The following is a 47,756-nucleotide window of genomic DNA, read 5'->3' as shown; positions in this document are numbered from 1 at the left end:
GACCGCACATGGTTAAGTCTAGGAGCTAGCTACCAGTTCACTGACCAATTCTCACTAGACGGTGGCTTTACTTATATCCTAGCCAAAGATGCGCCAATTAAAGAACCACGTGATAAATCAGATGAATTTGCTGCATTAACTGGTGGTAACTTTGAGGGTGAGATTTCAGGCGATGTATGGCTAATCGGTGTACAAGCTAACTACACGTTCTAATCATTAGAAATATTTAGTAAAAAGGGCTTGGTCGATGACCAAGCCCTTTTTTATCAACAATATCCAGCGCTTTAGAACTCTTCGAGATACTCATCCAAAAACGCTTCTTGATCCTCATCGTAGTCATCTGTTACGACTTCAGCTTTGAAGTTCTGACGCTGGATATAAGCATCACGAGTCAATGCATACGGGTCAGGCGAGTTGTCAAGCAGCACTTCTTGGTTAACGAGCACTGCACGAGTCTCCATTCCTTCTAATGCCCATTTACCTAGCCCTGCCCAGATATTAAGAAAGGACAACGGTACATACATACCGTCGACAACATCTGTCGCTTCACGGACAGTCCATGGGCCGTAACCCGGAACCATAACGTAGGGGCCATTCCCTACCCCGTAATGACCCACTGCGTCACTGAACGCTTTTTCATTATGGTCAGTGATGCCCGCCTCTGATGCGATATCGATTAAACCCGCTAAGCCAAACGTGGTGTTAATCCAAAAGCGGTTAAAGTGGTCAAGCGCTTTACTGCCATTGCCCATCAACAGATTGTTAATCATGCTAGAGGGTTCATCGAGGTTGCCTAAAAAGTTACGGATGCCACTGCGGATCGGAGTTGGCACGTAATTTACGTAGGCCAAAGAGACAGGTCGTACGAAATATGGGTCTAGATAATCATAGTTAATGGTCCACATTGAACGGTTGAAACCTTCAATAGGATCATAGGCTTGTTGCTGGCTTAAGCCTTGCTCATCATCGGGAGGCGTGCTGGCACATCCAGACAATGATAACACTGCGCATAGTAAAATCCCTAACCGCGAGTTGATACTCTTCATTATTATAATTTCCATAAAAAAGGCCGGTGAAAACACCGGCCTACTGCAATGAATAACCTACAGTTATTAATACTGATTATTAATCATAACTTCAACTGGTTCACCCATTTTAACGGCTTCGCTCTCACCAAACCAGTCCCCTTCTTTCGTTGCAACGTTTCCATCACTATCGATGCGCACGCGAACCATTAAAGAATCAAGGGAAGAGAGTTTTCTGTCTTGGAGCATACTGTTACCATCGTCCAACACTACCGTTCTTGGGAAAGTGCCTAATGGGTAACGAGCAGCGGCGACCGGCATTGGTGAACCATCGGCAGAATGCACAGACACAATCAATGATGAGTTCGGATCAGCGTTCACACCAGCACCAAGCGAAATGCTTACCGCGACAGACTTGCCAGTACCAACTTGTTGACCCATCTGCTTTTGTGCATTTTCGATACTTCTGCTTAGCATTTCATAACGGCTGTCTTCAGGACCAATCATCTGTTGCATAATGCTCCAGTAACGAACCGCAGCAGCAAAATCTTTACGCTCGAATGAGTCAAACGCCAGTAAGGAGAAGACGCGCAAATCGACGTAATCTTGCTGAACAAGCTTACCGAGTATATTGCGAGCTTTATCCTGATCGACATCATCCTGTGAAAGCATCAACGCTTGCGCGTAACCGAGCATGATGTCGGTATTCTGAGCTTCGAGGTTGTACGCTTTTTTCATCGCACCAATCGCCGTATCGATATCTCGGTTCGCCAATGCGATACGTCCCAACAGTAGCCAGCCAGTAGAATCATCTGGTTGGTAATGTAGGCGGGTACGCAATGCTAACGTCAAATCAGCCATCTCGTCATCACTTAACGCTGCGCCTTCAGGAGACATCAGTTTCTTAGACAAGGCGGGTAAGTTAGCACTAACTTGCTGCCACTGCATAACGTCTTGCGAAGCACCGAACTTAAAGTAAAGGCCATAAGAGAGACCGATAACCAATAAGGCTGAAGGCACAATAACGGCCAGCGCAGAGGTGTTACTCTCCTGCTGTTTGGCGTTATCTGCTGGAATATCGTCCAACAATGATTGCTTAAGATCTTCAATCAAGTCTTGCTGGTTGTCGACCAAACCTTCATCGGTTTCTTCTTCCAGCTCTTCAAGACGATCTTTATAAAACGCTTTGTTGAGTTCATCACGCAATTCAGCATCGTTGTTGTTCTTTCTTTTAATGAAAGGCATGGCAATCATGACAATACTGATTGCAATAAGAATGACTGAAGCTATCCAAAATAGTGTCATTACTGCTTGTCTCCATCATTCTTTTCATTAAGCAGAGCCTTTAGGCGTGCTTCTTTATCGGCATCCCACTGCTGGCTGTCGGCTTTTGTGTTGGTCTTGGTTTTGCGGCTTCTAATAAGAATGAAACCAAAACCAAACATTACCACGGCAATGGGACCTAACCACAAGATTGAAGTCGCGACTGTAAACGGCGGGTTGTAAGTGACGAAATTACCATAGCGAGCAATCATATAATCGATGATGTCTTGCTTTGATTTACCTTCTTTGGTCATTTCATAGACTTTTTGACGTAAATCGACAGCCAATTCGGCATTCGAATCCGCGATGGTATTGTTTTGGCATTTAGGACAACGAAGCGTGCCGCCAAGCTCTTTAAATTGCTGCTCTTGTTCCAATGTATCAAACTCATACACTTCAATTGCAGCATGAGCAGTCAGCGCAAACAACAAACTGGTCGCGATAGCGAGTATCCACTTTTTCATTGCTTCGCCTCCGCCAACATTGCTTCATACATTGGCTTAAGCTTCTCATTCCAGTTTCGCGTATTCACATCGCCAACATGGCGGTAGCGAATAATGCCGTTCGCATCAATTAGGAATGTTTCAGGAGCACCGTAAACACCAAGATCCAACCCAAGCATACCGTTGCCATCGAACAAGCTGATCAAATACGGATTGCCTAAATCATTCAGCCAACCGACCGCTTTTTCTCGATCATCTTTATAGTTCATACCAATAATCTTGACGCCTTGAGACGCCAGTTCATTCAGGTATTGGTGCTCTGCATAACAAGTAGGGCACCAAGTCGCCCATACGTTAAGTAGTAGCGGCTCGCCTTTAAAGATGGCCTGATCATAGAGTTTACCCGGCTCAGCTAGGTCTTCTAACTTGAACTTAGGCACCTCTTTGCCAACTAACACAGATTCCAATTTAGTTGGGTCATCACCGTGTTGGTTTTTAACTAGCTGGGTGGCAAAGACTGCCACCAAGCCCAAGAACGCCACTAGGGGAATAAACAGAAACTTCTTATTCATTATGCCTCCTGCTTCTTCGCACTCTTTCTAAAGCGGTAACGTTTATCACTGATCGCAATTGCTCCACCAAGAGCCATCAATAACGAACCAGCCCAAATCCAGCGAACAAACGGTTTGTAGTAAATACGTACCGCCCAAGACTTGTTATCGTCTAAGCGTTCACCCATCGCTATGTAAAGATCTCGCGTGATTCCACGATCAATCGCCGCTTCAGTCATCATAGAGCGTGCGGTGGTATAGAATCGTTTCTCAGCATGTAAGGTGTTGATGTACTTGCCGTCGCGAGTAATTTCAAAGTCAGCAATGTAACCATCGTAGTTAGGACCATCTTTGTCGCGTAGACCTTGGAAGTAGAAGTCATAACCTTGGATTTCAAAATGTTCGCCTGGCGCAAGCCTTACGTCACGCTCGATGCTGTAGTTTTGCACCATCGCAATACCAATCACAGTAACGGCTAAACCGAGGTGACCAAGCATCATCGCCCAGTGGCTGCGTTGCAGTTTCTTCACACCTTCGACAAACGAATGACGATGTGTCGCGCGTTGGTGAAGTTCGTAACCGTGTAGACACAGGATCCACAAAGACATGACCCAACCTAGGTAAGCCATAAACTGGAAACGTTCTGATAGAAGAACAACAAACACAGCAGCAAAGACCAGTGATACCACACCCGACACGAGCATCGGTTTAACTAGCCCAGACAAGTTGTCACGCTTCCAGCGGATCAGAGGACCGATACCTAACAGGAACGCAAATGGAATCATTAACCAAGCAAACAACATGTCAAAGAATGGCGCACCGATCGATACTGAACCTAATCCAAGCTGTTTGTGAACGAGTGGCAGTAACGTACCAACAAGTACGACAACTAGCGCCGCAATAAGCAGCACATTATTCGCAAGCAGAGCATTCTCGCGAGATACAAGTTCAAAGTTACCACGGACACGCACTGATGCCCCTTTCACTGCGAACAGTAGCAGCGAACCGCCAATCACAAACACTAAGAAGCCTAGAATAAACATACCGCGAGCGGGATCGGATGCAAACGCATGTACCGAAACCAAGATGCCCGAACGAACTAAGAAGGTGCCAAGCAGACTCAATGAAAACGCTGAGATTGCAAGCAGTACAGTCCACGCTTTAAAGGTACCGCGTTTCTCTGTCACCGCCAGTGAGTGCATTAACGCCGTGCCCGCTAGCCATGGCATAAATGACGCATTTTCTACTGGATCCCAGAACCACCAGCCGCCCCAGCCAAGTTCGTAGTACGCCCACCAAGAACCTAGTGCGATGCCTAGCGTCAAAAATAGCCATGCGGCTGTAGTCCAAGGACGAGACCAACGTGCCCAAGCCGTGTCGAGACGACCTGTCATTAACGATGCAATTGCAAATGAGAAGGCAACCGAGAAGCCTACATAACCCATGTATAGCATTGGTGGGTGAATGATTAAGCCAGGGTCTTGAAGAAGTGGGTTCAGGTCACGGCCATCCACGGGGAAGAATGGCAATGTACGCAAGAACGGGTTAGACGTCAGAATAACAAACAGTAGGAAACCCACAGTAATCATTCCCATCACCGCTAAAACGCGAGCCACTGATTCTTGAGGCATCCCGCGACTGAACGAAGCCACAGCGACTGTCCAACCAGCTTGAATTAACACCCAAAGTAGAAGCGAGCCTTCATGAGCACCCCATACTGCCGTCAGACGGTAGTACCATGGAAGCTGGCTGTTGGAGTTGCTGGCTACATAGTTAAGCGTAAAGTCATTGGTATAAAATGCCCACAGCAATGCACCAAATGAAACGAAGAGGAGTAAGAACATGCCCCAAGACAGAGGTCTGGCGCTGTTCATCAATAGAATATTGTTACGTGATGCCCCAACCGCTGGCAAAATACTTAGCAAGACAGCTAATGCCAACGAGACAATTAGGGCAAAATGTCCAATTTCAGCAATCATTGATCGCTTCCTTGTTTTTGTTGTTCAGTGTATTGAAGTGGCTCATGCGTTTTCTTCATTGCTTCCGCAATTTCAGGTGGCATGTACTCTTCGTCGTGCTTAGCGAGAACTTCAAATGCTTCGATAGTCGTCGCATCTTTCAGTACACCTTGTGCAACGATACCCTGCCCTTCACGGAATAGATCTGGCAGGATACCGTCGTACAGAATCGTTACCTTAGGCCCTACGTCATGCAAGTCGAATGAAACACGCAGAGATTCTGTATCACGTTTCACTGACCCTACGACAACCATGCCGCCAATACGAAGACGCTGGCCTACTTCAGGTTTAGTGCCGTCGGGTTTACCATTAACAAGTTCAGTCGGTGTATAGAAAAGATCCATATTCTGATTAAGTGCGTACAGCATCAAACCTATGGTTGCACTGATACCAACAAAGATCGCGACAACAATGCCGAGTCTCTTTTTACGTCTTGGGTTCATAGTGTGTTCTCCAAATTTTTAGCTGCATCTATACGAGCTTGTCTATCCACTTTTGCTTGAACTTCATTAAGTAGCGAACGGCCACGACGCAGGCTGACAACCAGTAAAATCAGCATGGCACCAAACGTGACACCAAACGCTGTCCACACATATCCTGCATAGCCACCCATAGCCAAGAAGTCACTCAAAGATTCAAAATGCATGTTTAACTCCCTCTCTGAGATTTATCCGCCGCCAGCTTCACCACCCAAGGACGGTGGCTCTCTTTGCTTATGATCTCGTTGCGTAAGCGGATCATAGCCAGTGAACCAAAGAAGAAGGCAAAACCGAAAATGTTCAGTAATAGCGGCCAAAGCATATCGTTAGAAATCGATGGCTTTTCAAATTTTGTAATCGTTGCGCCTTGGTGAAGCGTATTCCACCATTCTACTGAGAAGTGAATGATAGGCAGATTGACGACACCAACGATGGCAAGAATGCCCGCAGCCTTAGCCGCTGTTTTCTGGTCATCGAATGCATGGTAAAGAGCAATCACACCTAGGTACAAAAATAGCAGGATCAGTTCAGCGGTAAGTCGTGCATCCCATACCCACCAAGTCCCCCACATCGGCTTACCCCAAATTGCGCCAGTGATCAGAGCAATGAAGGTATACACTGCACCGATTGGTGCCATGGCCGATGCTGCCATATCCGATAAACGTACTTGCCAAACAATGCCGATGAATGCGGCTATCGCCATCGACATGTAGACACCCATAGACCAAATCGCGGCTGGTACGTGAATATAAATAATTCGGAAACTATCGCCTTGCTGGTAATCAGAAGGTGCGTAGGCAAGCCCCCATACAGTACCGACAGATAAACATAGCAGTGCTAGTACAGAGAACCATGGCAAGAGCTTACCGCATAACTGATAAGCTGACTCAGGCTTGGCATAAGGATGGAGCCATTTCCACATTGTTGATCTCACTCTTACTTCAGGTTTGTCTAACTATTTGTTAAACAATTATTAGTTTTGTAATTTATATAAAGGGGAAAACTCGTGCTTGATCGAAATCATCTAATTTACACTTACTCGAAGTGCGGCACTGATTGCAAACGGGGTTAGCGTCATTGCTCCGATAAACATCGCGCCTAATATTGCTAATTGACCGTTGTACGCCATTCCCAATGAAGCGGCATCAATCGCTGATGTCGCAAAAATAAGGATCGGAATATAGAGAGGAAGAACCAATAAGCTCAACAAAACCCCTCCTTTTTGTAACCCCACCGTTAGCGCCACACCAATCGCGCCGATAAAGCTCAATGTTGGCGTACCGACCAACAAGGTTAAAACAACCGCTGACCAAGTGTTGAAATCCAACGACAAGAGAACAGACAACAACGGGCTAATCAATATCAGAGGCAACCCTGTCAATAGCCAATGGGCGATCACTTTAGATATCACTACGATAGGCAATGGGACAGGCATTAGCATCATTTGTTCCAATGCACCGTCTTGAAAATCATCACGGAATAATCGCTCGAGTGAAAGAAGAGCAGAAAGTAAGGCTGCAACCCAAACAATACCTGCGGCTATTCGGGCTAATAAATTTGGCTCAGGACCAATACTGAGAGGAAATAGAGTAATCACGATAATAAAAAACCACAGCGGGTTAAAAATATCGGCTTGTCGGCGAAAAGCGATAAGAAGCTCACGTCTGATAATGCTATTAATAGTGCCAAACATGGTTAATCACCCAATTTAATTTTTCTAAGTTTTGGGTTGTCTGCGAACATGTCTTGGTGCGTGGTAAACATAACAATGCCGCCACTTTCCGCATGCTGCAAAAACAGTGATTCAAGCACCTTTACGCCCTGCTTGTCTATTGCAGTGAGTGGTTCATCCAGAATCCAAAGTTTATGATCGCTTAACCACAATCTTGCTAGCGCTACGCGTCGTTGTTGTCCGGCAGAAAGCTGACCGACAGGAACATCTTCACGCCCAGCCAGGCCCACTTTTGTTAACGCGTTATAAATTGTGTGTTTGTCATAAGGTTGACTTGAATGAATGCTTAGATAAAAACGTAGATTTTCGTAAGCAGTAAGCTCGCGTTTCACCCCAGTCTGGTGACCGAGAAAGAGTAAATCCTGATGAAATAGATCCCGACTCGATTCAATCTCTTCACCATTCCAGCTTATGCTACCGTTATCGCGATCACCAAGCCCGGTAATAATACGAAGCAGCGTGGTTTTGCCTGTACCATTTCTTCCTTCAACTTGAACTAACTCTCCGGAATTAATCGTAAAAGACAAAGATTCAAAGAGAACTCTTTCGTCTCTTATCGCTGTCAATTGAGATACTTCTAACATTTGTGGGATCACTAGATAAACTACGAAGGTGTATCTTACCACACCCTTTTCATCTCAAAACAGAATTAGACCTATACGAATCACGAAACTAAGTAAGAATCTGTTAATAATTAAGCATAACTCTTAGTAAATACCACTAAATGGTTACAAACACACATAAAAAAAGTGCCCTTAGGCACTTTTTCGTTTTTTTTATCGTCTGCTACTGCGCTTTCGTTCCGCTATTTTTCGTCTTTCGGGACTGCTTTCTAGCGGTGGTACCTTTTCCTTGCCGGCGATTTTATTTTGTAGCGACATCATAAGTTCCGCTTCGGCTTTCGGCAGTTCACACTCTTCAATCAACTCGTTGACGTCAGCACCGAGTTGAACCATCTTACTCGCCCGAGAATACAGGCGGCCATCATTGTCCGCTTGCTCTAGTTCGGTAATACGCTCGTTTAAATGCTGAATGATACCCTGCTGCTCACTGACACGTTGCCCAAGTCCTACCACAACGGATCTTACTTCCAACAACTGTTTATTGGTTTTTTGCAGCTCTTTATCTAAATGGCGGTTTTGTTGACGAAGATGCTCAGACGAGCGCGTTTGTCCACGCTTTAGTCGTAATAACGCTAAGCCTAAAAACAACAATATTAAGGCTATCGCTCCGGCAATCACCGGAGCACTGGTCATCCAACTCGTATCCATTATAGGTGAGCCATCTCATCCCATTCTTCATCGGTCAGTAGCTTGTTAAGGTCTACTAGGATAAGCAGCTTGCCATCACGGTTGCTGACACCTTGGATGAATTTAGCACTTTCATCTGTACCAACGCTTGGCGTAGTGTCAATTTCAGATGAACGCAAGTAAACAACTTCAGCCACGCTATCAACCAGAATACCGATGACTTGATGCTCAGATTCGATAACGATAATACGAGTATTATCCGTGATCTCGCCTTCCATCAAACCAAAGCGTGAGCGGGTATCAATAACTGTTACAACGTTACCACGTAGATTAATAATACCTAACACGTAATCAGGTGCACCTGGTACTGGCGCGATTTCAGTGTAACGCAGTACTTCACGTACTTGCATTACATTGATGCCGTAGGTTTCTTCTTCTAGTTGGAACGTCACCCACTGAAGCACTTCGTCGTTAGACTGCTCTTTTCTTACTTCTACTTCATTAGTTTGAGACATACCTTATCCTCTCTAAGCCTAAATCGGCATAAATGTTCTAACTATCTAGTGCTTTGACATCAAGCCCTGCATTAAGCATAGCTATCAATGCTTCAACATGGACCAAAGCACACATTTTTTCTTTAACCATTCCAGCAAGCCATGGGCGTTTACCCGCCGTTTCTCGCCAGCGTACCATTTCAGGGTTCAATGACTCGGTACCCATCAACTCAGTGGATGCCAAGCCCCACATGCTCTCACCGAGCATGACTATGTACTGATACTTTTCTTTGTGACTATCGTCTTTGAGCTTTTCAGCCATCACCCATTTTGCTGTATCCACAACATCCAACTGAGCTTCACGACTGGTCTGAAGGCCTAAATACCAGTCTGGGCGACCGATAAGATGGTTCAGTTCAGCAATGCGGTGGATACCGCCAAGTTCATCAAGTGGAACGGCAAAAGTGACATTATTCACGTCAAAATACAGAACCTGAAAATCGCTTTCCCGCTGAGTCGAATGCCAAGTACCTAATCCACGATTGCCAGACTGTGTTTCAAGTTGAGGTTCAACGTCAGCGACGGTTTCAACATCCACTTGTGGCTGTTCAATTTCTACTTGAGGAGCGTCAAACTCTTGCTCAACAACAATGTCGGGCTCGGCAACAGTTTCAACCGCAACCTCTTCGATGTCCCACTCTTGAACTTCTTCGATCTGTGGCTTGGTTTGTACTTGAGCGATGTTGAGCGTATTTTGCTCCATCACTTTTTCAAGTTCTAACTCAGCGACAGGGTTGGTCGATTCAAGCTGTTTAAGCAGACGCTCGACATCATCTAACTTTGGTACTTCAATTTCCTCTGTTGGAAGACGGTAGTAGCTCTTTTCTTCCACAGACTGAACTAACGGTTCTAACTCTATTGGCTCTAAATCAGGTTCAGGGACAACGGATAGTATTGATTCCTGCGTATCAATTTGTTGCTCGTCGCCTTCCATACTCTCTTCAAGGAGAGCAGAGAAGTAATCATCTAGCGCTTGTTCGCTTGAGAGCGATGAGTGGTTAGTCATCGATGGCCAACCTCTCTAGATGAATGAGCAACTGCTTGTAAGCAAACACGCCACGGCTACCTGAAGCAAAGTGCGACACTGGTAAGTGTTTTAAACTGGCATCTCTGAACTTAGTGTCTATCGGTACTGCCGATGACCAAACCTGACTTGGGTAATCTTTCTTCAACTGCTGTAGCGTCTGAAGTGAGGCGCGTGTACGTTTGTCATACATGGTCGGAACTATGGTGACCTTGAATGACTTATTGCGTGACTTTTGCATAATCGCCAGCGTACGTACCATGCGCTCTAGCCCTTTCATCGCTAGGAATTCAGTTTGCACCGGGATCAAAATACGATCACTTGCCGCAAGCGCATTGACCATCATAACGCCAAGAATCGGTGGGCAATCGATCAACACATAGTCATAGTGTCCTCTGATTGCCAATAACGCACGCTTGAGAATCAATCCCATACCACTTCTGTTGCCCATCACACGATCTAATGTCGCCAAAGACATGTGCGCAGGGATCAAATCGATACCTTCAATATCGGATCTCATCACTAACGGCATCACACTTTGCTCGGTGTACTCTTTTAGCTGAAACAGATCAAACAAGCTTGAGGCAACAGTGTCTGAATCGTAACCAAGGTAAGTGGTTAAAGACCCATGAGGGTCTGTATCAACTAAGAGAACTCGCTTACCTTGTTTACTAAGCAAACCAGCCAGCGTAATGGTGGTCGTCGTTTTACCAACCCCGCCTTTTTGGTTTGCTATGCTCCATACAATCATGAATGACCTCTATGCTAGACCGACTTCGACTAACATACGCTCAGCAATTCGATCCAGCGGTAAATCTTCGGTAGAGATCCCCGCTTTTGCAACGGCTTGTGGCATGCCATAAACAACACAGCTTTCTTCATCTTGAGCCCAGATTGTCGCGCCTGCACTTTTCAGCATTCGTGCACCTTCTCGACCATCCGCACCCATCCCAGTCAACACCATTGACAGAACTTGGTTAGAGTAAATCTTAGCTGCGCTACCAAAGGTGACGTCCACACATGGTTTGTAGTTCATGCGGTCACCACCATCAATGACACGTAACTTGGCGGATCCAGGACGACCTTCAATCATCATCTGCTTACCACCTGGCGCCAAATAAGCGACACCCGGTTTTAATACATCGCCATCTTCCGCTTCTTTCACTTGAATCTTACATAGCGAGTTCAATCGGCTAGCAAAAGCGGCCGTAAATGTCGCTGGCATATGCTGAATGAGAACAATGGGATGAGGATAATTGCCAGGTAATTGTGTCAATATTTTTTGTAGTGCGACAGGGCCACCCGTGGAGGTGCCTATCGCAGTCAATTGATACTTCTTACCGCTCGCTTTAAATCGCGTTGCAACCGATGGTCTTGCCGCTGGCGTCGGAGCTGGACGAAGTGGTGTACGTCCTGCTGCCGGAGCCGGAGCTGTCGGCTTCGTCACCGCTGGTCTAACAACCGCACGTCGCATTGAAGCACGTTTAGAAGCAATCTGAATAACGCGCTGTTGTAGCAAGGAGACGGCTTCGTCACGGTTACGCGCAATGTCTTCAAACTTTTTAGGTAAAAAGTCTAACGCTCCCGCTTCAAGCGCATCTAACGTTGCCTTCGCACCGTCATGAGTCAGCGATGAAAACATTAAGATAGGTACAGGACACTTAGCCATAATCTCTCGAACGGCGGTGATGCCGTCCATGACCGGCATCTCTATATCCATCGTTATGACATCTGGCTTGATAGTTAACGCTTTTTCAACCGCTTCCTTACCGTTAGTGGCAACATCGATAACCTCCAACCTTGCCTCAGCGTTAATTATTTCACTCACGCGACGACGGAAGAAACTCGAATCATCAACTACTAATACTTTGATCGCCATATTTGTCCTTCTATATCTCGCGATTTAGATTCGCGAAGCAGCGGCATACTGCTTAAGCAAATCTGGTACATCTAGAATAAGTGCAATGTGACCGTCACTAGTGATTGTCGCACCCGCCATACCCGGCGTTCCTTGTAGAAGATTATCTAAAGGTTTAATCACGACTTCTTCTTGACCTATCAAGGTGTCGACGACAAAACCAACACGCTGGCTACCAATTTGCACAATAACCACATGACCATGGCCTTTACGCAGTTCAACTTTACCCGCTCGAGGTGCCAGCCAATTTTGTAGATAGAACAGTGGAATAGATTTCTCACGAACGATGATTGTCAACTGACCATCAACAACGTTTGTACGGCTCAGGTCTAAATGGAAAATTTCATTCACACTCGCTAACGGTAGTGCAAACGGGTGACCCGCAACGCCTACCATTAGAGTTGGTAGAATCGCCAGTGTTAACGGTACCTTGATAGTGATCTTGGTGCCTTTGCCCATTTCTGAGTCAATATCGATAGAGCCATTGAGGGTATTGATCGCCGTTTTCACTACGTCCATACCTACACCACGACCCGAGATATCAGAGATTTGCTCCTTACTCGAGAAACCAGGCATAAAGATGAGGTTGAAACACTCTTTATCCGTCAATCGTGATGCTGCGTCTTCGTCCATTATTCCGCGTTTAACGGCGATGCCACGAAGTTTATCAGGGTCCATACCACTACCATCGTCAACGATAGCCAGTTCAATATGGTCACCTTCTTGAGATGCAGATAGGATCACTTTACCTGTTCTTGGTTTTCCTGAAGCAACGCGCGCTTCTGGCATTTCAATGCCGTGGTCAACTGAGTTTCTCACCAAGTGAATCAATGGATCCGCTAGCGCTTCAACAAGGTTTTTATCAAGATCCGTCTCTTCTCCACGCATCTCTAGCGTGATGTCTTTGTTCAAGCTACGTGCTAAGTCGCGGACAACGCGTGGAAAACGGCCAAATACTTTTTTGATTGGCTGCATACGCGTTTTCATGACCGCGCCCTGTAGGTCAGCAGTCACTACGTCTAGGTTTGCTACCGCTTTAGACATCTCTTCGTCGTTGCTATTCAAGCCTAAGCTGAGCAGTCGGTTACGTACCAATACCAATTCACCCACCATGTTCATGATGATGTCTAGTGTCGAGGTATCAACACGGACGGTCGCTTCTGCCTGAGGCTTTTTAGCTTGAGTCGCCGGAACTGGGGCTTCTTTCTTCGCTGGCGGTTTAGGTTGTTCTTTTGGCGCAGTCGCTACCGCTGGTTGTGGCGCCGCAGCTGGTTTGACTGGGGCAGCCGGTGCAGGGTTAGCGGCAGCAGGCTTAGTCGCCGCATCTAGCTCTTCAATTGACGGGCCTTTGCCTGAACCATGAAGATCGTCAAGAAGTCTCTCAAACTCTTCATCGGTCATTAGATCGCTATCGCCAGCCATAGATGGGGCTGCTGGTGCAGGCACAGGTGGCGGGGTCGGAGCATCACTCTCTCCTGGCGCTTTACCTACACCGTGTAATTCATCGAGCAGTTTCTCAAATTCATCATCGGTGATATCACCACTCATCTCTGCACTCACCGCAGGAGGTGGTGTCGCTGGTGCGGCTGGTTTGCTGGCAGATGTGCCAGGAGCACTTCCTGCACCGTGAAGCTCATCTAGCAGTCTTTCGAATTCGTCTTGAGTAATTTCATCGATAGATCCCGCAGAGACGTCAGCTTTAGGTGCCGGTGTTTCAATGACGGGCTCAGGGATAACAGGCTCGGCTTGAACGGTTTCTTCAATAACAGGGGGAGCGGAGACGGCTTCATCAGCGGATGCAGGCTTGCTTAAGCGATGCAATTCATCCAACAGATCTTGTTCTGCACGTGGCAACGGTTCTCTATCTTGTACAGCTCGGAACTGTTCATTGACCGTATCCAGCGCTTTAAGCATTGTATCCATAAGGCTAGCATCAACGTGACGCTGGCCATTACGCAGGATATCGAACACGTTTTCTGCACCGTGACAAGTATCAACGAGTTCAGTCAACGACAGGAACCCGGCACCACCTTTAACAGTATGGAAACCACGGAAAATGGCATTTAATAGATCTTTATCTTCAGGATTATTTTCTAGTTCAACCAACTGCTCTGAGAGTAGTTCTAGAATTTCTCCCGCTTCGACTAAAAAGTCCTGAAGAATGTCTTCGTCTAAATCGTAGCTCATATGTTACCTCTAAAACCCAAGACTTGAGAGTAAGTCGTCGACTTCGTCTTGTGATGAAACCGCATCATCCCTTTCTTGAGGATTAAGGATAGGTCCCTCAGGGTCTGTCGATGCTTTGTTCTTGTTATGTGCACTTTGTTCCAGCTGACTAGAACCAAACGCAGTCAGAATTTCGACTAATCTACCTTCAACTTCGTTGACTAAGGTAATCACACGTCGAATGATCTGCCCGGTTAGATCTTGAAAATCTTGAGCCATTAGAATCTCTGTTAGCTGTCCCCTAAGTTCAGAGCTATCACCTTCCACTTCCCCTAACAGGTCGTCGATTCGGTGACACAGAGCTTTAAATTCGGCGAGCTCTATTCGACCATGCATAAGTTCATTCCATTGAGGACGAACTTGCAAAAGCCCATTATGCAGGTTGTCCGCGATGGGTAGACAACGGTCTACTGCATCCATGGTTTTATTCGCGGCGACTTCGGTCTTATCAATGACGTACTGGAGGCGATCCCTTGCATCTGGGATTTCGTCATTGGCGATCTCGCTCATTCGCTCATCAACGCTAAAGTGTTTAATTGACTCATGTAAGTCACGAGTCAATTCCCCAATTTCTTGTAGCATCGGATTTGAGATGTTTTCGTATATGCCTTTAACAAGAAGATCCGCTTTTTGTTGTTGACCATCTTCTAATAGCTCGACGAGCTGCTTTGCCTGTTCTAATGAAATCATTCTGAATTGGCCTTTCACGCTATTCAGTCAATACCTTGACTATAAGCGCTCAAAAATCTTATCTAGTTTTTCTTTTAATGTAGCAGCAGTAAACGGTTTAACGATGTAGCCGTTAACGCCCGCTTGAGCAGCTTCAATGATTTGCTCACGTTTAGCTTCAGCCGTGATCATCAACACTGGTAAGTGTTTTAGCTCATCGTCAGCTCGAATATGCTTTAGAAGGTCAATACCTTGCATACCTGGCATATTCCAGTCTGTCACGACAAAGTCGAACTCACCTTTTTTTAACATAGGTAACGCCGTTAAGCCGTCATCCGCTTCTTGGGTATTATTGAAACCCAAATCACGAAGTAAGTTCTTAACGATACGGCGCATTGTTGAGAAGTCATCAACAATAAGGATCTTCATGTTTTTATTCAAAATTGCCTCCACTGAGTTCGAGATCAGTGATTTTTACTCATTATTTGTCCATGCACTCAACTTTGTGCGTAGACGCTGCATTGATTGGCTTAGTATTTGGCTAACGCGTGACTCGCTAACACCAATTACTTCACCGATTTCTTTTAAGTTTAACTCTTCATCGTAATAAAGCGAAAGTACTAAAGCTTCTCTCTCTGGTAGAGATTTAATCGAGTCTATCAAGGCCTTGCGGAAATATTCATCAGCGACACCCTGAAAAGGTGCATTCTCTTCGTCACTATCATCGGAAGTAATGACGTCTTCTGAAACTCCGAGGTCTTCAATCCCGACCAAACGTGAACAGTTAATATCCGTTAATATCGTATGGTATTGCTCCAGGCTAATGCCCATGTGCTGAGCGACTTCTGTATCGCTGGGGTCACGGTTTAATTGCCCTTCTAACTCTGAAATGGCTTGGCTTACTTCTCGGTTGTGCTTATGCACTGACCGAGGAACCCAGTCTCCACGGCGAATATCGTCAAGCATCGCACCGCGAATTCGGATACCCGCATAAGTTTCAAAGCTCGCCCCTTTACTACCGTCGTAGTTTTTCTGGGCTTCGAGCAATCCGATCATCCCCGCTTGAATAAGGTCTTCTACTTGCACACTTGGCGGTAATCGCCCTAGCAAATGATGAGCAATACGTTTCACCAACACCGAGTATTTCTCTAAAAATACCCGCTGACTGTTTTGGTTTGCGTACTGTTCATAGGTCAACGCCTTATTCACCAAATGGTTCCTCTAACATCTCTGGTCTATTCAGTAAGCGTTCGACAAAAAACTCAAGATGTCCACTCGGTGTTTTCGGAATTGGCCAAGTTAGTGCTTTGCTTGCCAATGAGCCGATTGCTAATGCCGCTGGAGATCTTGGAAATGCGTCGACAACAATCTTTTGCTTTTTCACTGCTTGTCTAACTTTATCATCCAACGGAATACATGCTACGAGCTCAAGGCTCACATTCAAGAATCGCTCTGTGACCAAGGTCAACTTTGCGAACAATTCTCTTCCTTCTCGGTAGCTTCTGACCATATTTGCAACAATTTTAAATCGTTGTACCTGATGGTCTTTGCTCAATAGTTTAATTAAAGCATAAGCATCAGTGATCGATGTGGGTTCATCACAAACAACCACAACCACATCTTGCGCTGCACGAGAAAAGCTGACAACCATATCGGAAATACCTGCTGCGGTGTCGATTAGCAGCACGTCCATTTCATCTTCCAAGCTACCAAATGCTCGGATCAGTCCAATATGTTGTGCGTGCGACAACTCTGTCATCGATTGAGTACCGGAGGTTGCTGGAATAATTTTAATTCCATGCGGCCCTTCTACAATCGCATCTTTGAGTTCGCATTCACCAGCAAGAACGTGGCCAAGGTTTTTCTTAGGTCGAATGCCAAGCATTACGTCGACATTAGCCAGACCAAGGTCCGCATCGAGTACCATGACTTTCTTACCTTGGCGAGCCATCGAAATAGCCATTCCCAACGTTACATTTGATTTACCAACACCGCCTTTACCACCCGTCACTGAAATGACCTTTGTTAAAGAAGGCTGCGTTAAACGGCGCAATCCGCTAGCTTGGTCTTGTATCATAATCTTCGTCATAATCGTCCGCCGCCTAGAACCTCTCCGCTTCACTATTCCAGTAGTGAGGTTCATCATCTGTCGACTTCTCAAGTAATTCATTTGCTTTAGCGACCATATATTTTGGTTGCGCTATAACAATGTCTTCAGGAACTCGTTGTCCATTCGCGATATAAGCCACTGGCAGCGCGTTTTGCACTGTGACACTGACAAACTCACCTAAACTCAGTGACTCATCTAGCTTAGTCATAATGCATCCAGACAACGGGATACGTTTAAAGTGATCAATCGTTTCCTGCAGTACTTTTCGCTGTGCAGTAGCAGGTAAAACTAGGTAGCTGTGGATCATCTCTCCACTCTCATGCATCAAGGTGTCTAATTGTTCCGATAGTCTTACATCACGCTGACCCATACCCGCCGTATCAACAAGAATTAGGCGACGATTTCTTAACTGATATATTACATCGGCTAACTCTTTAGAATCTTTAGCGACTTTTACTGGACATCCCATAATTCGTCCATAAATCGCAAGTTGCTCATGCGCACCAATACGGTAAGTATCGGTTGAAACCAACGCAACGTTATCTGCGCCGTATTCCATCGCGGCTCGCGCAGCTAGCTTGGCCACTGTGGTTGTTTTGCCCACACCTGTTGGACCTAACAGAGCAACAACACCGCCTCGTTTAAGGATATCTTGCTTAGCAATAGGAATTTGATCGGACACTAGCCCCAGTAACGCCTTCCATGCCTTGGTTGGTGGCGTATCTTCTGGGATATAGCAAGCTAACTGGTCAGCAAGATCAGATGACACGCCCATGCGTTCAAGACGTTTGATCAACATAGCACGCAAAGGTTCTCTACGTTCGACCTCTTGCCACATAAGTCCCGAAACCTGATGTTCCAAAAGACGACGAATAGAGGTCATCTCTTCTTTCATCTCTTCTAGGTCTTCGTTGGCGACGATGTTTTCAGGCTGTCGGGAACGCTCATAACGAGTTGGATCGAGCTTTGCCGCTGGCTTTTGAATTCTGCGGTCTTCGGCAATCAATCTCGCTAAAGGCGAATCTTGCTGAATTTGAACATTTTCGCGATCACCATAACGTGCTGCATTTTGACGTTGTAGCAGCGCCGATAGGGAGTCTGGATTGCTCTCCTCATCACGACCATCCGTTGCCGATTTACCATTGCTGTACTGTTTAAGCATGCTGGCAAAACGCTTGGTCATGGATCGACCAGAATCTGCTTGCGATTGGAGACTGACTCGATCTTCATCTAACGTTCTATTCGAAGCAGGCAAACTCGCCGGAGCCTGACGAACGGGTGCATGTCGTGGATTCGAGTTGTAGCTGTTACTAGAACGATTCGCTCCATCGCTATCAACCGCGGCGACGATTTCTACTCCACCCGCGACTTTTTTGTTCGACATGATTACCGCATCATCACCAAGTTCTCCTTTAACTTGGAGCAGGGCTGTGCGCATGTCTTTGGCAAAAAATCGTTTAATTTTCAAATTATGTTCCGTATATCAACGCATTAGAACTAGTTACCGACAGCTTGAACAATGCGAATTTGTTTCTCGTCAGGGATTTCTTGATAAGAGAGTACTCTTAACGAAGGAATCGTGTTTTTGACAAATTTGGCTAATGTAGAGCGTAGTACACCTGATGTCAGAAGGACTGCTGGCTCGCCTTTAAGTTCTTGCTCTTGTGTTGCATGACTTAAAGAAGATTGTAGTCGTTCTGCGAGACCTGGCTCAATTCCTGCGGATTCTCCTCCAGACGCCTGCATGGTCTGATGCAAGATTTGTTCCAGCTCAGGAATAAGGGTAATTACGGGCAACTCAGGCTCTATACCATTGATTTCCTGAACAATTAGTCGCTTAAGTGCAATACGAACAGCAGCGGTCAGGATGTCAGGTTCTTGACTCTTACTTGAGTATTCGGACAAGGTTTGAACTATGGTTCGGATGTCCCTGATCGGTACCGCCTCATTGAGTAGATTTTGCAGCACTTTTACGACCACACCCAATTGAAGCTGGTCTGGTACAAAACTCTCCACCAGCTTAGGCGTGCTGCGTCCGAGCATTTCGAGAAGATTCTGCACTTCTTCGTGACCAATGAGCTGAGATGCATTGTTGGTGAGCAGTTGACTCAAGTGAGTCGCCAGTACGGTTGACGAATCGACAACGGTATATCCGAGCGCCTGTGCATGCTCTCGTTGCTCTTCACGAATCCAAACCGCTTCGAGGCCGAACGCTGGGTCAATCGTCGGCTCTCCGTCAATCATTCCATAGACTTGACCTGGGTTGATTGCCAGTTCCATATCCGGTCTGATTTCTGCTTCACCTACCGCAACACCCATAAGGGTAATTCGATAGCTGTTCGGTGTCAGCTCAAGGTTGTCACGAATATGTACTGCTGGGATTAAGAAACCAAAATCTTGAGAGAGTTTTTTTCTTACCCCTTTCACTCGCTCTAACAGCTCACCACCTTGGTCTCGGTCAACAAGCGGGATCAAACGATAGCCAACTTCAAGCCCAACAATATCGACGGGCTGAACATCATCCCATGACAGTTCCTTAGGCGTTGGCGAGTCTTGTTCGGTCGTGGTTGGAAGTGATGTTTTTTCCGCAGCGCGTTTCTGCTTGTAATTAATCCAGTATGCGCCGCCCGCAGCCAACGATGCCAATAACAGGAAAGCAAAGTGCGGCATTCCCGGTACAACCCCCATCACACCCAGAATACCAGCGGTGATCATTAGTGCTTTAGGGTTGTCGAACATCTGGAACACGACCTGTTGGCCCATGTCTTCATCGGTATTTTGGCGCGTCACCATAATCGCCGCTCCGATAGAGAGCAATAGCGACGGTATTTGAGCAACCAAACCATCACCGATCGTCAGTAGCGTATAGATTTCTATCGCTTCACCAAAGCCAAGTCCGTATTGCACCATACCAATCGACAAACCGCCGATGATGTTTATGAACAAGATCAAGATACCCGCTATCGCATCACCTTTAACAAATTTTGACGCACCGTCCATCGAACCATAGAAGTCTGCTTCTTTGGTGACTTCCTGACGTCTTGTTCTTGCTTGGTCTTGGTCAATTAGGCCTGCATTAAGATCGGCGTCGATTGCCATTTGTTTACCCGGTAACGCGTCCAAGGTAAAGCGAGCACTAACTTCTGAAATACGTCCCGCACCTTTAGTAACAACCATAAAGTTAATGATCATCAAAATGAGGAACACCACCAAACCGACCGCATAGTTACCACCAATAACGACACTACCAAACGCTTCAATGACGCTACCTGCGGCGCCAGCACCTTCGTGACCATAGAGTAGAACAACACGGGTAGAAGCAACATTAAGAGCGAGCCTCAAGAGGGTTGCAATCAGCAGCACGGTAGGAAAAGCAGCAAAATCGAGCGGTCTGCGGGTGTAAACCGTTACCAGTAGTACCACCATGGCCAACGCGATGTTGAAGGTGAAAAACAAGTCGAGCAGGAAGGCAGGAATTGGCAATATAACCATCGCCAACGTAGCCAAAACCATGACTGGTGCGCCAATCGCTGGCATAGCACGTTGTGGAATCGAAGGCAGCTTGTCAGCAAACGGCAGGGAAAACTTCATAGTTAGGTAGCTACAATATTGGATAAAAAGAACAATTTGGTTTGACTATGCAATATCCAGTCCATTAATCCTGTCAAATTTATGGCTGAGGGATGGGCAACCAAACATCCACCAGGTTGACGCGAAGAGACGTTAGGCATACACAGCGACCAAATTAAAAAAAACTGGGCTGAAGTACGCCACAAACGAACTATGGGTGGATATTAAACATCAACTCACCAGTTAATTTCTGTGGCGAGTAGTCAATAGACACGAGACCCGATGTCGGAAACATTGGCGGAATCATATCCGTAACAAACTCAGCGGTTAGATAACCAACGAGAGGAAGGTGCGAAACAATCAGAACACTCTCCAATTTGTGTAGATCAACCAATGCAGCAACGTAATCAGCTACCTGTTCAGAATCACCGTAAGGGGTGATGTCTGGGCATGTTTCTACATGATCAGTTGTGAAGCAAGCTGAGATTTCTTGCCAAGTTTGCTGCGCTCTAATGTAAGGGCTTACAAGTACTCGGTCAAAGTGAGCAAAACCTTTATCCGCACAGACTCGGGCTACCGCTAGAGATGCACTTCTGCCGCGCTCCGTCAGCTCTCGTTGCTCATCACTTTCAGCAAAATGTTCCGCTTCTCCATGACGCATAATGAAAATTTTCATGGCTTATTCCTAATGCTATCCCCGCATTACACATCGATGCGGTTATTGTTATGTGGCTGCTTGTATGGCAGCTTGATTTATTATTGTGTGACGATGTTTCTTAGCCACGATAGTTTTTTGAGCTATGAATAATTATATCAACTCCAAGATGAAAGACTCTGACTTTCTTAACACTCTTTAAAGTCAGATCATTCTATTTCTATCACTCATTTTGCTCATATTTCTCAAACAGATAGTTTGCAGTCAGCGGTATCCGAGTCATAATTACCCTATCGCTCATAGTAGCATCGCTTAATTTCCGGAGAATGTATCGTGCACATTAGTCCAAATGATACCAATCAATACCGTTACTTAACTCTGACTAATGGCATTCGAGTATTATTGATCCACGATAACAGTGCGCAGAAATCCGCAGCGGCATTAGCAGTCAATGTTGGTCACTTCGACGACCCCGTCGAACGAGAAGGGTTGGCGCATTATCTCGAACACATGCTATTTCTCGGCACAGAAAAATACCCGAAAGTTGGCGAATTCCAAAGTTATATTAACCAGCATGGCGGCAGCAACAATGCTTGGACGGGAACGGAACATACGTGTTTCTTTTTTGACGTTTCACCCAATGCCTTTGCAACCGGTCTCGATAGGTTCAGTCAATTTTTTACCGCCCCGCTATTTAATCCAGAAGCCTTGGACAAAGAGCGCCAAGCCGTTGAATCAGAGTACAAACTCAAGTTAAATGACGATTCCCGCCGTCTTTATCAAGTTCAAAAGGAGTTGGTCAATCCCGAGCATCCCTTTAGTAAATTTTCGGTGGGTAACCTCGAAACTCTGGGGGATAGAGAGGGCAAATCAATTCGAGATGAGATCGTCGCTTTTCATTTCGAGCAGTATTCAGCCGATTTGATGACGCTAGCCATCACGGGGCCTCAAGGTCTCGACCAACTCGAATCTTGGTGTATTGAAAAATTCACAGCCATTCCGAATCATAAACTCGTCAATAAAGAGGTTACCGTTCCTTATTGCCAAGAGGATTCGACGGGCATCTTGGTTAACATTGAACCGATAAAAGAGATACGCAAACTCATACTGACGTTCCCAATGCCAAGCATGGATCAGTATTACCAATCTAAACCCCTCTCCTATTTCGCCCATTTATTGGGTTACGAAGGCAGTGGTAGCCTAATGATGGCTCTCAAAGAGCAAGGTTGGATTACCTCTTTATCAGCCGGAGGCGGTACCAGTGGTAGTAACTATCGCGAGTTTTCAGTGAGTTGTGCGTTAACACCAAAAGGACTCGATCATACCGACGACATTATCCAAGCGGTATTCAGTTACCTTGCACTGATTAAGGAACATGGGATGGCAGAGTGGCGCTACCTTGAGAAACAGGCCGTTCTTGAGTCCGCCTTCCGTTTCCAAGAACCGACTCGACCGCTCGATTTAGTCAGCCATTTAGTGATAAACATGCAGCACTATCGTGAGCAGGATGTGATCTATGGCGACTTCATGATGAATCACTATGATCCTGAGCTTCTGACCTCACTGTTTGACTATTTTACGCCTGAGAATTTACGATCGACTCTCGTCGCAAAGGGTTATGACTACCCAAATAGAGCAAAATGGTATTTTACGCCCTACGGTGTTACGCCACTCTCAGCCGAACAGAAAGCGTTTTTCAGAGAAAACAGCAGCCTAAGCTTTGCTCTACCGGATAAAAACCCATTTATTTGCTTTGATTTAGATCTGAAGCCGTTAGAGACGCCGCACGAAACGCCACAGGTGCTGGAAGAGCTACCCGGGTTCAAACTCTGGCACCTGCAAGACACGGAATTTCGTGTGCCTAAAGGGGTCATCTACATTGCGATAGACAGCCCTCATGCGGTCGCCAATCCACGTAACATAGTTAAAACGCGCCTTTGCGTCGAGATGTTCCTCGATAGCCTAGCAATCAACACATACCAAGCTGAGATCGCGGGTATGGGCTACAACATGTATGCCCATCAAGGTGGCGTAACCCTCACCATTTCTGGTTTTAGTCAAAAGCAGCCTGAATTGATGAGATTGATCCTCAGTCGCTTCGCTCAACGGGACTTTAGCGAAACTCGCTTTGACAACATAAAACAACAGCTTTTAAGAAACTGGTTGAATTCGGCTCAAGATCGCCCTATATCGCAACTGTTCAATGCATTAACTGGCATTTTGCAGCCAAACAATCCCCCCTATGCTGTTCTGGTAGAAGCGTTGGAAACCATCAATGTCGATGAACTGTCTAGTTTCGTTGATTCGATTCTGGCTGAGCTGCATGTTGAAATGTTTGTCTATGGGGATTGGACCAAGGCAGACGCTTTGTCTCTCGGCACGACGTTAAAAGATGCTTTGAGAGTCCAAAATCAGCAGTATGAAGAAGCGCTGAGACCATTGGTCATGTTAGGCAAGAATGGCTCATTCCAACGAGAAGTGTTTTGTGACCAAGAGGATTCAGCCACCGTTCTTTACTACCAATGCGACGACACCAGCCCTCGCAGCATTGCACTTTATTCACTTGCAAATCACTTGATGTCTGCGACCTTCTTCCATGAAATTCGCACGAAGCAGCAGCTAGGATATATGGTTGGGACGGGCAACCTGCCACTTAATCGCCATCCAGGTATCGCGCTATATGTACAATCACCCAATGCCGCGCCTGCGGAACTGATTCGTTCCATTGATGAGTTCCTCAATGCATTTTACATGGTGTTGTTAGAACTCAATGAATATCAATGGCATAGCAGCAAGCGAGGCTTATGGAACCAGATAGCCATGCCTGACACAACACTGCGCGGTCGCGCTCAGCGACTATGGGTAGCGATTGGCAATAAAGATATTGAATTCAATCAAAGAGACTTAGTCCTTGATGAGTTGAAGAGACTAACCAGAACAGACATGATTCGGTTCGTGGTCAATGAACTCAAACCAAGAACCGCAAATAGGCTCATAATGCACACACAAGGTAATGCGCATCATGAGTCCGAGAAGCTAGACTTAGGCCTAGAGATTGGTTCGATCGAAGAGTTTCAACTCAGGCCTAAAGATGTCGAGTTAGGCTGATTGTTCAGACTCAACAATGCTCTTTAATGAGTGCGGGTGTAACTTGATGCACACCCCTTGATATTTGAATGCTACTGTTGGGTTATTTAAGCGCTCCCCCTCGCCTTTCGGGCTTGAGAGTTTCACTTTCACGCCCTTATCTGCAAGGCTGTCCCAAGCAAGACTTAGTTGAGGAAATTGTTGCTGAATATCAGCTAAGTACTCTTCCGCTGTCGTTGCTTGTGACGGAATCACAAACTCTACATGTTCCCAGCTCTGCTCAGGATACGTCTTACCCTCAGCAGGATATGGCAGTTCCAAACACTCAATCGTCCAATCTAAACCTTTCACAGGTGTATCAAACTGAATCACGATGATCGGACGACCATTAATCTCAGCTTCAGAGATAACTTTTCCCTCTTTTTGCCACTCTTGATGTGCTAATTCGGCTAACTCGCGGTCGTTAATACGTAACGCAATATGATCGGCTTGGAAAGGCGCAAGATTTATATGCAAGATATCGCTTAAACTCTGAATTTTATGCATAAATTGTTCGAGGTTCAGTTTCATCTGCGCAGGCATTAATTGCGCGTTTTTCAGCTGCTGTGACATTTTTGGGTATCCAATGCGTTGATTTTCCCCCAATACTAACAAGATCGTCAGGAAAAGTAGAAAATTTCCCAGTTCACTCCCTATAAGCGCAGCAATAAAGTTGGTATTATGTGCGCCAAATTTATGAACTAGATCGAGATATGCATTCATTCCACTCAGTGGATATTATCCAGTGATTGTGCGTTAAGCATCCGGATAACTAAGAATGCATAGCCAACCAATTCCCAGAATTGAAGGAAGCGCGTGTGAATATCCAAGCACTTATTAATGACAAAGTATCTCAGGCTCTTGAAGCCGCTGGCGCACCTGCAGGAAGTCCTGCGGCTGTTCGCCAATCTGCAAAACCTCAGTTTGGTGATTACCAAGCAAACGGCGTAATGGGCGTTGCAAAAAAACTTGGTACTAACCCACGCGAGTTTGCACAGAAAGTATTGGATGTTCTGGATCTTGAAGGTATCGCGAGCAAGACTGAAATCGCTGGTCCTGGTTTTATTAACATTTTCCTAAGCGAAGATTTTCTGGCTAAGCAAGCTGACGCAGCACTAGCGGATAGCCGTCTTGGTGTTGCTGCTGAAGCGCAGCAGACTATTGTTGCCGACTACTCTGCGCCTAACGTTGCTAAAGAGATGCACGTTGGCCACCTACGTTCAACCATCATCGGTGATGCTGTTGTTCGTACACTAGAATTCCTAGGTCACAAAGTTATTCGCGCTAACCATATCGGTGACTGGGGTACTCAGTTCGGTATGCTTATCGCTAACCTTGAGCGTGTTCAGAAAGACGCGGGCGAAGTGTCAATGGAACTTGCTGACCTAGAAGCGTTCTACCGTGAATCTAAGAAACTGTACGATGAAGACGAAGAGTTCGCAGTTAAGGCTCGTAACTACGTAGTTAAACTACAAAGTGGTGATGAATTCTGCGGCGAAATGTGGAAGAAACTGGTTGATATCACAATGATTCAGAACCAGCGTAACTACGACCGCCTAAACGTATCACTGACTCGTGATGACGTAATGGGTGAAAGTATGTACAACGACATGCTTCCTGGCATCGTTGCAGACCTAAAAGAAAAAGGTTTGGCTGTCGAAGATGACGGCGCACAAGTTGTATTCCTAGAAGAGTACAAGAACAAAGATGGCGACCCAATGGGCGTTATCATCCAAAAACGCGATGGCGGCTTCCTATATACCACTACCGACATTGCATGTGCTAAATACCGCTACGAAGAGCTTGGTGCGGACCGCGTGCTTTACTTCATCGACTCTCGTCAGCATCAGCACCTAATGCAAGCTTGGACGATCGTTCGCAAAGCCGGTTACGTACCTGAAGAGGTCACTCTAGAGCACCACGCGTTTGGCATGATGCTGGGTAAAGATGGTAAGCCATTTAAGACTCGTGCAGGTGGTACTGTTCGCCTTGCTGACCTCCTTGATGAAGCAGAAGAGCGTGCAGCGAACCTGATTGAATCGAAAAACCCTGACCTAGCAGCTGAAGAGAAGCAAAAAATTTCTACTACTGTTGCAATGGCGGCGGTTAAGTATGCAGATCTTTCTAAGCACCGTACTACAGACTACGTGTTTGACTGGGACAACATGCTAGCGTTTGAAGGCAACACTGCGCCTTACATGCAATATGCTTACACTCGTGTATCTTCGATCTTCGCTAAAGCAGGCATCTCTATGGATGACCTAGGCGGCGAAATCAAAGTCACCGACGAGAAAGAGAAAGCCCTGATCGCGAAACTCCTCCAGTTTGATGAAGCGGTGCAGTCAGTTGCTCGTGAAGGTCAACCACATATCATGTGTAGCTACCTGTTCGAACTAGCGGGTCAGTTCTCTAGTTTCTACGAGGCATGTCCAATTCTTAACACTGAAGACGAATCTGTTAAACAGAGCCGTCTCAAGCTAGCCGCATTAACGGCTAAGACGATTAAGCAAGGTCTATCGCTACTAGGTATCGAAACTCTAGAACGTATGTAAGAGTTTCGAGTTTCGAGTTTCGAGTTTCGAGTTTCGAATAAATTTGAAAGGTTGACGTGAAAGCGTCAACCTTTTGTTTTATCTGACGTATACTGATGTCGTTAACACAATATCGGACAACAACAATGAGCTTCGAACTTCATCCTCAACTGGCAAAGGACACCACAGTCATTGGTCACTTTCCTCTGTGTGTGGCACTTTTACATCGCGACAATGCCGTACCTTGGGTTATTTTGGTGCCTAAACGCGCTCATCTCAAAGAACTGCATCACCTCCCGATGCAAGAACAACAGCAGTTTCTATTAGAATCTCAAGCCGTTAGTCAAGCTTTGGAGGCCACGTTTCAGCCGGATAAACTCAACTTGGGTGCATTGGGAAACATAGTACCTCAACTGCATATCCATCATATCGCCCGTTTTAAACAGGACGTTGCTTGGCCTGGCCCGCTTTGGGGGAACACTTCTGGTCAGTTTCGCAGCGAAGAAGAGCAAGCAGATCTGCAAACACGCATCGGCAATGTATTATCACTAAGTAGCTTGTTCCAGCGCGGTTAAACGTTCAAATCGTTTCGAATACAAAAAAACCGTTCGCTATGAACGGTTTTTTATTGTCACTCAGTATCGTCTACATGGTCACAGTCAAAGCGAGCGCATTAGGATCCACTTTGGTATACCTAACCCTCATAACGTGCTTCGCGGCGTTAGTATCAACAAGGCGAGAAATCACTCCTTTACGAATCCAAACGGATAGCATGGCGTCAACACCATCTTCACTTAATCCGAACTTTTTTGCCAGTTCGCGTTGGGAGACACTGCCCTGCTGATCAATAAACTGCTTTAACTCTGCCAGTATCATGCAATTTGCGCCTCTAACTGTTGTACTTGCTTGTTACCCACAACTTTTAGCGCTCGGTAGGTAACAAAGCCAGCCAAAATAATCGCTGAGATCCATGCTGCGCTCATGACCGGATGATCGCTAAAGTGTGTCGCTTGGTAATAAAGAGCAGCGCTACCATAAGCAAGTCCCATGGTCCAAACAGCAATAAAACGAGCATACTTGACCCCAAACTCACGAACGTATGCGCCCATGGCAGCAACACATGGAGTGTAAAGCAGGATAAAGATAAGATAAGCAAACGCTGCATTACCGGACACAAAGTGTCCTTTTAAGTTACCAAAGATAGACACATCCACCTCTTGTTCTTCTGCAACTGCATTGCTGTCAGACAAATCGCCAACTTCAATACCTAATGGGTCTGAGAAGCTCAGTCCAGCAAGATTTTCGGGAATCGACATCACGGCTTCCTCAAGGCTAGCCATCAAGTCGTATTCACCCGCTTCTTCATTGCTTGGCGCATATAGGCTGTTCAGCGTACCGACCACGGCCTCTTTTGCAAAAATGCCAGTAATGATACCAACGGTTGCAGGCCAGTTGTCTTGTTCGATACCAATTGGCGCAAAGACTGGCGTGACTACTTTTGATACGGTAGATAGCAGCGAATTTTCACTGTCTTGGTTGCCAAAGCTTCCATCCGTACCAACGGAGTTTAGGAAGCTTAGAATTGTGACAACAACCACGATGGTTTTCCCCGCCCCCATAACGAAACGCTTCAACTTCTGCCACGTTTTAATCACCACATTACGCATTGTTGGCAATTCGTAGTCAGGCATTTCCATCACTAAGCTGTCACTCGAACCTGGGTAGAGGGTGTTTTTAAGCACAAGTCCGGTAATAACTGCCGCGACAATACCTAATAGATATAGTGAAAACACCACGTTTTGACCGCTTTCAGAGAAGAATGCCGCGGCAAAAAGTGCATATACGGGCAGACGAGCACCACATGACATAAACGGCGCCATTGATGCCGCTAGCTTACGCTCACGTTCCTGATCGAGGGTACGGGTTGCCATAATAGACGGTACGTTACAGCCGAAGCCAAGCACCAAAGGCACAAATGCCTTACCCGGCAAACCTATTTTTTGCATCACTTTATCAAGTACGAATGCTGCTCGAGACATGTAGCCCGAGCTCTCTAGCACAGCGAGGAACAGATAGAGACAGGCGATGACTGGGACAAAGGTCGCTACGGTTTGCACACCGCCACCTACGCCGTCAGCAATCAACGTCACTAACCAAACCGGCAAGTGATCATCAAGCAAGTAATGCCCACCATCAACCAGTAGTGCGCCAACGCCAATATCAAAGAAATCAATGAAAGCACTACCAATGTTGATCGAGAACATGAACATTAAGTACATAACAACAAAGAAGAAAGGAACGCCGATCCATTTATTCAAAATAACCTTGTCGACTCGCTCAGTGAAGCTATGACTTAATTTACCTTCACTTCGGCGCACCTTCTGGCATTGCTGATGAAGAAACGTATATTTTACGTCCGCCACCAACAAGTCGATATCCAGCTCAGCTTTGCGCTGCTCTGCAACGATGGTCTCGCGGCTAAGTTGTGGTAATGAGTTGAGCACCAACAGATCGTTTTCAAGCGCTCGAATGGCCAACGCTCGAGCAGAGACTTCTGTTTGGTCTGCAAACATTGGCTCTAGACTCGCAATGGACGCTTCAAATGCTTCGCCGTAGTTAAGGCGAAGTTCGTCAAGGGCGACGCCCTGAATGAGCGCTTTGTGGAGACGTTCTTTGAGAGACTGAACTTGTGATTTATTGTTGGCAGAAATCGCAAACACCGGACAACCGAGCACTTTTTCTAGCGCTTTCAAATCTATCGTTTGTCGTTCACGCTTTAACGCATCCATTTTATTTAGCACAACAATCATCGGGCGACCCAACTCGCGCAGCTGCAATGTCATATACAGACTACGTTCCAGGCTAGTCGCATCAACGACGTTAATAATCAGGTCGGCTGGGTGGGTTAGAACCGCGCGAGACGCAATTGACTCATCAATACTGTTGCCATCATTACCACTATCAAGCGCATATATACCTGGCAAGTCCGTGAGAAGAAAATCGTCGCTAGAATGGGAATACTTACCTGTTTTTTTCTCAACAGTTACACCCGCCCAGTTTCCCACTTGCTGCTTGGCACCAGTCAATCCATTAAACAGGGTGGTTTTTCCGCTATTTGGGTTACCGACCGTTAGGATTTTATACTCCATCATTCCACCTCCACTGCGATTGCGTCTGCAATCTTGGTGCGTACCGCTAGAGAGACACCACGGACTTCAACTTGCAGTGGGTCACCCATTGGCGCCTTACGTATTAAGGTAATCTCTGTCTTAGGAAGTAACCCCATAACCATCAGCTTTTTTCTTACGTCGTTGGAAAGCTCAGAAAAACCTTTGATGGTTGCTTTTTGCCCTTGTTGTAATTGTGAGAGTTTCATAAACAGGCCGTCTATATATAAATGAGAAATATTTTTATTACCGATCTCAATACTATCTCTCATACATGTAACAGATCTTGTCTGAAATCAATGTTTTCAAGTATAGCGATGTTCAAAACGTCAAAAAAACTAACGTTAATTTCGTCAAAACTCACCATTTCCTACACCGCCACGACTTAAGTCACTCTTCCCACACATACCGAACGGCATATAAAACATTGATAAACAATAATTTAACAAAGCTGTCGTTTTTATCATGGAAGATGGCGTTAATTTTATAAGTAAAATAAGTCGGAGTGGATATAGTTACTCATGTCGAGGGGCCATCCCAAAGACAACATTGAATTCCAGAGGTGACGCATAAAGCGTCACTCCGGCAGCAAGCGAAGGTGTCATTGACACCCGTGGTATAGTCCCCCGGCTATGCCACGATATTTTTTTTCTTCGGCTTCTTCTAGCCCGCATTCCACCACTACCAGCTACTCGTACTTTCACCAATGTTAATCTGATGGTTTAAAAGCGTTCTTGCTCTTCAATAAACTGAGTTGGAGACATGCCAAATCGATGTTTAAATCTTTGGCTAAAGTAAGAAGGGTCATTAAAACCACATTCAAAAGCGACATCAGATACCTTTTCACCAGCAAGTAAGCGACGGCATGCATTGTCCAATCGAACTTCGGTCAGATATTCTGTAAACGTTTTTTCTAAAGTGGATTTAAAGCGTCTCTGTAGGCTACGTTCGGATAAGAACAGCATTTTAGCTGCGGATGAAGTGCTGAAATCAGGATCAGCATAGTGGGTACTCACGAGGAGAATGACCTTTTCAAACCAAGGATCGTTATCCTGAAATTCGATATCATCGTCACTATCATCGTCAGTAACGATTGAGTTTTCTGCGAAGGCTTCACTGGCGTTCCACGTCATTTCAAGCAGATTACGCTCCTCAGAAGAGTGGATAACCAACTTACCGCCACTCTTTTCGACCAGAGAGTGAATATTCTGCATCATTGTTGAAGTGGTATTACTGCCCTCTATCGCTTTGCCTTGGTCTAGCATAGAAAATGCCACCTGACCTTTCCTCAACATTAACTGAATCATCACTGTTTGGTTTCGGTAGCAACGCTGAACAATACCATCGAACAACAAGTTAAAGATTTCATCAAGATTAAACGTATCGACGCTAACGTACAGATCTGTATCCGCCTCAATCTGAACGGTAACTCCCGCCTTTAGCAACTCGTCTTGCCAGCCGCGCAGCACCGATTCAACGATAAGTGTCAGATTATAAACTGGAAGCGCTTGTCCATTAGTCGAGCGCACATTGACCAGCAGTTCTAATTCTCTATTCAAGAAAGCAAGCAATCGAGGATCGCTGTTGTCATTTTTTGCCTGTGCTTCGAGTCTATCTTTTAACGTACTCACGGATTGAGTAAAAATCAGTTTTCTTACCTGCAACTGCTTACGTAGCTGTTGGTTGTTACTGAGCAAGATACGACTTTGATGGCGCATTTGATTGGTTTTGAGTGCGACCTGAGCTTTTAGTGCTCGGTTTGCTTTTGACATCACTCTTGAACGCCAATACGCAGTTGATGCCAACAATAAAATGCCGAGCACTATATAGCCTACGATGGCATACACGCTCAAAAACCATGGTGGTTCCACCATAAACTGGTAGCGGGCACTGCGACTTTGTAATGTGCCGTTATGCAATGCCCTTACCTCCAACTGATAGCTTCCGGGCATCATATGTTCCATGGTTAAGGTACTGCCATCGAGCATCTGCCAATCTGAATCATCATTGAGACGATATTCAAGCGTTACATCATTGGCTCTCGGCATCACACCAAATTGAAAAAACACCGACTCACTGTAACTCAACTGGAGCGGATCACTTTCCGTATTCGCCAACGAATAGAGTTTTTGATTGCGCTTGATTTGACTAAATACCACCTGAATTTCCGGCAACTTGCTGGCGATAAGCTGGTTGGTGTCCACTTTGACCAAACTGGTTCGTGAGCCAAGCAGAAGTACACGCTCACTATCCGTGCTGTAGCTACAAAATCCAGAAAGGAACTCATTGCTGATCAAGCCAAACGGCTCACCGTAATGCTGTATTAAGCTGCCATTGTTCGCGTATTTTGATAGCCCGCCCGATGAAGTGAGCCAAATACCTTGCTCGGTTTTTAACAAACACTTGGGAGTTACATGGCCATCAACCATTGTAATTGGCTGAACTTGCTCTTTATATAAGTTCAAGCGATACAGGCCATAGCGACCCGCGACCCATAATTGATTCTCCTCGACTTGCTCAACATCAATGACCTCGCCATAGGGAATACTTTCCCCAACAAAACGAACCTGACCATCTTTTAGAAGGTAGATGCCATGCTCAGTACCTAGGCTCAGATAACCTTGAGATGTCTCATAAATGTGTGTGAGCTGAGCAGGCAGAAACTTTTCGATCATCCACTCAGAACCAAACTGGATCAATTGCTCACTAGCGGTGTTATAGCTCCACAACTGGTTGCTGCTTGCTCCCCAAACGGTATTGTCTCGACCCATTTCGATGAAGCGAACACTCATTTGTTTTAGGAACGGAGGTAAGTTGTCAACAATGACCTCTCCACTTCCTGCATCGATACAAACAATGCCTTTATCCGTCGCAAGCCATAAGACGCCATTTCTCTCTTCGAGATCATAGACGACGCCTTGATATAGTAGGTCGCGTGTCCCTGCGCTAGAAAGGTCAACACGATAGACGTTCTTATTGGTTAACATCCAGTAACCATCACGGCTCTTACTACGCAGGAGCTTGGTTACCTTTTCTTTGCTGTCACTGAACGATAGATATTGGTGTGGGTAACGCTCAAAATTGTCCGAAAATTGGGAGAAATAACGGACTCCCCTATCAGTCGCAATCCAAATACCACCAGCATTGTCATTAAGAAGAGAATAAATTTTTTCCCCCGCCAACCCATTTCCTGCCCACACTCCCTGCTCAAAACGACGAATTTCACCTGTTACAAAGTCATAGACAAACAGCCCTTTTTCGGTACCTATCCAGTACTCTTGCGCCGTCTCTGCGATACTTAATACGTGATTCCCTGCAATCCGCTCGATCGGTTGCTGTGGCTGGTCAGGATCAAAAATCAAAATGCCGTCTAACGAGCCGATCACCAGCTCATCGCGTACTTCTGAATAGTGCAGCTTCTCTACGTAATGGCTAGCAGAGCTTGATATGTGTTCGTAAACGTCTCCATTCGACAAGTAAACCCCCGCATTGGTCGCAATCACCCAACGAGACTTAATAAACGCCGCATCATTAATCGTGATCTTCGCTGACTGGTTGTATTGGTACAACTGCATCAACGAAAAGGTTTGAAACTCACCGCTATCAACATGGTAGGTGTAAAAGTGGCTCTCATCAGCTAACCAGATGTAGCGTTTTGTGGCACCAATTCGAAGTATTTCGGTTCCTGGGGTTAAGCTGAAAACCAGCTCTTTTTCTCGATTGGGTACGGTGCGATAGATTTCATTCTGAAAAAATGTCCAGAAGGCATTGTCAACGAAAGCGACCTGCTCGGTATCCTCGTCAAGTGCTGAGCCCATCTCAGGGGTAATCGCCTGACCATCAAAAAATAAGATTTGATTACGCACGTCTTGCAGCCATATCCCTCCACCTTGAGCTGTGAATAGCTGTTTCGCCGCAAACACTTTTCCCTGAGTCTGCATAGGCAACGGATAGAAAACCGTGGGAGAGAAATTGGATGCTAGCGAAACTCCCGAAAACAGCAGTAGTAGCAACAGTATCGACGAGAGTTTATTCAATTGGCTTATCCCTAACAGCAAGAATCAATAGGCTAACATTGGACGTTCAGCACAAGGCATGAACTTTGATTTATTTTGTGCCAATAATTATCGGAAATTTATCAAGATTAACAAGCGCGTATGGCAAAAAACTCGTGACTTTTCCAATCAGTTCACAGATGCCAATCAAGCCAAAGAGAATCGCTCTCTTTGGCTTTCGGTAAAGTTAACGCTGCAAGCAGTGGCTGAAGCTATCCGCCAAGTTCTGTTTTAAGACAAAGTAGCCACCAGAAACGGCTTGAACATCGCTGCCAATGGGATCAAGGACACCTACTTTTGTGTTGCTGCCTCTGGTCACAGACTCTACCACTGCGGGTGTGAACTGAGGTTCAGAAAATACACATTTCGCCTGCTCACTGGCTAATGCTTTACGAATTGAGATCAACGTTTTGGCACCCGGCTTGCGATCAGGGCTGACCGTAAAAAAACCCAACTGATTGAGACCAAAATCTTGTTCAAAGTAACCATAGGCATCGTGGAAAACAAAATACCCATCCTGTTTGATAGGAGTAAGTTGCTTTTCGATCGCTTGCTGCTGAGCAGCCAGTTTGTCTTCAAATACTTTTAGATTATCAGCGTAGACTTGAGCGTTAGCAGCATCCATCCCTGCTAACATATCCGCAATAGCCTTTGCCACTTGCATCGTGGGTTTATAACCCAGCCAAAAATGGGGGTCATGACTGCCGTGGTCGTGACCATCATGATCATGATGATCACCTTGGTATTCTCTCAGTTCTAGATCTTCAATTTTGCTCAGTGTGAGGACATTGCTCTGCCCTTCTACCACCTTACTCAGAAAGGGTTCTAGATTCTTTCCGAACCAAATAATCACATCAGCATTGCGAATGCGCTTCACGTCTGACGGACGCAGAGCATAGTCGTGTGGTGAAGTATTAGACGCCAAGATAACCTCTGGAGATGAGGTATTTTGCATGATTTCAATGGCAATCAGTTGAATGGGTTTAATACTAGTTAACACTTGTGTTGCGTTAGCCACAGAGTGACTTGCAAACCAAAGTGTACAGGCGATTAGAAAACGTTTCATAGCTAGCGAGATTACAGACTGGTTTAAAGGAATGACAAATGTTACATTATAACAATAAACAATTGCAAATGAGTTCCATTCATGCCGACATTGGTCGAACTTACTGATATCTGCGTTCAATTCGAAGACCGAACCGTCCTCGACAAGGTAAGTCTACGCCTCAACAGAGGCGAAATCACTACACTTATCGGACCTAATGGCGCGGGAAAGTCGACACTGGTAAAAGTCTTACTCGGACTACAGCGCCGATATAGGGGTACTTTATCCAAAGCCAAGGGAATCAAAATTGGCTACGTACCACAAAAACTTAAACTCAATGACACCCTACCACTTACCGTAGAACGGTTTCTGCGTTTGGCAGGCAAGTACAGCCGACAAGAGCTCAATGATGCCCTTAAATTAGTCGGCGCTGAGCATTTGGCGAAGAGTAATATGCATTCGTTGTCTGGCGGAGAGAATCAACGCGTCTTGCTTGCGCGAGCATTGCTACAAAGACCTGATTTGTTGGTTCTCGACGAACCAGCCCAAGGTGTTGATGTTCAGGGTCAGATCGATTTGTATGATTTGATCGATACTATTCGCCACCGCTTTAACTGTGCCGTATTTATGGTCTCCCATGACCTGCACCTAGTCATGGCAAAAACCGATGATGTTATCTGTTTACATCATCATATTTGCTGTTCTGGCGCACCCGCAGACATCGCTCAGCACCCAAGCTATATTGCGCTGTTTGGACATACCCAGCAACAATCTCTTGCGTTCTATCACCATCAGCATGATCACCATCATCATGACTTAGCAGGTCAACCCGTAGCCGGTGAAGGCGCTCAATGTTCCCATCATACACACGGCCATCATCATGATTGAGTTTTTGCTACCTTCCATACTTGCAGGCTTAGGGATCGCAGCGATCGCAGGCCCGCTAGGTTCATTTGTTGTTTGGCGTCGCATGGCTTATTTCGGTGACACGCTCGCTCACGCCTCGTTGATGGGGCTTGCCTTGGGCTTTTTACTGGACGTCAATCTCTACTTAGCCTTAACGGTTTGCTGCCTTGCCTTGGCAATCCTGTTGGTAACACTTCAGCGTCAACAGCAAGTCGCTACTGACACTTTGCTGGGCATTCTCGCCCACAGTTCGTTATCACTTGGTCTGGTTGCTGTAAGTTTCTTGGATAACGTCCGAATTGATTTAATGAGCTATCTCTTTGGTGATCTGTTAGCGGTAACAGCGCAAGACCTCGCATATATTTATCTCGGCGTTATAGTCGTTGCCACTGTATTGGGCTTTTTCTGGCGCTCGTTACTCTCAACCACCGTCAATGAGGACCTTGCCGCTGTCGAGGGACACAACGTCGATCTAATGCGTTTGATTCTGATGTTAATGGTCGGTTTAGTGATCGCAATTGGTATGAAGTTTGTTGGCGCCCTGATCATGACTTCACTGTTGATCATCCCAGCGGCGACGGCTCGTCGATTTGCCAAAGCACCAGAACAGATGGCCTTGTTCGCATCACTGATTGGCTCTATTGCTGTTTTACTTGGTCTAACTCTATCATGGCACTACGACACTCCAGCAGGCCCTTCTGTCGTGATCAGCGCTACCGCGATGTTTATGTTAAGCCAACTAATGCGCGTGAGAAGTTAAACGCTTGAAGCATTCAAGAAAAAAAAGGGTTGGCGCTTGGCGCCAACCCTTATTTATTTGGAGTAAAGAACGAGAAAACTTGAGTTGCTTACGCAACATTCAAGCTCTCCCTTAGAGCGTAGCGCCCTCTTAAGCACCTTCGTTATGCAGTTCTAGGTTCGCTAAATCTAGCTGAATCTCACGCTGAGTCTTTGCATCATCACCACGTAGTGATTCAAGGAAATCAAGGTAGTTCTGATCGATATCCCCCGTCACGTATTCACCATTGAATACTGACGTTTCAAACTTAGCGATGTCGCTGTTACCCATACCAACTGCTGCGACAAGATCCTCCAGTGTTTGGAAAATCAGTTCATCAGCACCAATCTGTTTACAGATTGAATCGTTGTCACGACCATGTGCGATGAGTTCGCTTGCACTCGGCATATCGATGCCGTAAACATTCGGGAAACGGATTTCTGGTGCCGCTGAAACCATAAAGACTTTCTTCGCACCGGAATCACGCGCCATCTCGATAATCTGCTCTGATGTGGTACCACGTACGATAGAGTCGTCAACCAGCAATACATTCTTATCTTTAAATTCTGAGCGGATTGAGTTGAGCTTACGACGCACAGATTTCTTACGCTGCTGTTGACCAGGCATGATAAAGGTACGGCCGACGTAACGGTTCTTCACAAAGCCTTGGCGGTAAGGAATGTCGATCGCTTGTGCGATTTGCAGCGCGATATCACAAGAAGTTTCTGGGATAGGGATAACCACATCAATATCCAGATGGCTGTATTCATCGCGGATACGCTCACCCAATTTCTTACCCATTTCAACGCGCGCGCTATATACCGAGATTTTATCGATAAACGAATCTGGTCGAGCAAAGTAAACAAATTCAAAAATACATGGGTTAAGAACTGGGTTGTCAGCACATTGCTTAGTATGAAGTTGACCATCGAAAGTAACATAGATTGCTTCACCCGGTGCGATATCGCGGATGAAGTCAAACCCAACCGCATCCAACGCCACTGACTCAGAGGCAACCATGTATTCTGTACTACCACCGATTTCACGTTTTCCAAGGCATAGAGGGCGAATGCCGTTTGGATCACGAAATGCCACCATACCATGACCGATAATCATTGCTGTTACCGCGTACGCACCGCGAATAGCTCGGTGCACATTGGTCACTGCACGGAACACGTCTTCCGCTGCAACATTTCCTTTTACGGTATCAATCTCGTGTGCAAGCACGTTGAGCAACACTTCTGAGTCGGAAGTCGTGTTCACATGACGACGATCTTTCTCAAACAATTTCTCACGTATTTCTGCTGCATTGGTCAAGTTACCATTGTGTGCCAGAGTGATACCAAATGGCGAATTCACGTAGAAAGGCTGTGCTTCTGACGCGCTCGAACTACCCGCCGTTGGATAACGAACATGGCCAATACCCACGCTACCTTGCAGTCTTTGCATATGTTTGGCTTCAAACACATCCTTAACTAAACCGTTCGCCTTACGCAGACGAAAACGATTGCTTTCTATGGTACAAATACCCGCGGCATCTTGGCCACGGTGCTGCAATACCGTCAATGCATCATAGATAGACTGGTTTACAGGCGTAGTGCCCACGATTCCAACAATACCACACATGTCTTAACCCTCGATTTTCGACAATGGCTGGCGCGTTATACCGCGCCAGATAAGAAACTAGACGTTGCTTGTAAGTGTTCAAAGAAAGGGGCAATGACGCGGCTAAATTCCGGCACCAATTGAGATCCTTTCCACCACTCAGAGTCTGGAAACGATGTAAACGCATCCATAAAAAATAGTGCTGCTGACACAATCAGAACGCCACGTAGACCGCCAAAAACGACACCTAACACTCTGTCTGTACCCGACAACCCTGTTTTCTGTACTAGCTGAGCAATCACATAGTTAACGATTGCACCAACCACAAGCGTAGCAATAAACAAGGCTGCAATTGCGGCTCCATTTCGAATCATCTCATCTTGAATATTGGTGAAGTACACCGCCAACTTGGCGTAATACTGACTGGCGATAAAAAAAGCGCCAAACCAAATAACCAATGAGAGTGCTTCTTTAGCGAAACCACGCACTAAACTGATCAAAGCCGACAGGCCGACCACACCTAAAATGACAATATCTAACGGATTCATTCTGTACTTACATCTTAAGTTCGCGCGCATTTTAACAGAAAAAACGCTGACGCAAACGTTTTCTTATGGGTTTAGCGGTTTAAATTTGAGCAACTGACCTTTTGAACCAGTAATTTTTTCCAGTTCTAGGATCTGACGCTCCAATTTACTCTTAGACACATCTGGGCCGATAATAATTCGTGTAAAACCATTTTCCGGCTTAGTATGCGCTTGGTAGCCTCGCTTCTGTAGGTCTTTAACCAAGTTGTTCGCATTGTCGGCATTTTTGAGCGCCATAAGCTGAACAATCCATGCAGTATCTTGATACTCATTGCGCTCAGGTATTTCTTTCACGACAACGGGTAATGGCTTATCTTCAGCGACACCATCAGAGCCCGTTTCGACGACCTCGACAGGGGTTTGAGGAAGGCTTTGCGAATCATCAACAGGATCAAGGATTTCGAAGCTTTCAAGCTCACTATCCAACTCGGGCTTGAGAGGAATACTCGCTATCTCTTCCTTGTAATGGGTTTTCTTGCCGTCTAGTACATCCGGCAAAACGATGACACCAACAGCTACTAAGATGATGGTACCGACTAGACGATTTTGAAACTTGCTTGCCATTTATTCTCCTTTGTTCTGCCAATGCTCGAGGACTTCTCCAACCGTATGGAAAGAGCCCACAACTAGGATGACATCTTGCGCCTTTGCTTTTGTCAGTGCAGATTCAAATGCTGCAACTGGCGCATCAAAATAGGCAACCCCCTTTGGTAGGTACTGGCATAGCTCCTGCGCCGAAGCAGCACGAGGCCCCGTCAGTGACGCAGGGTACCAATAAGAGGCAACCGGCATCAACGCTTCTAGAGTCGCTTTAATATCCTTATCATGCAGCATCGCTACCACAGTGTGAATCGTCTTATTCTGATATTGCTCTGCAACACGACAAACGAGATATTGTGCCGAATGCGGATTATGCGCTACATCAAGCAGTATGGTTGGCTCATCACTTAGAATTTGCATTCGACCAGGCAATTGAGCGTTTTGCAGACCATTGACGATGTTTACATCACTTAGCTCAAGGTTTGCTGTTGCAAGTGCCATTAGTGCTGTAGCGGCGTTTTGTAGTGGTAAACCCGGTACTGGTAGATCATCTAACTGATAAGAGCCATGTACCCAGCGCCATGTGTTTAGATCCGTCAACTGGTAGTCGTACTGGATCCCAACCTGATACAGCTCAGCGCCGATATCATCTGCATGCGCTGCAACGGTTGCAGGTGCTTTTGGTTGCCCACAGATTGCGGGCTTTCCGCTGCGATAGATGCCTGCTTTTTCGTAACCGATAACATTGATGTCGTCACCCAGCCAATCTACATGGTCAATGGCCAAGCTGGTGATAATCGATACATCATGATCAACCACGTTGGTGGCGTCTAAGCGCCCGCCTAGCCCAACTTCAAGTAACACAATATCGACTTTCTCAGTTTGAAACAGACGCAAAGCTGCAAGCGTCCCATACTCAAATAGGCTTAAGCTGACTTCGCCACGCTGCTTCTCGATGAAATCAAATGCTTGAGCATGTTTTTCATCGGATAGATCCTGACCATTGATACGAACGCGTTCGTTGTAACGAATAAGATGTGGAGAGCTATACACGCCAACAGAATAACCCGCATCTAATAGAATCGCTTCCATCAATGCGCAGGTTGATCCCTTGCCGTTAGTTCCGGCAACCGTAATCACGGTCGGTGCAGGTTTGGTAAGATTTGCTGCTTTGGCAACAGTTTGGACACGGTCCAGACCGAGGTCGATCGCAGAGGTATGAATGTTTGATAAATAATCAAGCCACATCGATAGTGGAGATGTGGCTTGAGGAATTTGGCTTAGACTCATCTAACTTTAACCAATAAATTGTGGTTGCTTGTTAGTGAGTTACTTTACCCTTTTTCGTCCGCTTCTGGTACTGAATAAGCAGCTTCATTTGGTGAATCGTTAACAGAAACCACCAATGGTGATGGTTTATTGTTCATCTTCGCCATTAAGCCACCGATACGCTGACGCATTTCGCGGCGATCAACGATCATATCAATTGCACCGTGATCAAGCAGGAACTCACTACGCTGGAAACCTTCTGGTAGGTCTTCACGTACCGTTTGCTCGATAACTCGACGGCCAGCAAAACCGATCAATGCTTTTGGCTCACCAATATTGATATCGCCAAGCATCGCTAAACTTGCCGAAACACCACCCATAGTTGGGTCAGTCATTACCGATACGAATGGAAGACCTTTCGCTGACAGACGCTCTAGCGCAGCACTGGTTTTCGCCATTTGCATTAGAGACATTAATGCCTCTTGCATACGAGCACCGCCACTGGCAGAAAAACAAACTAAACCACAGTTGTTCTCCATTGCCGCTTCAGCTGCACGAACAAAACGAGCACCAACCACTGAACCCATTGAACCGCCCATGAATGAGAAATCAAATGCACAAGCTACGATAGGCTGACCTAGTAGTTCGCCTTTCATTACAACCAGCGCGTCTTTCTCACCGCTGCTCTTCTGAGCTGCTGAAATGCGGTCTTTATACTTTTTCGAGTCTTTGAACTTCAGTTTATCTTGCGGCTCAAGCTCGTCAGCAATCTCTACACGATTATTTTCGTCTAGGAATGTTTCAAGGCGACGACGTGCTCTCATACGCATGTGATGATCACATTTCGGACATACTTCTAGGTTACGCTCTAGTTCAGCGTGGTAAAGCACCTGCTCACATGAAGTACATTTGGTCCAAACCCCTTCAGGAATAGACGCTTTACGTGAACTAACAATGTTGCTTTTTTCTAAAATCTTTTCAAGCCAACTCATGGAAGACCTTTTCTCTCTACTCCTGCGCTCAATGCGAAGGATACAAATTCTGAATTTACGCGTGAGGATTAAAGCATATTAAATGCCAAGTGTAGACAAAAAACTGGTTGTACCTATTTCCTGACTCAATTTCTCACACACTAAAGACCTGATTCATTCGACAATTTATCACGAATTAGTTCAGATTATCAGGCAAAAATAGTGGCCCAATCGGCACTCTTGGTAATTCAAACCCATCAGGGTAATCAACGTCAACGAGGTACAGGCCTTCCGCTTTCGCCGTCGCTCCCGCCAACTTGCGATCCTTGGCTGCAAGCAACCACTCGATCCACTGCGGCTCCTGCTCTCCTCGACCAACACAAATCAAACTTCCAGTGATATTGCGCACCATATGATGAACAAATGCGTTCGCTTTGATGTCAATAACAACATACTGACCATGACGCGACACATTAATGTGCATCATGTTTCGCCATGGGCTGCGAGATTGGCAATGTGTCGCTCTAAAGGAGGTAAAGTCGTTTTCGCCTAACAGATACTGTGCGGCTTGATGCATCTTCTTTTCATCAAGCTCACCGTGATAGTGGCTCACACCCGAAGACAATATACCCGGACGCAGTGCGCTGTTGAAAATGATATAGCGGTAGCGGCGTGCTGTAGCGGAAAAACGGGCATGAAACTCGTCCGGTACCTCTTTAGCCCAACGTACTGCGATATCATCGGGTAAGTTAGCGTTGGCTCCCATTGTCCAAGCCACCATTTTACGTGTTGCGGTTGTATCAAAATGGACAACTTGACCTGTCCCATGAACACCTGCATCGGTCCGTCCTGCACACTGGACTTCAATTGGATAGTTAGCAACGATACTTAATGCGTGTTCTAACTTCTCTTGAACACTATTCACGTCTCTTTGGCGTTGCCAGCCATAGTATTGAGTACCATTGTATTCGATGCCTAAAGCAATTCTCATCGGGATGTTCTCACAGGATTGATTGACCTAAGAATGGGGCGGGAAGTATATACCAAAAAATAAGGGGGCTAAACTGCCCCCTTAGTCATTTCACCAATTAGCGATTGTTTATCGCATCAATCAAACTCTTCGCTTCACGTCGAATTTCATCACTGCCGTCAACTATTGCTTCTTCAAGCAATTTAATCGCGCCCTGTGAATCACTCATTTCGATGTAGATTTTGGCTAAATCTAGTTTACCCGCGGCCTCGGAGTTCGCATCAACATCAGTGTGATCGCCGATATCACCAATAACATCAGGAAAATCATGTAGACCAACATCAAGTTTGAGTTCGTCATCGATCTCTTGTTGCTCTTCTGACTCGACTTCCGCCATCAATTCGTCGATGGTGCGGAATGTATGCTCCTGAGGATTAAACTCGTCAAGGCCTGGTTGATCTTCCCAATCCTCGTCCAGTGCCTGCTCAAGGGTATTGTCGACAGACCAGATATCTTTTTCATCATCAGGGATTTCGTCCGAAATCGTAGCCTGCTGCTCTGGTGAAAGACTAAAACCATTCCAGTCTTCACCGATTTCAAGCATCGCGTCGATATCCATGCCTGCACTGTCAGAAGTCACCGCATCAATCGGCTTGTCAAATGAGAATCCACCGTGTGGCTGATCATCTTCCGCCAGCAGCTCATCAAAGGCTTTTTCATCAAACTGCTGATGTGCCATATCCGGTGCATCAACACGTGCAGCGCTTTCTGCTGGTATTTCTTCGAGATCTGGCAGTTCAACGGGTTCAAGTGCAAAGTCATCATGCTGCTCTGAGAGATCTTCAGCCGATGAATCCAGATCCGCTAACGCCTCTTCTTCACCATACTCAGGCAAATCAAGTGCAGCAAGCGCTTCTTCCTCACCAAACTGAGGTAAATCGAAATCATCCAGATCAATGTTTTCATCATCTACTTGCGGAGCTTGATGAACACTTTCCGATTCGAGTTCAACATCAGCAATGGCTTCTTCTTCACCGATTTCTGGTCGCTCAAGGGAATCAATCTCTTGCTCTTCAGCAGGCTGTTGAAGTTGTTCTTCGCTTGACAGACCGTGCGATTCACTCATCTCAACTAACGCTTCTTCCTCGCCAAATTCTGGCAATTCAAAGTCGTCCAGTTCGATGTTTTCATCATCCACTTGTGGTGATTGATAAAGCTTCTCTGATGCAAGTTCTGAGTCCGCTAATGCCTCTTCCTCACCAAACTCTGGTAAATCTAGGTCATCCAACTCGAACGTTTCATCTTCTGCTTGAGGCTCTGCAAGCTCTTGTGCAGGTTCAAGCTCTGCATCCGCTAATGCGTCTTCTTCACTGTATTCCGGCAGCTCAAGCTCATCGAACGCCATGGCTGGCTCTTCCAGCGACGGCTCTTCAACTGACTCAGCAACAAGCGCTTCAGGTTCGAGAGCTGGGGCTTCTGCCACATCAGCCAATGCCTCTTCCTCACCAAACTCTGGCAAGTCTAGGTCATCCAACCCGAACGCTTCATCTTCTGCTTGAGGCTCTGTGAGCTGTTGTGCAGGTTCAAGCTCTGCATCCGCTAATGCGTCTTCTTCACTGTATTCCGGCAGCTCAAGCTCATCGAACGCCATGGCTGGCTCTTCCAGCGACGGCTCTTCAACTGACTCAGCAACAAGCGCTTCAGGTTCGAGAGCTGGGGCTTCTGCCACATCAGCCAATGCCTCTTCCTCACCAAACTCTGGCAAGTCTAGGTCATCCAACCCGAACGCTTCATCTTCTGCTTGAGGCTCTGTGAGCTGTTGTGCAGGTTCAAGCTCTGCATCCGCTAATGCGTCTTCTTCACTGTATTCCGGCAGCTCAAGCTCATCGAACGCCATGGCTGGCTCTTCCAGCGACGGCTCTTCAACTGACTCAGCAACAAGCGCTTCAGGTTCGAGAGCTGGGGCTTCTGCCACATCAGCCAATGCCTCTTCCTCACCAAACTCTGGCAAGTCTAGGTCATCCAACCCGAACGCTTCATCTTCTGCTTGAGGCTCTGTGAGCTGTTGTGCAGGTTCAAGCTCTGCATCCGCTAATGCGTCTTCTTCACTGTATTCCGGCAGCTCAAGCTCATCGAACGCCATGGCTGGCTCTTCCAGCGACGGCTCTTCAACTGACTCAGCAACAAGCGCTTCAGGTTCGAGAGCTGGGGCTTCTGCCACATCAGCCAATACCTCTTCCTCACCAAACTCTGGCAAGTCTAGGTCATCCAACTCGAACGCTTCATCTTCTGCTTGTGGCTCTGTGAGCTGTTGTACAGGTTCTGCATCGGCTAGTGCATTTTGTTCTGTTTTCAGCTCATCATGCTGCGCAATATCGGCTAGATCTAACTCTTCCTGCTCGATATTTTCATCCGCAGAAAGTGAAGCCAGCACATCTTCCGACTGGATGGTTTCTGGTTGCCCATCATCAATTAACCAATCATCATCTTGTGGAATGCCAAATTCATTCTCGATAGCTTCTGGCATTGGTGCGCTGGACTCTTTTGGAGTCTCTGAAGTCTCTGAAGTCTCTGAAGTCTCTGAAGTCTCTGAAGTCTCTGAAGTCTCTGAAGTCTCTGAAGTCTCTTTTAGTGTTTCGTTAAGCTCCTGCTGCGCAAGTACATCTTCTTGCTCAATTTGCGGCTGTTCTGATCCCGCTTCAGACTCATCGAGTTCAACCCTAGGTTGTTGCTCAACGCTGACGGTCTCTTGTTCTGGCGTGTGACCTTCAACTTCATCAATCGCAGACGTCAGCCAATCATCTTCTTCATCAAAGTCTTGTTCATCAGACGTCACTTCCGCCGCGTCAGTAACCGCAGATTCACCAACAGGATCCAGTTCGGATTCCAGCGCTTCATCTTCAAGTTCGTCGATATCAAATTGTGGGTTTTCGACTTCCTCAATGGCTGACGTTAACCAATCATCTTCTGGCTCTGGCTCTGGCTCTGGCTCTGGCTCTGGCTCTGGCTCTGGCTCTGGCTCTGGCTCTGGCTCTTCAGGCTCAGATATCTGCTGTTCAGTGTCAATAGCGACATCATCCACAAGCTGAGGTTCTTGCAAGTCATCTAGGTCTAACTCATCAAGTAACGGATCCGCTTCAGGAGCAGAGTTGATCATGTCATCAATAAAATCATTGCTTGAGAAGACTTCTTCAACTTGTGGCTCTACAACTGTCTCTTCTGCTAGAACGTCTGATTGTGCCTCAACCTCGGTGCTCTCAATTTCAAGTAGCTGCTCAAACAGGTCAGTCGCGTCGTCACCCAGTTCGTATTCAGTCTTGGATGAATCTGATTCGACAAGCTCCTCAATCAGTTCGGTGCTTTGTGAAAGATTCACATCTTCCGTATCTAGGTCTCCACCAATCAGTTCATCAAGCTCAGCATCTAGGTCAAACTCATCTTCACCCTCAGCACCATCGACGATGTCATCCAGTAAATCCGTGCTGTCTTGCGTAAACTCTTCATCCGCGCCAATCAGTTGATCAAATACATCGGATTGAGTGCTCGGTTGCGGTGCTTCATTCAAGCTATCTTCAACAAGCTCATCGAGCAACTCGGTGCTTTCCGAGCTTATTTCAACACTTTCCTCGTCTAATAACTCATCAAGAAGTGCTGTCTCATCAATGGAATTTGCTTCTAGCGCCTCTAGATCGGCCTGCGCTTCCATCTGAGCAAATATGTCATCAATTTCATCATCAGACGCGAAATTTGGCTCACTCAGGTCTTTACTCGATTCATCACTCAAATCGAACGATTCGGCACCGTCGTCAAGTAAGCTATCGAAATCAAGATCATCGCTGCTCTCGCCCTGCACCTCACTAAATAGGTCATCAAGAAGAGATTGATCCAGTTCCGTTGAGCCGAGATCTTCGCTATCACCATCTCCGGCCAGTAAAGAGTCAAACTCGTCTTGTGAGAATTCACCATCGTCGGATAAGTCAAACCCTTCATCATCGTCTGGGTCATCAATAATGACTTCATCTAAAGCACGTTCCATCTCTTCGAGACCAAGCGCTTTTTCATCGCCATTCACGCTGATGCCATTTGAGCTCATGTCTACATCAGCTAACGACTCGTCAAGATCACCATCATCACCAATTCCGGCAAATGGATCATCTCCATCCTCGCCTTCTAAGTTGAAATCGAGGTCGCTGTCATCTAAGTCAGCAAATACGTTGTCTTCATCAGCCTGTTTGCCATCAATGTCACTGTCGTCACCAAATAGCTGCTCGCTATCCGAGTCACCGAAGAGATCGTCATCAAGCAACAAATCATCATCAATATCATCGTTAAGGGTTTCTGGGACAATCGGTGCCACAGGCTGAACTGGTTGCTGTTCAGCTACGGTTTGTTGAGCGTCTTCTTTCTTACGACGTCCAAGTAACATCACCACAAACAAACCAATTAATAAACCTGGAATGATCGCTAACGCCGCAACCAACCAAGTATTCGAGAATAACTGGTCCATCGCTGAAGGCGCCATTTTCTGCTCTTCAGCCAGTCGTTGACGTTCCGCTTCAAGCAGTTTCTCTACTTCATTGCGAATACGGTTTTCGTCGCCCAGTTCATCTTTTAGTACATCGACTTCTGACTGAACTTCAGCAAGCATTAGGCGCAATT

42 protein-coding genes (1 of these 42 only partly in view) are annotated in these 47,756 nt (G+C 46.2%); 6 read left to right on the top strand and 36 right to left on the bottom strand.

Annotated elements, in window-relative coordinates; translation table 11 throughout:
* Positions 1 to 213: outer membrane protein transport protein (locus DA100_RS20370; RefSeq protein ID WP_171052269.1), on the top strand; the 213-nt coding region annotated here is incomplete at its 5' end.
* Positions 214 to 284: 71 nt separating this feature from the next.
* Here DA100_RS20370 and DA100_RS20365 read toward each other — a convergent pair.
* From DA100_RS20365 to sixA, 23 genes are all read right to left on the bottom strand, one after another.
* Positions 285 to 1,046 (bottom strand): VacJ family lipoprotein, encoded by a 762-nt coding sequence (locus DA100_RS20365; protein ID WP_138973802.1) that lies wholly within the window; start codon positions 1,044 to 1,046, stop codon positions 285 to 287.
* A 66-nt stretch (positions 1,047 to 1,112) separates the two neighbouring features.
* Positions 1,113 to 2,330 carry a c-type cytochrome biogenesis protein CcmI gene (gene ccmI, locus DA100_RS20360; protein WP_138973801.1) on the bottom strand — a complete coding sequence of 406 codons (1,218 nt, stop codon included), beginning with the start codon at positions 2,328 to 2,330 and terminating at the stop codon, positions 1,113 to 1,115.
* Positions 2,330 to 2,812: a cytochrome c-type biogenesis protein gene (locus DA100_RS20355; RefSeq protein WP_138973800.1), complete on the bottom strand. Its 483-nt coding sequence runs from the start codon at positions 2,810 to 2,812 to the stop codon at positions 2,330 to 2,332. The genes ccmI and DA100_RS20355 overlap by 1 nt, the downstream gene beginning before the upstream one ends.
* Positions 2,809 to 3,363 (bottom strand): DsbE family thiol:disulfide interchange protein, encoded by a 555-nt coding sequence (locus DA100_RS20350; RefSeq protein ID WP_138973799.1) that lies wholly within the window; start codon positions 3,361 to 3,363, stop codon positions 2,809 to 2,811. Before DA100_RS20350 ends, DA100_RS20355 begins: the two co-directional genes overlap by 4 nt.
* On the bottom strand, positions 3,363 to 5,321 hold the full coding sequence (locus tag DA100_RS20345) for a heme lyase CcmF/NrfE family subunit (protein WP_138973798.1): 1,959 nt from the start codon (positions 5,319 to 5,321) through the stop codon (positions 3,363 to 3,365). Before DA100_RS20345 ends, DA100_RS20350 begins: the two co-directional genes overlap by 1 nt.
* A complete protein-coding gene (gene ccmE, locus DA100_RS20340; protein WP_138973797.1) occupies positions 5,318 to 5,803 on the bottom strand; it encodes a cytochrome c maturation protein CcmE in 486 nt (161 codons plus the stop codon). The genes DA100_RS20345 and ccmE overlap by 4 nt, the downstream gene beginning before the upstream one ends.
* Positions 5,800 to 6,006 (bottom strand): heme exporter protein CcmD, encoded by a 207-nt coding sequence (gene ccmD, locus DA100_RS20335; protein WP_138973796.1) that lies wholly within the window; start codon positions 6,004 to 6,006, stop codon positions 5,800 to 5,802. The genes ccmE and ccmD overlap by 4 nt, the downstream gene beginning before the upstream one ends.
* 2 nt (positions 6,007 to 6,008) lie before the next feature.
* The gene (locus DA100_RS20330; RefSeq protein ID WP_138973795.1) at positions 6,009 to 6,761 is read right to left on the bottom strand and encodes a heme ABC transporter permease; all 753 of its coding nucleotides are present in this window, start codon (positions 6,759 to 6,761) and stop codon (positions 6,009 to 6,011) included.
* A gap of 102 nt (positions 6,762 to 6,863) precedes the next feature.
* Positions 6,864 to 7,532 (bottom strand): heme exporter protein CcmB, encoded by a 669-nt coding sequence (ccmB, locus tag DA100_RS20325; protein ID WP_138973794.1) that lies wholly within the window; start codon positions 7,530 to 7,532, stop codon positions 6,864 to 6,866.
* Positions 7,533 to 7,534: 2 nt separating this feature from the next.
* Positions 7,535 to 8,155, bottom strand: coding sequence for a cytochrome c biogenesis heme-transporting ATPase CcmA (gene ccmA, locus DA100_RS20320; RefSeq protein ID WP_138973793.1), 621 nt, complete (start codon positions 8,153 to 8,155; stop codon positions 7,535 to 7,537).
* A 192-nt stretch (positions 8,156 to 8,347) separates the two neighbouring features.
* Positions 8,348 to 8,842, bottom strand: coding sequence for a DUF2802 domain-containing protein (locus tag DA100_RS20315; protein ID WP_138973792.1), 495 nt, complete (start codon positions 8,840 to 8,842; stop codon positions 8,348 to 8,350).
* On the bottom strand, positions 8,842 to 9,336 hold the full coding sequence (locus DA100_RS20310; protein WP_004413313.1) for a chemotaxis protein CheW: 495 nt from the start codon (positions 9,334 to 9,336) through the stop codon (positions 8,842 to 8,844). Before DA100_RS20310 ends, DA100_RS20315 begins: the two co-directional genes overlap by 1 nt.
* A gap of 37 nt (positions 9,337 to 9,373) precedes the next feature.
* Positions 9,374 to 10,381, bottom strand: coding sequence for a chemotaxis protein CheW (locus tag DA100_RS20305; RefSeq protein WP_138973791.1), 1,008 nt, complete (start codon positions 10,379 to 10,381; stop codon positions 9,374 to 9,376).
* A complete protein-coding gene (locus DA100_RS20300) occupies positions 10,374 to 11,150 on the bottom strand; it encodes a ParA family protein (protein WP_138973790.1) in 777 nt (258 codons plus the stop codon). The genes DA100_RS20305 and DA100_RS20300 overlap by 8 nt, the downstream gene beginning before the upstream one ends.
* A gap of 9 nt (positions 11,151 to 11,159) precedes the next feature.
* On the bottom strand, positions 11,160 to 12,278 hold the full coding sequence (locus DA100_RS20295; RefSeq protein WP_138973789.1) for a chemotaxis response regulator protein-glutamate methylesterase: 1,119 nt from the start codon (positions 12,276 to 12,278) through the stop codon (positions 11,160 to 11,162).
* A 24-nt stretch (positions 12,279 to 12,302) separates the two neighbouring features.
* Positions 12,303 to 14,504: a chemotaxis protein CheA gene (locus DA100_RS20290; RefSeq protein ID WP_138973788.1), complete on the bottom strand. Its 2,202-nt coding sequence runs from the start codon at positions 14,502 to 14,504 to the stop codon at positions 12,303 to 12,305.
* A gap of 9 nt (positions 14,505 to 14,513) precedes the next feature.
* A complete protein-coding gene (locus tag DA100_RS20285) occupies positions 14,514 to 15,233 on the bottom strand; it encodes a protein phosphatase CheZ (RefSeq protein ID WP_138973787.1) in 720 nt (239 codons plus the stop codon).
* Positions 15,234 to 15,272: 39 nt separating this feature from the next.
* Positions 15,273 to 15,641: a chemotaxis response regulator CheY gene (gene cheY / locus DA100_RS20280; protein WP_006879571.1), complete on the bottom strand. Its 369-nt coding sequence runs from the start codon at positions 15,639 to 15,641 to the stop codon at positions 15,273 to 15,275.
* Positions 15,642 to 15,686: 45 nt separating this feature from the next.
* Positions 15,687 to 16,421: an RNA polymerase sigma factor FliA gene (locus DA100_RS20275; protein ID WP_138973786.1), complete on the bottom strand. Its 735-nt coding sequence runs from the start codon at positions 16,419 to 16,421 to the stop codon at positions 15,687 to 15,689.
* Positions 16,414 to 17,301: a MinD/ParA family protein gene (locus DA100_RS20270; RefSeq protein ID WP_171052268.1), complete on the bottom strand. Its 888-nt coding sequence runs from the start codon at positions 17,299 to 17,301 to the stop codon at positions 16,414 to 16,416. Before DA100_RS20270 ends, DA100_RS20275 begins: the two co-directional genes overlap by 8 nt.
* Positions 17,302 to 17,314: 13 nt before the next feature.
* Positions 17,315 to 18,790, bottom strand: a complete 1,476-nt coding sequence (gene flhF / locus DA100_RS20265) for a flagellar biosynthesis protein FlhF (protein WP_138973785.1) — start codon at positions 18,788 to 18,790, stop codon at positions 17,315 to 17,317.
* A 29-nt stretch (positions 18,791 to 18,819) separates the two neighbouring features.
* Positions 18,820 to 20,913 carry a flagellar biosynthesis protein FlhA gene (gene flhA / locus DA100_RS20260; protein WP_138973784.1) on the bottom strand — a complete coding sequence of 698 codons (2,094 nt, stop codon included), beginning with the start codon at positions 20,911 to 20,913 and terminating at the stop codon, positions 18,820 to 18,822.
* 190 nt (positions 20,914 to 21,103) lie between these two features.
* Positions 21,104 to 21,568 carry a phosphohistidine phosphatase SixA gene (gene sixA / locus DA100_RS20255; protein WP_138973783.1) on the bottom strand — a complete coding sequence of 155 codons (465 nt, stop codon included), beginning with the start codon at positions 21,566 to 21,568 and terminating at the stop codon, positions 21,104 to 21,106.
* A 312-nt stretch (positions 21,569 to 21,880) separates the two neighbouring features.
* On the opposite strand from sixA, the gene DA100_RS20250 reads away from it, so the two are divergent.
* Complete coding sequence (locus DA100_RS20250; RefSeq protein WP_138973782.1) at positions 21,881 to 24,655, top strand: insulinase family protein; 2,775 nt, start codon at positions 21,881 to 21,883, stop codon at positions 24,653 to 24,655.
* On the opposite strand, the gene DA100_RS20245 is transcribed toward DA100_RS20250, so the two are convergent.
* Entirely contained in the window at positions 24,647 to 25,246 is a 600-nt protein-coding gene (locus tag DA100_RS20245) for a VOC family protein (RefSeq protein ID WP_138973781.1), read from the bottom strand. The two genes, DA100_RS20250 and DA100_RS20245, sit on opposite strands and share 9 nt — an antisense overlap.
* Before the next feature lie 245 nt (positions 25,247 to 25,491).
* On the opposite strand from DA100_RS20245, the gene argS reads away from it, so the two are divergent.
* Complete coding sequence (gene argS, locus DA100_RS20240; RefSeq protein WP_138973780.1) at positions 25,492 to 27,225, top strand: arginine--tRNA ligase; 1,734 nt, start codon at positions 25,492 to 25,494, stop codon at positions 27,223 to 27,225.
* A 125-nt stretch (positions 27,226 to 27,350) separates the two neighbouring features.
* The gene (locus DA100_RS20235) at positions 27,351 to 27,779 is read left to right on the top strand and encodes an HIT domain-containing protein (RefSeq protein WP_138973779.1); all 429 of its coding nucleotides are present in this window, start codon (positions 27,351 to 27,353) and stop codon (positions 27,777 to 27,779) included.
* 70 nt (positions 27,780 to 27,849) lie between these two features.
* On the opposite strand, the gene DA100_RS20230 is transcribed toward DA100_RS20235, so the two are convergent.
* From DA100_RS20230 to znuA, 5 genes are all read right to left on the bottom strand, one after another.
* Positions 27,850 to 28,080 carry a FeoC-like transcriptional regulator gene (locus DA100_RS20230; protein ID WP_138973778.1) on the bottom strand — a complete coding sequence of 77 codons (231 nt, stop codon included), beginning with the start codon at positions 28,078 to 28,080 and terminating at the stop codon, positions 27,850 to 27,852.
* Complete coding sequence (gene feoB / locus DA100_RS20225; RefSeq protein WP_138973806.1) at positions 28,077 to 30,353, bottom strand: Fe(2+) transporter permease subunit FeoB; 2,277 nt, start codon at positions 30,351 to 30,353, stop codon at positions 28,077 to 28,079. Before feoB ends, DA100_RS20230 begins: the two co-directional genes overlap by 4 nt.
* A complete protein-coding gene (locus tag DA100_RS20220) occupies positions 30,353 to 30,580 on the bottom strand; it encodes a FeoA family protein (RefSeq protein ID WP_138973777.1) in 228 nt (75 codons plus the stop codon). The genes feoB and DA100_RS20220 overlap by 1 nt, the downstream gene beginning before the upstream one ends.
* Positions 30,581 to 31,093: 513 nt before the next feature.
* On the bottom strand, positions 31,094 to 34,408 hold the full coding sequence (locus DA100_RS20215; RefSeq protein ID WP_240800977.1) for a helix-turn-helix domain-containing protein: 3,315 nt from the start codon (positions 34,406 to 34,408) through the stop codon (positions 31,094 to 31,096).
* 205 nt (positions 34,409 to 34,613) lie between these two features.
* Positions 34,614 to 35,492 carry a zinc ABC transporter substrate-binding protein ZnuA gene (znuA, locus tag DA100_RS20210; RefSeq protein WP_138973776.1) on the bottom strand — a complete coding sequence of 293 codons (879 nt, stop codon included), beginning with the start codon at positions 35,490 to 35,492 and terminating at the stop codon, positions 34,614 to 34,616.
* A gap of 81 nt (positions 35,493 to 35,573) precedes the next feature.
* Between znuA and znuC the strand changes: the two genes are divergently transcribed.
* On the top strand, positions 35,574 to 36,359 hold the full coding sequence (znuC, locus tag DA100_RS20205) for a zinc ABC transporter ATP-binding protein ZnuC (RefSeq protein WP_138973775.1): 786 nt from the start codon (positions 35,574 to 35,576) through the stop codon (positions 36,357 to 36,359).
* Positions 36,352 to 37,137: a zinc ABC transporter permease subunit ZnuB gene (gene znuB, locus DA100_RS20200; protein WP_138973774.1), complete on the top strand. Its 786-nt coding sequence runs from the start codon at positions 36,352 to 36,354 to the stop codon at positions 37,135 to 37,137. The genes znuC and znuB overlap by 8 nt, the downstream gene beginning before the upstream one ends.
* 129 nt (positions 37,138 to 37,266) lie before the next feature.
* Here the strand turns inward: znuB and purF are convergent, their stop codons facing one another.
* The 7 genes from purF to DA100_RS20165 all read right to left on the bottom strand — a co-directional run.
* The gene (gene purF, locus DA100_RS20195) at positions 37,267 to 38,781 is read right to left on the bottom strand and encodes an amidophosphoribosyltransferase (RefSeq protein WP_138973773.1); all 1,515 of its coding nucleotides are present in this window, start codon (positions 38,779 to 38,781) and stop codon (positions 37,267 to 37,269) included.
* A 35-nt stretch (positions 38,782 to 38,816) separates the two neighbouring features.
* Entirely contained in the window at positions 38,817 to 39,308 is a 492-nt protein-coding gene (locus DA100_RS20190) for a CvpA family protein (RefSeq protein ID WP_138973772.1), read from the bottom strand.
* A 63-nt stretch (positions 39,309 to 39,371) separates the two neighbouring features.
* Complete coding sequence (locus DA100_RS20185; protein ID WP_138973771.1) at positions 39,372 to 39,911, bottom strand: SPOR domain-containing protein; 540 nt, start codon at positions 39,909 to 39,911, stop codon at positions 39,372 to 39,374.
* On the bottom strand, positions 39,912 to 41,177 hold the full coding sequence (gene folC, locus DA100_RS20180) for a bifunctional tetrahydrofolate synthase/dihydrofolate synthase (protein WP_138973770.1): 1,266 nt from the start codon (positions 41,175 to 41,177) through the stop codon (positions 39,912 to 39,914). It lies immediately after the preceding gene.
* A 44-nt stretch (positions 41,178 to 41,221) separates the two neighbouring features.
* The gene (gene accD, locus DA100_RS20175; RefSeq protein ID WP_138973769.1) at positions 41,222 to 42,148 is read right to left on the bottom strand and encodes an acetyl-CoA carboxylase, carboxyltransferase subunit beta; all 927 of its coding nucleotides are present in this window, start codon (positions 42,146 to 42,148) and stop codon (positions 41,222 to 41,224) included.
* A gap of 175 nt (positions 42,149 to 42,323) precedes the next feature.
* The gene (truA, locus tag DA100_RS20170; protein ID WP_138973768.1) at positions 42,324 to 43,118 is read right to left on the bottom strand and encodes a tRNA pseudouridine(38-40) synthase TruA; all 795 of its coding nucleotides are present in this window, start codon (positions 43,116 to 43,118) and stop codon (positions 42,324 to 42,326) included.
* Between the two features lie 97 nt (positions 43,119 to 43,215).
* Positions 43,216 to 47,756: the 3' portion of a FimV/HubP family polar landmark protein gene (locus tag DA100_RS20165; RefSeq protein WP_138973767.1), read on the bottom strand. The gene runs 655 nt beyond the window's last position; only the last 4,541 of its 5,196 coding nucleotides appear in the window; the start codon falls outside the window, past its right edge — the gene reads right to left on this strand; the stop codon is at positions 43,216 to 43,218.

The organism is Vibrio sp. Hep-1b-8 (genome assembly GCF_006124995.1).
GTDB lineage: Bacteria > Pseudomonadota > Gammaproteobacteria > Enterobacterales > Vibrionaceae > Vibrio.
The sequence above is the reverse complement of the archived record's forward strand: the minus strand, read 5'-3'. Positions and strand labels throughout refer to the sequence as shown.

Coding starts and splice junctions, on each gene's coding strand:
- DA100_RS20230 (WP_138973778.1), bottom strand. CDS start 28,080: ATGATACTGGCAGAGTTAAAGCAGTTTATTGATCAGCAGGGCAGTGTC.
- DA100_RS20330 (WP_138973795.1), bottom strand. CDS start 6,761: ATGTGGAAATGGCTCCATCCTTATGCCAAGCCTGAGTCAGCTTATCAG.
- flhA (WP_138973784.1), bottom strand. CDS start 20,913: ATGAAGTTTTCCCTGCCGTTTGCTGACAAGCTGCCTTCGATTCCACAA.
- sixA (WP_138973783.1), bottom strand. CDS start 21,568: ATGAAAATTTTCATTATGCGTCATGGAGAAGCGGAACATTTTGCTGAA.
- DA100_RS20220 (WP_138973777.1), bottom strand. CDS start 30,580: ATGAAACTCTCACAATTACAACAAGGGCAAAAAGCAACCATCAAAGGT.
- DA100_RS20270 (WP_171052268.1), bottom strand. CDS start 17,301: ATGACGAAGATTATGATACAAGACCAAGCTAGCGGATTGCGCCGTTTA.
- DA100_RS20310 (WP_004413313.1), bottom strand. CDS start 9,336: ATGTCTCAAACTAATGAAGTAGAAGTAAGAAAAGAGCAGTCTAACGAC.
- DA100_RS20185 (WP_138973771.1), bottom strand. CDS start 39,911: ATGGCAAGCAAGTTTCAAAATCGTCTAGTCGGTACCATCATCTTAGTA.
- ccmI (WP_138973801.1), bottom strand. CDS start 2,330: ATGACACTATTTTGGATAGCTTCAGTCATTCTTATTGCAATCAGTATT.
- truA (WP_138973768.1), bottom strand. CDS start 43,118: ATGAGAATTGCTTTAGGCATCGAATACAATGGTACTCAATACTATGGC.
- DA100_RS20350 (WP_138973799.1), bottom strand. CDS start 3,363: ATGAATAAGAAGTTTCTGTTTATTCCCCTAGTGGCGTTCTTGGGCTTG.
- feoB (WP_138973806.1), bottom strand. CDS start 30,353: ATGGAGTATAAAATCCTAACGGTCGGTAACCCAAATAGCGGAAAAACC.
- DA100_RS20235 (WP_138973779.1), top strand. CDS start 27,351: ATGAGCTTCGAACTTCATCCTCAACTGGCAAAGGACACCACAGTCATT.
- DA100_RS20285 (WP_138973787.1), bottom strand. CDS start 15,233: ATGATTTCATTAGAACAGGCAAAGCAGCTCGTCGAGCTATTAGAAGAT.
- DA100_RS20365 (WP_138973802.1), bottom strand. CDS start 1,046: ATGAAGAGTATCAACTCGCGGTTAGGGATTTTACTATGCGCAGTGTTA.
- DA100_RS20300 (WP_138973790.1), bottom strand. CDS start 11,150: ATGATTGTATGGAGCATAGCAAACCAAAAAGGCGGGGTTGGTAAAACG.
- znuB (WP_138973774.1), top strand. CDS start 36,352: ATGATTGAGTTTTTGCTACCTTCCATACTTGCAGGCTTAGGGATCGCA.
- ccmD (WP_138973796.1), bottom strand. CDS start 6,006: ATGCATTTTGAATCTTTGAGTGACTTCTTGGCTATGGGTGGCTATGCA.
- purF (WP_138973773.1), bottom strand. CDS start 38,781: ATGTGTGGTATTGTTGGAATCGTGGGCACTACGCCTGTAAACCAGTCT.
- DA100_RS20245 (WP_138973781.1), bottom strand. CDS start 25,246: ATGTCACAGCAGCTGAAAAACGCGCAATTAATGCCTGCGCAGATGAAA.
- DA100_RS20290 (WP_138973788.1), bottom strand. CDS start 14,504: ATGAGCTACGATTTAGACGAAGACATTCTTCAGGACTTTTTAGTCGAA.
- ccmA (WP_138973793.1), bottom strand. CDS start 8,155: ATGTTAGAAGTATCTCAATTGACAGCGATAAGAGACGAAAGAGTTCTC.
- znuC (WP_138973775.1), top strand. CDS start 35,574: ATGCCGACATTGGTCGAACTTACTGATATCTGCGTTCAATTCGAAGAC.
- folC (WP_138973770.1), bottom strand. CDS start 41,177: ATGAGTCTAAGCCAAATTCCTCAAGCCACATCTCCACTATCGATGTGG.
- znuA (WP_138973776.1), bottom strand. CDS start 35,492: ATGAAACGTTTTCTAATCGCCTGTACACTTTGGTTTGCAAGTCACTCT.
- ccmE (WP_138973797.1), bottom strand. CDS start 5,803: ATGAACCCAAGACGTAAAAAGAGACTCGGCATTGTTGTCGCGATCTTT.
- DA100_RS20295 (WP_138973789.1), bottom strand. CDS start 12,278: ATGGCGATCAAAGTATTAGTAGTTGATGATTCGAGTTTCTTCCGTCGT.
- ccmB (WP_138973794.1), bottom strand. CDS start 7,532: ATGTTTGGCACTATTAATAGCATTATCAGACGTGAGCTTCTTATCGCT.
- DA100_RS20305 (WP_138973791.1), bottom strand. CDS start 10,381: ATGACTAACCACTCATCGCTCTCAAGCGAACAAGCGCTAGATGATTAC.
- DA100_RS20355 (WP_138973800.1), bottom strand. CDS start 2,812: ATGAAAAAGTGGATACTCGCTATCGCGACCAGTTTGTTGTTTGCGCTG.
- cheY (WP_006879571.1), bottom strand. CDS start 15,641: ATGAAGATCCTTATTGTTGATGACTTCTCAACAATGCGCCGTATCGTT.
- accD (WP_138973769.1), bottom strand. CDS start 42,148: ATGAGTTGGCTTGAAAAGATTTTAGAAAAAAGCAACATTGTTAGTTCA.
- DA100_RS20190 (WP_138973772.1), bottom strand. CDS start 39,308: ATGAATCCGTTAGATATTGTCATTTTAGGTGTGGTCGGCCTGTCGGCT.
- DA100_RS20315 (WP_138973792.1), bottom strand. CDS start 8,842: ATGGATACGAGTTGGATGACCAGTGCTCCGGTGATTGCCGGAGCGATA.
- DA100_RS20345 (WP_138973798.1), bottom strand. CDS start 5,321: ATGATTGCTGAAATTGGACATTTTGCCCTAATTGTCTCGTTGGCATTA.